This window comes from Actinoplanes regularis (assembly GCF_900188005.1).
In the GTDB taxonomy this organism is placed as follows: Bacteria; Actinomycetota; Actinomycetes; order Mycobacteriales; family Micromonosporaceae; genus Actinoplanes; species Actinoplanes regularis.
In genome coordinates this window covers 115,344-172,739 of record NZ_FZNR01000017.1, presented here as the reverse complement: position 1 = coordinate 172,739, position 57,396 = coordinate 115,344, and the positions used below count along the sequence as shown (strand labels likewise).

52 protein-coding genes (1 of these 52 cut by a window edge) are annotated in these 57,396 nt (G+C 71.8%); 30 read left to right on the top strand and 22 right to left on the bottom strand.

The annotated features are described in order from the left end of the window. The first annotated feature begins 63 nt into the window (after nt 1-63). From CHC09_RS33305 to CHC09_RS33295, 3 genes are all read left to right on the top strand, one after another. Entirely contained in the window at nt 64-1,062 is a 999-nt protein-coding gene (locus CHC09_RS33305; protein WP_203833314.1) for an NADH-quinone oxidoreductase subunit B family protein, read from the top strand. After that, nucleotides 1,059-1,538, top strand: coding sequence for a hypothetical protein (locus tag CHC09_RS33300; RefSeq protein WP_089297221.1), 480 nt, complete (start codon nt 1,059-1,061; stop codon nt 1,536-1,538). Before CHC09_RS33305 ends, CHC09_RS33300 begins: the two co-directional genes overlap by 4 nt. A 243-nt stretch (nt 1,539-1,781) precedes the next feature. Then, nucleotides 1,782-2,354: a hypothetical protein gene (locus CHC09_RS33295; RefSeq protein WP_089297220.1), complete on the top strand. Its 573-nt coding sequence runs from the start codon at nt 1,782-1,784 to the stop codon at nt 2,352-2,354. On the opposite strand, the gene hypB is transcribed toward CHC09_RS33295, so the two are convergent. Together hypB and CHC09_RS33285 are read right to left on the bottom strand one after the other, a co-directional pair. Further along, the gene (gene hypB / locus CHC09_RS33290; RefSeq protein ID WP_089297219.1) at nt 2,347-3,021 is read right to left on the bottom strand and encodes a hydrogenase nickel incorporation protein HypB; all 675 of its coding nucleotides are present in this window, start codon (nt 3,019-3,021) and stop codon (nt 2,347-2,349) included. The two genes, CHC09_RS33295 and hypB, sit on opposite strands and share 8 nt — an antisense overlap. Nucleotides 3,022-3,026: 5 nt before the next feature. Next, a complete protein-coding gene (locus CHC09_RS33285; protein ID WP_089297218.1) occupies nt 3,027-3,356 on the bottom strand; it encodes a hydrogenase maturation nickel metallochaperone HypA/HybF in 330 nt (109 codons plus the stop codon). Between the two features lie 94 nt (nt 3,357-3,450). Between CHC09_RS33285 and CHC09_RS33280 the strand changes: the two genes are divergently transcribed. Genes CHC09_RS33280 through CHC09_RS33225 form a run of 12 tightly spaced genes read left to right on the top strand, consistent with a single transcriptional unit; the run spans nt 3,451 to nt 16,045 of the window. Further along, complete coding sequence (locus CHC09_RS33280; RefSeq protein WP_089297217.1) at nt 3,451-5,211, top strand: nickel-dependent hydrogenase large subunit; 1,761 nt, start codon at nt 3,451-3,453, stop codon at nt 5,209-5,211. Further along, on the top strand, nt 5,208-5,831 hold the full coding sequence (locus CHC09_RS33275) for a DUF5947 family protein (protein WP_239138691.1): 624 nt from the start codon (nt 5,208-5,210) through the stop codon (nt 5,829-5,831). Before CHC09_RS33280 ends, CHC09_RS33275 begins: the two co-directional genes overlap by 4 nt. Next, the gene (locus CHC09_RS33270; RefSeq protein ID WP_089297216.1) at nt 5,828-6,457 is read left to right on the top strand and encodes a DUF6084 family protein; all 630 of its coding nucleotides are present in this window, start codon (nt 5,828-5,830) and stop codon (nt 6,455-6,457) included. Before CHC09_RS33275 ends, CHC09_RS33270 begins: the two co-directional genes overlap by 4 nt. Then, nucleotides 6,454-7,683, top strand: a complete 1,230-nt coding sequence (locus CHC09_RS33265) for a hypothetical protein (protein ID WP_089297215.1) — start codon at nt 6,454-6,456, stop codon at nt 7,681-7,683. The genes CHC09_RS33270 and CHC09_RS33265 overlap by 4 nt, the downstream gene beginning before the upstream one ends. Continuing rightward, the gene (locus tag CHC09_RS33260; protein WP_089297214.1) at nt 7,680-8,144 is read left to right on the top strand and encodes a hydrogenase maturation protease; all 465 of its coding nucleotides are present in this window, start codon (nt 7,680-7,682) and stop codon (nt 8,142-8,144) included. Before CHC09_RS33265 ends, CHC09_RS33260 begins: the two co-directional genes overlap by 4 nt. 1 nt (nt 8,145) lies before the next feature. Beyond that, entirely contained in the window at nt 8,146-10,695 is a 2,550-nt protein-coding gene (hypF, locus tag CHC09_RS33255) for a carbamoyltransferase HypF (RefSeq protein ID WP_089297213.1), read from the top strand. Then, on the top strand, nt 10,695-10,949 hold the full coding sequence (locus tag CHC09_RS33250) for a HypC/HybG/HupF family hydrogenase formation chaperone (protein ID WP_089297212.1): 255 nt from the start codon (nt 10,695-10,697) through the stop codon (nt 10,947-10,949). Before hypF ends, CHC09_RS33250 begins: the two co-directional genes overlap by 1 nt. Beyond that, nucleotides 10,933-12,036, top strand: a complete 1,104-nt coding sequence (hypD, locus tag CHC09_RS33245) for a hydrogenase formation protein HypD (RefSeq protein ID WP_089297211.1) — start codon at nt 10,933-10,935, stop codon at nt 12,034-12,036. Before CHC09_RS33250 ends, hypD begins: the two co-directional genes overlap by 17 nt. Further along, nucleotides 12,033-13,091, top strand: coding sequence for a hydrogenase expression/formation protein HypE (gene hypE, locus CHC09_RS33240; protein ID WP_089297210.1), 1,059 nt, complete (start codon nt 12,033-12,035; stop codon nt 13,089-13,091). The genes hypD and hypE overlap by 4 nt, the downstream gene beginning before the upstream one ends. 1 nt (nt 13,092) lies before the next feature. Then, nucleotides 13,093-13,785 (top strand): DUF6390 family protein, encoded by a 693-nt coding sequence (locus CHC09_RS33235; RefSeq protein ID WP_089297209.1) that lies wholly within the window; start codon nt 13,093-13,095, stop codon nt 13,783-13,785. A 45-nt stretch (nt 13,786-13,830) separates the two neighbouring features. After that, a complete protein-coding gene (locus tag CHC09_RS33230) occupies nt 13,831-15,384 on the top strand; it encodes a TrkH family potassium uptake protein (protein ID WP_239138690.1) in 1,554 nt (517 codons plus the stop codon). Next, on the top strand, nt 15,377-16,045 hold the full coding sequence (locus CHC09_RS33225) for a potassium channel family protein (RefSeq protein WP_203833313.1): 669 nt from the start codon (nt 15,377-15,379) through the stop codon (nt 16,043-16,045). The genes CHC09_RS33230 and CHC09_RS33225 overlap by 8 nt, the downstream gene beginning before the upstream one ends. A 13-nt stretch (nt 16,046-16,058) precedes the next feature. On the opposite strand, the gene CHC09_RS33220 is transcribed toward CHC09_RS33225, so the two are convergent. Further along, nucleotides 16,059-17,024, bottom strand: a complete 966-nt coding sequence (locus CHC09_RS33220; RefSeq protein ID WP_089297208.1) for a hypothetical protein — start codon at nt 17,022-17,024, stop codon at nt 16,059-16,061. A 24-nt stretch (nt 17,025-17,048) separates the two neighbouring features. After that, nucleotides 17,049-18,557 (bottom strand): FAD-dependent oxidoreductase, encoded by a 1,509-nt coding sequence (locus CHC09_RS33215; protein WP_089297207.1) that lies wholly within the window; start codon nt 18,555-18,557, stop codon nt 17,049-17,051. Nucleotides 18,558-18,720: 163 nt separating this feature from the next. Here CHC09_RS33215 and CHC09_RS33210 point away from each other — a divergent pair, with 163 nt between their 5' ends. The 3 genes from CHC09_RS33210 to CHC09_RS33200 are packed head-to-tail and all read left to right on the top strand — an operon-like array spanning nt 18,721 to nt 21,426. Further along, nucleotides 18,721-20,004, top strand: coding sequence for an MFS transporter (locus tag CHC09_RS33210; RefSeq protein WP_239138689.1), 1,284 nt, complete (start codon nt 18,721-18,723; stop codon nt 20,002-20,004). A gap of 26 nt (nt 20,005-20,030) precedes the next feature. Further along, complete coding sequence (locus CHC09_RS33205; RefSeq protein ID WP_089297247.1) at nt 20,031-20,603, top strand: ArsR/SmtB family transcription factor; 573 nt, start codon at nt 20,031-20,033, stop codon at nt 20,601-20,603. A gap of 58 nt (nt 20,604-20,661) precedes the next feature. After that, nucleotides 20,662-21,426, top strand: a complete 765-nt coding sequence (locus tag CHC09_RS33200) for a zinc finger Ran-binding domain-containing protein (RefSeq protein WP_089297205.1) — start codon at nt 20,662-20,664, stop codon at nt 21,424-21,426. On the opposite strand, the gene CHC09_RS33195 is transcribed toward CHC09_RS33200, so the two are convergent. The 10 genes from CHC09_RS33195 to CHC09_RS33150 all read right to left on the bottom strand — a co-directional run bounded on the left by CHC09_RS33195 (nt 21,423) and on the right by CHC09_RS33150 (nt 33,866). Then, nucleotides 21,423-21,755 (bottom strand): hypothetical protein, encoded by a 333-nt coding sequence (locus CHC09_RS33195; RefSeq protein ID WP_089297204.1) that lies wholly within the window; start codon nt 21,753-21,755, stop codon nt 21,423-21,425. The genes CHC09_RS33200 and CHC09_RS33195 overlap by 4 nt on opposite strands. Nucleotide 21,756: 1 nt before the next feature. After that, nucleotides 21,757-23,478, bottom strand: coding sequence for a hypothetical protein (locus tag CHC09_RS33190; RefSeq protein ID WP_089297203.1), 1,722 nt, complete (start codon nt 23,476-23,478; stop codon nt 21,757-21,759). A gap of 95 nt (nt 23,479-23,573) precedes the next feature. After that, entirely contained in the window at nt 23,574-24,521 is a 948-nt protein-coding gene (locus tag CHC09_RS33185) for a hypothetical protein (RefSeq protein WP_089297202.1), read from the bottom strand. 75 nt (nt 24,522-24,596) lie between these two features. Further along, the gene (locus CHC09_RS33180; RefSeq protein WP_239138688.1) at nt 24,597-26,117 is read right to left on the bottom strand and encodes a substrate-binding domain-containing protein; all 1,521 of its coding nucleotides are present in this window, start codon (nt 26,115-26,117) and stop codon (nt 24,597-24,599) included. A 626-nt stretch (nt 26,118-26,743) separates the two neighbouring features. Next, a complete protein-coding gene (locus CHC09_RS33175) occupies nt 26,744-27,748 on the bottom strand; it encodes a sugar phosphate isomerase/epimerase family protein (protein ID WP_089297201.1) in 1,005 nt (334 codons plus the stop codon). Next, nucleotides 27,745-28,899 (bottom strand): Gfo/Idh/MocA family protein, encoded by a 1,155-nt coding sequence (locus CHC09_RS33170; RefSeq protein ID WP_089297200.1) that lies wholly within the window; start codon nt 28,897-28,899, stop codon nt 27,745-27,747. The genes CHC09_RS33175 and CHC09_RS33170 overlap by 4 nt, the downstream gene beginning before the upstream one ends. An 8-nt stretch (nt 28,900-28,907) precedes the next feature. Further along, on the bottom strand, nt 28,908-29,948 hold the full coding sequence (locus tag CHC09_RS33165) for a substrate-binding domain-containing protein (protein WP_089297199.1): 1,041 nt from the start codon (nt 29,946-29,948) through the stop codon (nt 28,908-28,910). Nucleotides 29,949-29,991: 43 nt separating this feature from the next. Continuing rightward, nucleotides 29,992-31,005 (bottom strand): ABC transporter permease, encoded by a 1,014-nt coding sequence (locus CHC09_RS33160; protein WP_089297198.1) that lies wholly within the window; start codon nt 31,003-31,005, stop codon nt 29,992-29,994. Next, on the bottom strand, nt 31,002-32,531 hold the full coding sequence (locus CHC09_RS33155) for a sugar ABC transporter ATP-binding protein (RefSeq protein ID WP_089297197.1): 1,530 nt from the start codon (nt 32,529-32,531) through the stop codon (nt 31,002-31,004). Before CHC09_RS33155 ends, CHC09_RS33160 begins: the two co-directional genes overlap by 4 nt. A 150-nt stretch (nt 32,532-32,681) precedes the next feature. Then, entirely contained in the window at nt 32,682-33,866 is a 1,185-nt protein-coding gene (locus CHC09_RS33150; RefSeq protein ID WP_089297245.1) for an ROK family transcriptional regulator, read from the bottom strand. Between the two features lie 588 nt (nt 33,867-34,454). On the opposite strand from CHC09_RS33150, the gene CHC09_RS33145 reads away from it, so the two are divergent. Together CHC09_RS33145 and CHC09_RS33140 are read left to right on the top strand one after the other, a co-directional pair. Continuing rightward, nucleotides 34,455-37,790 (top strand): TIR domain-containing protein, encoded by a 3,336-nt coding sequence (locus tag CHC09_RS33145; RefSeq protein WP_089297196.1) that lies wholly within the window; start codon nt 34,455-34,457, stop codon nt 37,788-37,790. A 100-nt stretch (nt 37,791-37,890) separates the two neighbouring features. Then, complete coding sequence (locus tag CHC09_RS33140) at nt 37,891-38,370, top strand: hypothetical protein (RefSeq protein ID WP_089297195.1); 480 nt, start codon at nt 37,891-37,893, stop codon at nt 38,368-38,370. Nucleotides 38,371-38,379: 9 nt separating this feature from the next. Here CHC09_RS33140 and CHC09_RS33135 read toward each other — a convergent pair whose 3' ends face one another. Both CHC09_RS33135 and eno read right to left on the bottom strand, forming a co-directional pair. Further along, nucleotides 38,380-41,376 carry an AfsR/SARP family transcriptional regulator gene (locus tag CHC09_RS33135; protein WP_239138684.1) on the bottom strand — a complete coding sequence of 999 codons (2,997 nt, stop codon included), beginning with the start codon at nt 41,374-41,376 and terminating at the stop codon, nt 38,380-38,382. Between the two features lie 488 nt (nt 41,377-41,864). Next, a complete protein-coding gene (gene eno / locus CHC09_RS33130; RefSeq protein WP_089297194.1) occupies nt 41,865-43,130 on the bottom strand; it encodes a phosphopyruvate hydratase in 1,266 nt (421 codons plus the stop codon). Nucleotides 43,131-43,329: 199 nt separating this feature from the next. On the opposite strand from eno, the gene CHC09_RS33125 reads away from it, so the two are divergent. Further along, nucleotides 43,330-44,382 (top strand): S1 family peptidase, encoded by a 1,053-nt coding sequence (locus tag CHC09_RS33125; protein ID WP_089297243.1) that lies wholly within the window; start codon nt 43,330-43,332, stop codon nt 44,380-44,382. Nucleotides 44,383-44,491: 109 nt separating this feature from the next. Here the strand turns inward: CHC09_RS33125 and CHC09_RS33120 are convergent, their stop codons facing one another. The 3 genes from CHC09_RS33120 to CHC09_RS33115 form a co-directional block, all read right to left on the bottom strand. Further along, nucleotides 44,492-45,538, bottom strand: a complete 1,047-nt coding sequence (locus tag CHC09_RS33120; RefSeq protein WP_239138683.1) for a LacI family DNA-binding transcriptional regulator — start codon at nt 45,536-45,538, stop codon at nt 44,492-44,494. A gap of 126 nt (nt 45,539-45,664) precedes the next feature. Then, the gene (locus CHC09_RS46690) at nt 45,665-45,841 is read right to left on the bottom strand and encodes a hypothetical protein (RefSeq protein ID WP_179277382.1); all 177 of its coding nucleotides are present in this window, start codon (nt 45,839-45,841) and stop codon (nt 45,665-45,667) included. Between the two features lie 76 nt (nt 45,842-45,917). Continuing rightward, nucleotides 45,918-46,400: a DUF6209 family protein gene (locus CHC09_RS33115; protein WP_089297193.1), complete on the bottom strand. Its 483-nt coding sequence runs from the start codon at nt 46,398-46,400 to the stop codon at nt 45,918-45,920. A 278-nt stretch (nt 46,401-46,678) separates the two neighbouring features. Here CHC09_RS33115 and CHC09_RS33110 point away from each other — a divergent pair, with 278 nt between their 5' ends. Both CHC09_RS33110 and CHC09_RS33105 read left to right on the top strand, forming a co-directional pair. Continuing rightward, a complete protein-coding gene (locus CHC09_RS33110) occupies nt 46,679-47,332 on the top strand; it encodes a response regulator (protein WP_089297241.1) in 654 nt (217 codons plus the stop codon). A gap of 8 nt (nt 47,333-47,340) precedes the next feature. Next, complete coding sequence (locus CHC09_RS33105; protein WP_089297192.1) at nt 47,341-48,546, top strand: GAF domain-containing sensor histidine kinase; 1,206 nt, start codon at nt 47,341-47,343, stop codon at nt 48,544-48,546. Nucleotides 48,547-48,559: 13 nt separating this feature from the next. Here CHC09_RS33105 and CHC09_RS33100 read toward each other — a convergent pair whose 3' ends face one another. The 3 genes from CHC09_RS33100 to CHC09_RS33090 all read right to left on the bottom strand — a co-directional run bounded on the left by CHC09_RS33100 (nt 48,560) and on the right by CHC09_RS33090 (nt 50,751). Continuing rightward, nucleotides 48,560-49,435 (bottom strand): phosphoribulokinase, encoded by an 876-nt coding sequence (locus tag CHC09_RS33100; RefSeq protein ID WP_089297191.1) that lies wholly within the window; start codon nt 49,433-49,435, stop codon nt 48,560-48,562. Between the two features lie 21 nt (nt 49,436-49,456). Further along, the gene (locus tag CHC09_RS46685; RefSeq protein ID WP_089297190.1) at nt 49,457-49,777 is read right to left on the bottom strand and encodes a hypothetical protein; all 321 of its coding nucleotides are present in this window, start codon (nt 49,775-49,777) and stop codon (nt 49,457-49,459) included. An 89-nt stretch (nt 49,778-49,866) separates the two neighbouring features. After that, nucleotides 49,867-50,751, bottom strand: a complete 885-nt coding sequence (locus CHC09_RS33090; RefSeq protein WP_089297240.1) for a LysR family transcriptional regulator — start codon at nt 50,749-50,751, stop codon at nt 49,867-49,869. Nucleotides 50,752-50,875: 124 nt separating this feature from the next. Here CHC09_RS33090 and CHC09_RS33085 point away from each other — a divergent pair, with 124 nt between their 5' ends. The 7 genes from CHC09_RS33085 to CHC09_RS33055 all read left to right on the top strand — a co-directional run. Further along, on the top strand, nt 50,876-52,333 hold the full coding sequence (locus CHC09_RS33085; protein ID WP_089297189.1) for a form I ribulose bisphosphate carboxylase large subunit: 1,458 nt from the start codon (nt 50,876-50,878) through the stop codon (nt 52,331-52,333). Between the two features lie 8 nt (nt 52,334-52,341). Further along, nucleotides 52,342-52,773 carry a ribulose bisphosphate carboxylase small subunit gene (locus tag CHC09_RS33080; RefSeq protein WP_089297188.1) on the top strand — a complete coding sequence of 144 codons (432 nt, stop codon included), beginning with the start codon at nt 52,342-52,344 and terminating at the stop codon, nt 52,771-52,773. Between the two features lie 11 nt (nt 52,774-52,784). Then, nucleotides 52,785-53,771 (top strand): AAA family ATPase, encoded by a 987-nt coding sequence (locus CHC09_RS33075; RefSeq protein ID WP_089297239.1) that lies wholly within the window; start codon nt 52,785-52,787, stop codon nt 53,769-53,771. 179 nt (nt 53,772-53,950) lie between these two features. Then, nucleotides 53,951-54,829 (top strand): AfsA-related hotdog domain-containing protein, encoded by an 879-nt coding sequence (locus CHC09_RS33070; protein WP_089297187.1) that lies wholly within the window; start codon nt 53,951-53,953, stop codon nt 54,827-54,829. Then, nucleotides 54,826-55,467, top strand: a complete 642-nt coding sequence (locus CHC09_RS33065) for a methyltransferase family protein (protein WP_089297186.1) — start codon at nt 54,826-54,828, stop codon at nt 55,465-55,467. Before CHC09_RS33070 ends, CHC09_RS33065 begins: the two co-directional genes overlap by 4 nt. A gap of 3 nt (nt 55,468-55,470) precedes the next feature. Further along, nucleotides 55,471-56,442: a PEP/pyruvate-binding domain-containing protein gene (locus CHC09_RS33060; RefSeq protein ID WP_089297185.1), complete on the top strand. Its 972-nt coding sequence runs from the start codon at nt 55,471-55,473 to the stop codon at nt 56,440-56,442. After that, on the top strand, nt 56,439-57,396 hold the 5' portion of the coding sequence (locus CHC09_RS33055) for a ketoacyl-ACP synthase III family protein (RefSeq protein ID WP_089297184.1). 158 nt of this gene lie beyond the right edge of the window; only the first 958 of its 1,116 coding nucleotides appear in the window; the start codon lies at nt 56,439-56,441; its stop codon lies off the right edge, out of view. Before CHC09_RS33060 ends, CHC09_RS33055 begins: the two co-directional genes overlap by 4 nt.

Sequence of the window (57,396 nt, the reverse complement as noted above, 5' to 3'; positions counted from 1 at the left end):
CGCGGGGGCGCTGCCGATAGCATCGTCTCGATTCTTCAGCGCCGGATCGGATGGTGACGGCCCGTGAACGGCCCGCTGGTGGAGAACGACGCTCGCGCGCTGCACATCCTCTGGATGAACGCCGGCCTGAGCTGTGACGGCGAGTCGGTGTCGCTCACCGCCGCCACCCAGCCCAGCATCGAGGAGATCGTCGCGGGCGCCCTGCCCGGCCTGCCCCAGGTCGAGATGCACTGGCCCTACTTCGATTTCGACAGCGGGCCCGACCAGGGCGCCGGCAGCTTCATCGAGTGGTGGCACCGGGCCGAGCGCGGCGAACTCGAGCCGTTCATCCTGGTCGTCGAGGGCTCGGTGCCCGACGAGGGCAGCGCGGGCGCCGGTTACTGGAGCGGCTTCGGCACCGACCCGCGGACCGGGCAGCCGATCCCGGCGAGCGACTGGCTCGACCGGCTCGCGCCGCACGCCACGGCGATCATGGCGGTCGGCACCTGCGCCGCCTACGGCGGAGTGCACGCCATGGCCGGCAACCCGACCGGTGCGATGGGCGTGCCCGATTACCTCGGCTGGGACTGGAAGAGCAAGGCCGGCCTGCCGATCGTCTGCGTGCCGGGCTGCCCCACCCACCCCGACAACCTGGCCGAGTCCATCGTGCACCTGCTCTACCGGGTGAGCGGGCAGGCGCCCGAGATCGCGCTCGACGAGGCGCTCCGGCCGCGCTGGCTGTTCGAGTCGACCGTCCACTCCGGCTGCGACCGGGCGTCGTACTACGACTCGAGCGACTTCGCGACCGGCTATGACTCGTCGAGCTGTCTGGTGAAGGTCGGCTGCTGGGGCCAGGTGGTGCGCTGCAACGTGGCCAAGCGCGGCTGGATCAACGGGGTGGGCGGCTGCCCGAACGTCGGCGGTATCTGCATCGCGTGCACCATGCCGGGCTTCCCCGACAAGTTCATGCCGTTCATGGAGGAGCCGGGCGGGCCGGGCCCCGCGGCCGCCGACTACGGCCCGCTGGTCCGCACGCTGCGCGGCTTCACGCTGCGCGTCACCGGGGCGGGAGCCGATCGATGAGCGCGGCCGCCGAGGCGGGCCGGCGGATCGAGGAGCTGCTGGACCGGCTGCGCGAGACCGGCGACCCCCGGGCCGTCCAGGCCGGTGAGGAGCTGACCCGCACCGTCGTGGGTCTCTACGGCGACGGGCTGGCCCGGATCGCGGCCGCGCTCGGCGCCGAACGGATGACCGGGCTGTGTGCCGATCCGCTGGTGTCGAGCCTGCTGCTGGTGCACGGCCTGCACCCCGTGCCGGTCCAGGAGCGGATCCGGCGGGCGCTGGAGGGCACCGGCGCGCAGCTGTCCGGCATCGGCGAGGACGGCGTGGTCCGGCTGCGGCTGCCCGCCGGCACGCCGGGCTGCGGCACCGCGCCGCGAGCGATCGAGAGCGCGGTACGGGCCGCCGCGCCCGAGGCGACCGCGGTGTCCCTCGAGACGCCGCCCCGGCGGCCGCCGCTGCTGCAGATCACTCCGCGCCCGGGCCTCGCGTCACGTTGACGCACGTCATCGCCCGGGGAGGGCATGCCGTCGCGGGGTGACCGCCGACGGCCGGGACACATCTGTCCGGTTACCCGCACGCTCCCCCCGATGAGCAGGGAAGACGCTCCGCCCGCGGTCCGGCCCGCGCCGACCATTTGTGTGTGGACACGGTTGGGTCTGGCGGCCGCCGATCGCTGTCATGGAGCCTTGTGTCGCTTCGGCATCGTCTTCGAGTTCCGATGATTCAAGAGGTGGACAGCCTTGATCTGGCAATCATTCACGACGCGCAGGGCGCTCACGGCGGAACCTGTCGACTTCCGTTGGGGCTCGTCCGGCGCCACATCCGAGCGGCGGCACGCTCCACTGGTCGTCCGCGAACCCGAGACAGCCTGGTGGCAGGCGCAGGTGCGGTCGATGGTCACGGTCGCGGAGATCGGCGAGTACGACGCCGCCTGCCACCGTGAGGACCTGATGGCGCGCCTGGCCCGGCTGGCCGAGGATGACGAGCTGCTGGTGGTCTTCGGCTCGGACGGGCGCTCGGCCCCGCAGGGCCTGGTGGCCGAACTGCGCCACCGGCTTCCCCGGCACGGCGTGGTGGCCGTCGCGGTGCGCAACGGCGAGAAGCGGCTGCTGCGGCACGCCGCCGCGGTGGAGCGGCTGCTCGACGGTGGCGGCCTGCCCGTGGTGATCACGCCCGCCATCGGGCTGCACGAGGTCACCGCCGGGATCGCCAGCTACCTGCGCGCCGACCGGGTGCTGCGGGTGCTGCGGAGCACCAGCGGCGCCGATCTCTGTCTGGTGTGGCAACGTGGAACGGAAGCGAGCCTCAGTTGAGCAACAGCCATTCGTACCAGGAGCCGATGTCGTCGCCGCGGGTCGCCGAGAGGGTCACCAACGACGCGCGCGGGTTCACGGCCGACACGTGGGCACGGCAGGCGTCCAGGTCGAAGTCGACGTACGGCAACAGGTCGAGCTTGTTCACCACGACCAGGTCGGCCGCCGCGAACATGTACGGATACTTCAGGGGCTTGTCCGCCCCCTCCGTCACCGAGACGATCACGACCTTGCCGTCCTCACCGAGGTCGAACAGGGCCGGGCAGACCAGGTTCCCCACGTTCTCGATGAACAGCAGGGTGCCGTCGGCCGGATCCAGCCGGTCGAGCGCGTCGCCCACCATCGCCGCGTCGAGGTGACAGCCGGCGCCCGTGTTCACCTGGGTCACCGCGCAGCCGGTGGCGCGGAGGCGGTCGGCGTCCAGCCGCGTCTCCTGATCCCCCTCGATCACGGCCACCGGCCGCCGGCCGTTCAGGTCCCGGACGGTTCGTTCGAGCAGGGTGGTCTTCCCCGAGCCCGGTGAGCTCATCAGGTTGACGGCACGGATGCCCCGGCCGGCGAGCCGGACCCGGTTCGCCCTGGCCAGCGCGTCGTTCTTGGCCAGCACCCGCTGCTCGAGGGTGACCGTCTCGTGGTGATGAGGGCCGCAGCCGCACGTGGCGCACATTCCGCTCAGGTCACCTCCATCGACACGATCTGCAACTCACGGCCGCCGGTCACCGCGAGGTCGGCGCTGCCGCACGGGCAGAGCAGGACCAGGTCCGCGAGCTCGAGATCGGCACCGCAGGCCCGGCACCGGGCGGTGGCGGGGCGCTGCTCGATGTCGAGATCGGCCCCGTCGGCGTCGGTGCCCTCGGCCGCCAACTCCCAGCAGAAGAGCATGGCGCCGGGGACGACGGCCGTCAACGCTCCGACCCGGACGGTCACCCGGCGCACACGGCGTCCGTCGGCGCGCTCGCAAACGGCCTCCAGAATCCTTTGAACGATGGCCAGCTCGTGCACGCCAGGCGGCTCCCTTCGCTCGACATCGTGACACGTGGCGCTTCCGCACTGTCACCCGTCTCACACGTACGGGCTGAAGGGAAGTTGGTCAGCCATGGCAGCGGAACTCGTCGAGATGGCCTGGGATCCGATCACCCGGATCGTCGGCAGCCTCGGGATCTACACCAAGATCGACTTCAAGGCGAAGCGGGTGGCCGAGTGCCACAGCACCAGCTCGATCTTCCGCGGTTACTCGATCTTCATGAAGGGCAAGGACCCGCGCGACGCGCACTTCATCACGAGCCGGATCTGCGGCATCTGCGGCGACAACCACGCCACCTGCTCCTGCTACGCGCAGAACATGGCCTACGGAGTGAAGCCGCCGCACCTCGGCGAGTGGATCGTGAACCTCGGCGAGGCCGCCGAGTACATGTTCGACCACAACATCTTCCAGGAGAACCTGGTCGGCGTCGACTACTGCGAGCGGATGGTCGCCGAGACCAACCCCGGCGTGCTCGAGCTCGCGAACCGGACCCAGGCGCCGCACGCCGGCGACCACGGCTACCGGACGATCGGCGACATCATGCGCTCGCTCAACCCGTTCACGGGCGAGTTCTACCGCGAGGCACTGCAGGTCAGCCGTATGACGCGGGAGATGTTCTGCCTGATGGAGGGCCGGCACGTACACCCCTCCACGCTCTATCCCGGCGGCGTCGGCACGGTCGCGACCGTCCAGCTGATGACCGACTACCTGACCCGGCTCATGCGGTACATCGAGTTCATGAAGAAGGTCGTGCCCATGCACGACGACCTGTTCGACTTCTTCTACGAGGCGCTGCCTGGCTACGAGGAGGTCGGCAGACGCCGGGTCCTGCTGGGTTGCTGGGGGTCCTTCCAGGACCCGGAGCACTGCAATTTCCGGTACGCCGACATGGGCGCGTGGGGCCGGCGGATGTTCGTCACCCCGGGCGTCGTGGTCGACGGCAAGCTGCTCACCACCGACCTGATCCAGATCAACCTGGGCATCCGCATCCTGCTCGGCTCGTCCTACTACGAGGACTGGACCGACCGGGAGATGTTCGTGACGCACGATCCCCTCGGCAACCCGGTCGACCCGCGCCACCCGTGGAACCAGCACACCGATCCGCGCCCGCAGAAGCGCGACCTGGACGGCAAGTACAGCTGGGTGATGTCGCCGCGCTGGTACGACGGCCGCGACTACCTGGCCCTGGACACCGGCGGGGGCCCGCTGGCCCGGCTCTGGGTGACCGCGCTGGCCGGCCTCGTCGACATCGGCTACATCCGGGCGACCGGCGACAGTGTTCGGATCAACCTGCCGAAGACCGCCCTCAAGGGACCGGTCGAGCTGGAGTGGAAGATCCCTCGCTGGAGCAACACCCTCGAGCGCAACCGGGCGCGCACCTACTTCCAGGCTTACGCGGCGGCCTGCGCGCTGCACTTCGCCGAGAAGGCGCTGGCCGAGATCCGGGCCGGGCGGACCAGGACGTGGGAGCCGTTCGAGGTGCCCGACGAGGGGGTCGGCTGCGGCTTCACCGAGGCGGTCCGGGGCGCGCTCTCGCACCACATGGTGATCCGGGACGGCAAGATCGCAAACTACCACCCGTACCCGCCGACGCCGTGGAACGCCAGCCCGCGCGACAGCTTCGGCACGCCGGGGCCGTACGAGGACGCCGTTCAGGGCCAGCCGATCTTCGAGGAGAACGACCGGGAACATTTCAAAGGCATCGACATCATGCGGACGGTACGTAGTTTCGACCCGTGCCTGCCCTGCGGCGTGCACATGTACCTGGGTGGCGGCCGGAAGCTGGAGTTGCTGCACTCCCCCACCGGGTCGGCCGGGGACGGGTCGTCGTGAGCGGGTTCCCGCTGGCCGCGCTGCACCGCGCCGCCCGCGACCGCCCGCCGCCCGGCCCCGCGGTGGAGCGGTGTGACATGTGCGCGGCCGAGCTGGACGGCGGACATCGGCACCTGGTCGACCTGCTGGACCGGCGGATCATGTGCGCCTGCCACCCCTGCCGGCTGCTCTTCGCCGACGACCACACGCACCAGCGTTACCGGGCCGTCCCCGATCGTCACCTGCGCCTGGCCGGGCCGGTGCTCGACGGACGCGCCTGGGACGAGTTGCAGATCCCGGTCGGCCTCGCGTTCCTCTTCCACAACTCGGCGCGGGAACAGCCGGTGGCGTGCTATCCCGGGCCGGCCGGGGCCACCGAGTCCGACCTGGACCCGGGGGCCTGGGATCGGATCACCGCCGCTCACCCGGTGCTGGCGACGCTGCGGCCCGACGTCGAGGCGCTGCTGGTGCGGCGCGGCGCGGACGCCTACCTGGTGCCGATCGACGCCTGTTACGAGCTGACCGGGCGACTGCGTACGCGCTGGCGCGGCTTCGACGGTGGCCAGGAGGCGCACGCCGAGGTCGACGCGTTCTTCGCCCGGATCGACGGGCTCAGCCGCCCCGAGCGGAGAACGCCGTGAGCGACTACCGGTTCTCGGTGCTGGGTCTGGCGGCCGAGCCGTACTCGATGACGCCGCAGCTCACCGCCCGCCTGCGGGTCGAGGAGACCGGCGGGCGCCGCGTGCACGCCATCGTGCTGCGCTGCCAGGTCCGCGTCCAGCCGCAGCGCCGCCGCTACGAGACGGCCGAGCAGGACGCGCTGCGCGGGCTCTTCGGCGAGCGGTCCCGCTGGGCCGACACGCTCAAGCCGTTCACCTGGCTGCAGGCCGTCACCGTGGTGCCGGGCTTCACCGGGTCCACCGAGGCCGACCTGCCGCTGCCGTGCACCTACGACCTCGACGTGATCGGCACCCGCTACCTGCACGCGCTCGACGCCGGTGCCGTACCGCTCGACTTCCTCTTCTCCGGCACGATCTTCCTGCCCGGCCCCGACGGCTTCGCGGTCGAGCAGGTGCCCTGGTCCTGCGAGGCTCGCCACCTGATGCCCGTGGCCGTCTGGCGCGAGATGATCGAGCTGTACTTCCCCGGCTCCGGCTGGCTGCGGGTCAGCGACGACGTGCTCGCCGGCCTGGCCGCCCACCGCGCCCGGCACGACCTCACCGGCTGGGACGAGACGCTGCGCGAACTGCTCGGGAAGGCGCCGTGAACCTGCGGGCGGCCCGGGCGGTCGCCGACACCGTGCTGTACGAGGGCTACCTGCTCTACCCCTACCGGGCGAGCGCCGCGAAGAACCGGTCGCGCTGGCAGTTCGGCGTGCTCGGGCCGCCCGCCGCGGCCGGCGCGGCCTTCGCCGAGCCGCCCTCGCTCTCGGTGGACTGCCTGCTCGAACCGCGTACCGCGGCCGCCTCCCTCACCGTCCACGTGCGGTTCCTCCAGGTGCAGCGGCGCGAGACCCGGACGGCGGAGCCGGACTGGGACGAGGCCGTCGAACACGAGATCACCCTGGACGCGGTGCCGCTGCGCGGGCCGGCCGAGTTCCCGATCACCGTGCCCGGCGGCGTCGACGAGGACGGCCCGGTCGTCCGCCGCCGATGGCCCTTGACGGCCCGCGTGCGTACGGATGTGGAGCCCGACGGTGACCTGCTGCGACTCACCGTCGCGGTGACCAACGAGCATCCCGGCCCGGTGACCGGCAAGCGGGAGGCGACCCGGCGCTCGCTGATCGGCGCGCACCTGCTGATCGAGGCGCACGGCGGTGCCTTCCTCTCGATGCAGGATCCGCCGCCGCACGCCGCGGCGGCGGCCGCGCGCTGTCGCCAGCACCGCAGCTGGCCGGTGCTGGCCGGCTCGGACGATGTGCTGCTCTGCGCGCCGATCATCCTGTACGACAACCCGCGCCTCGCCGAGCAGAGCCCGGGGCCGCTCTTCGACGCCACCGAGATCGACGAGCTGCTCGCCCTGCGGGTGATGACGCTCACCGAGGACGAGAAGGCCGAGGCCCGGGCCACCGACGAGCGGGCGCGCGCCGTCGTCGACCGCTGCGACGCCCTCACGCCGGCCGAGCTCAGCCGGTTGCACGGCGTCCGCCGCGACCCGGCCACCGACGCCGCGGAGGGGTCCACGGTGCCCTGGTGGGACCCGGCCGCCGACGCCGCGGCCGATCCGGAGACCGCCGCCGTGGTCGTCGACGGCGTCCGGGTGGCCAAGGGCAGCCTCGTGCGGATCCACCCGTCGCGGCGCGCCGACGCGCAGGACCTCTTCTACGCCGGTCGCGTCGCGCGGGTCACCGCCGTGGTCAGCGACGTGGACGGCGGCACGCACGTGGCCCTGGTCCTGACCGACGATCCCGGGGCCGACCTCCACGACTGGTACGGCCGCTACCTCTACTTCGCACCCGACGAGATCGAACCACTCACCGGAGAAGGACGGTGACCGCGCTGGTGGCGGGCGTCGGCAACATCTTCCTCGGCGACGACGGCTTCGGACCCGAGGTGGCCCGCCGGCTGGCCGCCGAGCCCCGGCCGCCGGGCGTCCGGGTCGTCGACTACGGAATCCGGGGCACGCACCTCGCCTTCGACCTGCTCGACGGCTACGACCGCCTCGTCCTGGTGGACGCCCTCGCCGGCGAACCGCCCGGCGAACTCGTCCTGCTCGAGGTCGGCCCGCAGGATCTCGGCGAGGGTGACACCGACCCGCACGGCATGAACCCGGTCGCCGTGCTCGCCGGCCTGTCGCGCCTCGGCGGCACGCTCCCGCCCACCTTCGTGGTGGGCTGCCGCGCCGCCTCGGTGGCCGAGGGGATCGGGCTCACGCCGCCCGTGGCCGCGGCCGTACCGGCGGCCGTCTCGGCGATCCGCCGGCTGCTGGATCCCCCGCGCTCCGGGAGGGCGTGACATGTGCCTCGGCATTCCCGGCCGGGTGGTGGAGCTTCTCGACGGCTTCGCCGGCCACCTCGCACTGGTGGACGTGCAGGGCGGGAGCCGGCGGGTCAACATCGGGATGCTCGACGCCCCGCCCGAGCCCGGCGCGTGGGTGCTGATCCACCTGGGCTTCGCCGTGGAGGTGATCGACGCGGCCGGCGCCGCCCGCGCCCTCGCCGGGCTGGAGCTGATCGGCCGGGGCCGCCGGCAGCGCCGGCGTTACACCGTGTCGGGACTGGTCCAGGGGGTGGGCTTCCGGCCCTTCGCGTACGCCACGGCCGCCGCGCTCGCCCTCACCGGGTCGGTCGCCAACACGGCCGACGGCGTGGTGATCGAGGTCGAGGGCGACCCGGACGACGTGGCGGAGTACGGGCGGCGGCTGCGCGCGCAGGCCCCGCCACTCGCCATGATCGTCGCCGTGGCGCAGGAGGAGCTACCGTCCACCGGCGGCACCGGCTTCACGATCGAACCGTCCCGCGGCGGTCCCGCCCGCACCCTCGCCTCGCCCGACGTGGCCACCTGCGCGGACTGCCTGCACGAGCTGGGGGACCCGGCCGACCGGCGGCACCGGCACCCGTTCATCAACTGCACCAACTGCGGGCCGCGCTTCACGATCATCACCGGGCTGCCGTACGACCGGGACGCCACCACCATGGCGAGCTTCCCGATGTGTCCCGCCTGCCGCGCCGAGTACGAGGACCCGGCCGACCGGCGCTTCCACGCCCAGCCGATCGCCTGCCCCGCCTGCGGCCCGCGGCTCACCCTCGTGGACGCGGCCGGGGCACCCGTCTCCCCCGGCGAGGACCCGGTGACCGCGGCCCGCCGGCTGCTCGCGTCCGGCCGGATCGTCGCGGTCAAGGGGCTCGGCGGCTACCACCTGGCCTGCGACGCCCGCGATCCGGCCGCCACCGGCGAACTGCGCCGCCGCAAGCAGCGCGGCGGGAAGCCGTTCGCCGTCATGGTCGCCGATCTCGGCACCGCGCGACGGCTCGCCGAGCTGAGCGCGGGCGACGAGGAGCTGCTCGGCGGCGCCCGCCGGCCCATCGTGCTCGCCCCGCGCCGGGCCGGATCCGGCCTCGCCGCCGAGGTCGCGCCCGGCAACCCCGACCTCGGCCTGATGCTGCCCTACACCGCGCTGCACGCGCTGCTGCTCGGGTTGCCCGGCGACCCGCCCGGCCCCGACGCGCTCGTGATGACCTCGGGGAACCGCTCCGGCGAGCCGATCGTCACCGACGACGGGGAGGCGCTGCGGCGGCTGGCCCCGCTCGCCGACGCCTGGCTGCGCCACGACCGGCCGATCCGGGTGCCCTGCGACGACTCGGTGAGCCGGCACGTCGACGGCGCCGAACTGCCCGTGCGCCGCTCGCGCGGTTACGCGCCGCTGCCCGTCGCGCTGCCGTTCCCGGTGGCACCGACGCTGGCGGCCGGCGCCGACCTCAAGAGCGCCTGCGCCGTCGCGAGCGGCCGGTACGCGTGGCTCAGCCAGCACATCGGCGACATGGACGACCTCGCCACCATCAACGCGCTGACCGTCACCGAGCGGCACCTCGAGGAGCTGACCGGGGTCCGGCCCGAGCTGCTCGTGGCCGACCTGCATCCCGGTTATCGCTCGTCCGAGTGGGCGCTGCGCAACGCGGACGGCCGCCCGGTGCGCCGGGTGCAGCATCACCACGCGCACGTGGCCTCGGTGATGGCCGAGCACGGGCTGGGCGCCGGCGAGCGGGTGATCGGGGTGGCGTTCGACGGCACCGGCTTCGGGCCCGACGGCGCGGCGTGGGGCGGCGAGGTGCTGGTCGCCGGATACCGGACCTACCGGCGCGCGGCCCGGCTCGGGTACGTGCCGCTGGCCGGCGGGGACGCGAGCGTGCTGCGGCCGTACCGGATGGCGCTGGCGCATCTGCACGCCGCCGGCCTGCCCTGGCACTCCTGGCTGCCGCCGGTGGCGGCCTGCCCGCGGGCGGAGCGTGACCTGCTCGCCCGGCAGTTCGCGACCGGCGCCGGCTGTGTGCCGACCTCGAGCATGGGCCGGCTCTTCGACGCGGTCTCGTCGCTGATCGGCGTCCGGCACGCCGTCGAGTACGAGGCCGAGGCCGCCATCGTCCTGGAGGGTGTGGCGCGGGCGGCACCGGCGGGGCCCGGACGGGCGTACCGCTTCGAGGTGAGCGTGAGCCCCGACGGCTCGGACGTCGCCGACCCCGGCCCGGTCGTCCGCGACCTCGCGACCGACCTGCGCGCCGGGGTGCCGGCGCCGGTTCTGGCCGCCGGCTTCCACGCGGCGGTGGCCGGCCTCATCGCCGACCTCGCCGACCGGTGCCGCGAGCGCACCGGGCTCGACGTGGTGGCGCTGGGCGGCGGGGTGTTCCAGAACGCGCTGCTCATCTCGGGGGCGAGCCGGCTGCTGCGGGAGCGGGGCTTCACCGTGCTGCGCCCGCGCCTGCTGCCGCCCAACGACGGCGGCATCGCCCTGGGCCAGCTGGTGATCGGCGCGTCCGGCGGTTCCTGGAATCCAGCGGAGGAGGACTGATGTGCCTGGCGGTACCCGGGCGCGTCCTGCGTGTCACCGAGGCCGACGGCATCACCATGGCCGAGGTCGACTTCGGCGGGGTACGCAAGAGCGTCTGCCTGCAGTACGTCCCGGACGCGGCGGTCGGTGAGTACGTCGTGGTCCACGTCGGATTCGCCATCCAGCGGCTCGACGAGCGGTCGGCACGCGAGACCCTCGAGACCTTCGAGCGGATGGGCGTCCTCAAGGAGGAGTTCGGTGAAGTACCTCGATGAGTTCGGCGATCCGGAGCTGGCCCGGCGGCTGCTCGACGAGATCCACGCCGTCACCACCCGCCCCTGGGCGATGATGGAGATCTGCGGCGGCCAGACGCACTCGATCCTGCGGCACGGCATCGATCAGCTGCTTCCCGAGAGCATCGAGCTGATCCACGGGCCGGGGTGCCCGGTCTGTGTGACCCCGCTGGAGACCATCGACAAGGCGCTGGCCATCGCCGAGCGGCCGGGAGTGACGTTCTGCTCGTTCGGCGACATGCTGCGCGTGCCGGGCAGCGGCCGGGACCTGCTCTCGGTCAAGAGCGCGGGCGCCGACGTACGGGTGGTCTACTCCCCGCTCGACGCGCTGAACCTGGCCCGGGAGAATCCCGACCGGCAGGTGGTGTTCTTCGGGATCGGCTTCGAGACCACGGCGCCCGCCAACGCCATGACCGTCCACCAGGCCGAACGGCTCGGGATCGGCAACTTCTCGCTGCTGGTGTCGCACGTGCTGGTGCCACCCGCGATCGCGGCCATCATGGAGTCGCCGCGCTGCCGGGTGCAGGCGTTCCTGGCGGCCGGGCACGTGTGCAGCGTGATGGGCACGAGCGAGTACCCGCCGCTGGCGCAGCGGTACCGGGTGCCGATCGTGGTCACCGGATTCGAGCCGCTGGACCTCCTCGAGGGCATCCGGCAGACGGTCGTGCTGCTCGAGGCCGGGCGGCACGAGGTGGCCAACGCGTACCCGCGAGCCGTACCCGACGCGGGCAACCCCGCCGCCATCGCCATGCTGGGCGATGTCTTCGAGGTCACCGACCGCACCTGGCGCGGCATCGGGCGCATTCCGCGCAGCGGCTGGCGGCTCTCGCCGCGCTACCGCGAGTTCGACGCCGAGGAGCGGTTCGCCGTGAGCGACGTGCGCACCCGGGAGCCGGCGGTGTGCCGCTCCGGCGAAGTGCTGCAAGGGCTGATCAAGCCGCACGAGTGCGCCGCGTTCGGCAAGCAGTGCACGCCACGCGACCCGCTCGGGGCCACCATGGTGTCCGCCGAGGGCGCGTGCGCCGCGTACTTCGCGTACCGGCGGCTCGACCTGGCCCGGCGCTCATGAGCGGAGGGCTGGACTTCGAGGGCTGGACGTGCCCGGTCCCGCTGCGCGACACCCCCACGGTGGTCATGGGGCACGGCGGCGGCGGAGCGATGTCGGGCGAGCTCGTCGAGCACCTCTTCCTGCCCGCGCACGGTACGGCGGGGAACACCGTGCTCGGCGACAGCGCGGTCGTGGACGTCGGCGGGGCGCGGATCGCGTTCTCCACCGACGCGTACGTGGTGAAGCCCATGGTGTTCCCCGGCGGTTGCCTCGGCGACCTGGCCGTCAACGGCACCGTCAACGACCTCGCCATGGCCGGGGCCACCCCGCTCTACCTGTCCATCGCGTACATCCTGCAGGAGGGCACGCCGCTCACCGAGGTCCGGCGGATCGCCGCCGCGGCCGGTGCGGCGGCGCGGGCCGCGGGCGTACGGCTGATCACCGGCGACACCAAGGTCGTCGACAACGGCAGCGGCGACGGCGTCTTCGTCACCACGTCCGGGGTGGGCCTGGTGGCCGCGGGCGTCGAGATCGGCCCGCACCGCGCCACACCCGGCGACGCCGTGCTGATCAGCGGCGACCTCGGCGTGCACGGCGTGGCGGTGCTGAGCGTCCGCGCGGGACTCGAGTTCGACACTGCGGTCAGCAGCGACACCGCGCCACTGAACGGCCTGGTCGCCGCCGTGCTCGCCACCGGGGCCGACGTGCACGTGCTGCGCGACCCGACCCGTGGTGGGGTGGCCGCGTCGCTCAACGAGATCGCCCGTACGGCCGGGGTGGGCGTCTCCCTCGAGGAGCGGCGATTGCCGGTCCCGGGCGGGGTGGCCGACGCGTGCAGCCTGCTCGGGCTGGACCCGCTGGAGGTGGCGAACGAGGGCAAGCTGCTGGCGTTCGTTCCGCGGGACGACGCGGACCGGGTCCTGGCCGCCATGCGCGGGCACCCGCTCGGGGCGGGTGCCCGCCGCATCGGCGTCTGCGTGCCCGAGCATCCGGGGATGGTGGTGGCGCGGACGGCGCTGGGCGGCACCCGGGTGGTGAACATGCCGATCGGCGAACAACTCCCCCGGATCTGCTGACGTGAGCGTCGCCGGAGCGTTGCTCTTCGCGCGCTACGCCTACCCGCCCAACGAGCTGGGCTACTGCGGGCCGCCCGGCGCCCGTGCGCTGCTGAGCAGCTCCGCGGACGAGATCGCCCGGCGGGCGCGCGCCTTCGAGGGCGCCTGGGCCTACCTGGAGTTCCTGGCCGGGGTGGCCGGGACGGCCGATCCGCTGGACGAGCGGGTGGTGGAGGCGTACTGGGTGGGGGGTCCGCTGCTCGACGCGGTCGTGCCGGAGCGGCTCGTTCCGTTCCTGCGGGAGCGCTTCGCCGGGCAGTTGGCGGGCGGGTGGGCCGAGGGCGGGGCACGGGCGGTGGCGCACCACAGCTTCCACGTGTTCGAGGTCTATCCGTGGGCGGCGCTGCTGCGCCGCACCGGCCACCCGCATGCGGCGTCCGTGCTCGACCGGTGCCGCATCCGTACCGGCGTGGTGCGGGACGTGCGCGGTGAGACCGCCACGGTCACCTGCCGGCCGCTGGTCTGGGACGGTGAGCGGCTCACGCACGGTCCCCCGCGCGCCGAGGTCGCGGCCTGGTCGGCGAGCGGCCGTACGCTGCTGGACGGCCTCGCGCCGGGCGACCGGGTGTCGCTGCACTGGGACTGGGTCTGCGACCTGATCACGACCGAGCAAGCGACCCGGATCGAGGACCAGGAACGTCTGCGGCTGGCGTGACGGAACGGCGCCCGCGCCCGGGCCCCTCGGGGAATCATGGGACTGGTGGATTCGACTCGAGGTCAGCTGCTGCTCGGGCTGCTGACGTTGGCGGGGTTCTTCACGGTGATGGCCGCCGGTGTGGCGCTGCTGGTGTGGGCGCCGTTGAGCAGTCCGTCGCCGGCGGGGGCTCCGCGCCGGGCGGGGCGCCGGGGTGACCTCGTCTCGCCGGCACGGTTGTGGGGGTACCTGCGAGGGCTGCGGCCGCCCACGCCGGTGATCCGGTGGCTCGGGCGGGTGGCGCGGCGCCCCGCCAAGCTGATGGTGCTGGGGTTCGCGGGGGCCATCGCGATGGGTTGGGGGCTGTTGATGGTTCCCGCGGCCACCTCGGCCGGGCGGGAGGCCGGTGGGGTCACGGCGCTGTTCACCGCCACCTCGGCGGTGTGTGTGACAGGGTTGACGATCGAGGACACCAGCACCTACTGGTCGGGATTCGGTGATGCGGTCATCGTCGGCCTGATCCAGATCGGCGGCTTCGGCATCATGACGTTCGCGTCGCTGCTCGGCTTGCTGGTGGCCCGCCGATTGCGGATGCGGCTGCAATTGAGTGCTCAGGCCGAGACGAGGACCATGGGCGTGGGCGAGGTCCGGCGGGTTGTGCTCGGGGTGCTGCGTATAAGCGTGCTGGTGGAGGCCCTGGTGGCGATGCTGCTGACGTGGCGGTTCGCCGACGGCTACGGTGAGCCGTGGAGCCGGGCCGCATACCTGGGTTTGGTCCACTCGGTCTCGGCGTTCAACAACGCGGGCTTCGGGTGGTATCCGAACAATCTGATGCGATTCGTCGGCGACCCGTTGATCTGCCTGCCGATCTCGGCGGCGGTCATCATCGGCGGGCTCGGCTTCCCGGTGCTCTTCGAACTGCGTCGCACCCTGCACAAACCACGAAAATGGTCGCTGCACACCAAGATCACCATTGGGATGACCGTGATCCTGCTGAGCCTGGGCTGGGTGTTGATCACATGGGCGGAGTGGACCAACCCCGCGACGCTGGGCGGGCTGGGATTCAAGGAAAAGCTGCTCGCCGGGTTCACCACCGCGGTGATGCCCCGCACGGCCGGGTTCAACAGCGTGGACCTGTCCCAGATACACGACACGACCATGTTGATCAATATCATCCTGATGTTCATCGGAGGCGGCAGTGCCAGCACGGCGGGCGGGATCAAGGTCACCACCTTCGCGCTGCTCGGTTTCGTGATCCTCGCCGAGATCCGCGGCGAGCCGAGCGTGCACGCGCTGGGCCGGCGCCTGCCGGCCGCGATCCAGCGGCAGGCGCTGACCATCGCCCTGCTCAGCGTCGGCATGGTGATGGCCGCCACGCTGGCCCTGCTGGCGCTGACCCCGTTCGCCGGGAAGGACGTGCTGTTCGAGGTCACCTCCGCGTTCGCCACCGTGGGCATGACGACCGGCATCACCGCCAAGGTCGGCACGGCCGGGCATCTCCTTCTCATCGCGCTGATGTTCATCGGCCGGCTCGGCCCGATCACGGCCGCGGCGGCGCTGGCGATGCGGGAACGGACCCGCCGGTACGAGCTACCCGAGGAGCGGACCATCGTTGGCTAAGAAACCGGCTGTCGACGACCCCATCGCGGTGCTGGGCCTGGGCCGTTTCGGCGGTTCCCTGGCCCTCGAACTGATCCGCCAGGGCTGGGAGGTCATCGGCATCGACGCCGATTCGGGCGCCGTGCAGGCCCTCGCCGACAAACTCACGCACGCCGCGGTCGCCGACACCACCGACGAGGAGGCGCTGCGTCAGCTCGGGGTGCACGAGCTGACGAACGTCGTGGTGGGCATCGGCACCGACGTCCAGGCCAGCATCCTGACCACCTCGCTGCTGACCGACCTGGCCGTGCCGCACATCCTGGCCAAGGCCATCAGCCGGCAGCACGCCACCATCCTGCGGCGCGTCGGCGCCCATCACGTCGTGCTGCCCGAGCACGAGATGGGTGAGCGCGTCGCGCACATGGTCACCGGCCAGATCCTGAACTTCATTCAGCTCGACGACGACTACGTGCTCGCGAAGACCCACGCGCCGACGGTGGTGATCGACCGGACGCTGGCCGACGCCGACCTGCGCAAGACCCACGACGTGACCGTGGTGGCGATCAAACGGCCGGGGATACCGTTCACGCACACCACGGGGGACACCGTCGTCTACGCCGGCGACGTCCTGATCGTCGTGGGCGATCCGGCCAGCGTGCAGGCGTTCGCGAGCCTCACCTGAGGCGGGTGCGCGATCACGGCATGACCGTCGCGTGCGGGTGGTCGAACGAGACGGGGCAGTAGAAGACGTACCAGTCGAAGCCCCGGCCGATGACGATGTCGGTCAGCGGGTCGGCCAGGTCGGCCGGATCCTCGATCGGCCGCCAGTGACCGGCCTCGTCCCACTCGCCCCAGCCGACGGTGAACAGCAGGTTCATCTCGGTGTCGCAGGTCTCGCAGGTCATCGTCCCGGGACCGGTCATTCGCCAGGAGGGGAAACCGCCCACCTTCCAGCCCGGCACCACGGACCACACCGAGTAGCCGGGGCCGTCCGTCTCCTTCTCCCACGCGTCGATCCGGGCCTGGAGGTCCTTGGGCAGCACCTCGTGGTACCGGTGGTCGACGAACTGCTCCGGATGCACGACGCACGGGTTCGGCAGGTAGTCCTCCTCGACCACCGCTGGTTCCGGCGCGGCCGGGAGCGGCCGGCCGATCTCGGCGGTGCGCCGCCAGACCAGCCGTAGCCTCGGGGCCTGGTCCTCGTCCACATGGCCCAGCGGGCACCAGAGCACCTGGAGCAGGTCGGTGTCGTCGGGGCCGATGAAGTCGGGAATGTCGCGGCGGTACAGCTGCGCCACCGGGATCAGCGGCACCGGCTGGTGGATCAGCTCCTCCGGTTCGGAGAAGCGGGTCTCCGGCAGCTCGGCCCGCTCCTCGTCGGTAAGGGCTGACCAGCTCGAGGCGTTCGCCTTCGCGCGGATCTCCCGGCTGCGGCGGACCACCGCCGGTCGCAGAAGCGTGTCGACGTCGTGTTCGTCACCGTCGGTGCACATCGGCCACGGCTCGTCGGCCGGCCACAGCAGCGGCCCGCCGATCGAGCTGTCGGCGATGGTGGGCGTGCCGGTACGCGGGTGCAGCCGGGTGGTCGTCCCCCGGTGCTTGTGAAGCTCGGGGAAGACCTCGGCGATGTCGAACGGACGCGGTGGTGTGGTACGTGCCATGACCGGCGATGCTAGCGATGATCGTCAATCCTGCTCGGCTCGTGACCGGAGCGAGCGCAGGTAGTCGCCGACGCTCCGCTCGTCATCCGGGTCCGCGATCAGGCCGATGTAGCCGTCCGGGCGGACCAGGACCAGGGTGTTCATCCCGTAAGCGGCCGCCACGTGCCCACCGTCGTCGCGCAGGCCGCCCGGCCCGATCCAGTGGGACCTGACGATGGCGGGGTCCGCACCGTCCAGTGGGGGCACGTCGTGCTCACCGATGGCGAGCAGCGTGAAGTGCGGGCCGCGGAACAGCTCGAAGAGGTGGCTCGGCACGCCGTCGGCGGTGCGCAGCGGCGCGTCCGGCGCCCGGTCCCCCGGCTGAACGCCGATCGTGCGGCCGGCCTGCCGGGAGAGCCGGCTCCACGGGTATCGGAGCAGCAACTGGGTCAGTTCGGGCGACGCCACCGCGTCCAGGCCCCCGCCCTTCTCCTTGACCGCCTCCAGGACCGCGGCGAGCCGCTCCGAGGTGATCTCCAACAGCCAGCCGGCGATCGGGAGCCGCTCCTCCTCGTAGCTGTCCAACAGCCCCGGCGTGGCCCGGCCGGCGACCACGAGACCGAGCTTCCAGCCCAGGTTGTACGCGTCCTGGATCCCGCTGTTCATACCGAGCCCGCCGGCGATGGGATGCACGTGCGCGGAGTCGCCGGCCAGGAACACCCGGTCCACCCGGAGCCGATCGACCATGCGGACATTGACCCGGTACGTCGAGCACCACGTCAGATCGTGCAGCCGCACCCCCGGAACCCCGGCGACCCGGTCGAAGGTCCGCTGAAAGCGCTCCAGAGTCGGCTCGAGCGGTGCGCCGTCCGGGCCACGCTCGTGGGACGACTGGATCTGGAAGAAGTCGGTACCGGGCAACGGGCAGAGCATGATCGTGCCGTCGCCGGTGAACCACTGATGCCAGGCGTCGCGGGCGAGCCCGTCGACCCGGACGTCACCGACCGCCATGACCTCCATCTCCGGTGTCTCACCGCGCATGGCCAGGCCGAGGGCCTTGCGGACCGTGCTGTGCCCGCCGTCGCAGCCGACCAGGTACCGGGCCCGGATCCGCTCCTCGCCCACCGCCGCCGTCACGCCGTCCGCGTCCTGCCGGAAGTCGCGCAGTTCGGCGCCGCGCTCGACGGTGACGCCGAGGACGTCCAGCCGCTCGCGAAGGATGCGCTCCACCCGCCACTGCGGGATCATCAGAGCGGCCGGGTACGGGACCTCGGGCGTCGGCACCTGGCCGGCCTGCGGGTCGACCTCGGCGATCACCTCGGTCCCCCGGTATTTCCGGTGGCGGAGGTGGCTGACCCCGGAGGCCAGGATCCGATCGACGACGCCCAGGTCGTCGAAGACCTCCAGGGTGCGTGGGCTCAACCCCTTCCCCCGTGAACCGGTGGGGAACTCGGGCGCCCGATCGATGATCCGCACGGCGGCACCGCGGCGGGCGAGGTCGCAGGCGAGCGTGAGACCGGTCGGGCCGCCACCGATTACAAGCACATCCGTCATGCCCTCATCCAAAAGTCACCCGGCTCGGGAAGAAAACCGACTGTTCGACATCAACCCGGTCGAGTGATCAACGTGGACAAGAGCCGTTGACAAATGGGCAAGAACTCTTGACCATTGGTCGCGGGTCGCCCGGGAGGCGGCCGAGACGACATCAAGGAGACCCATGGTCGATATGAAGACCCGTACCAACCTGCCGCCGGCGTTCCATCGCTTCTGGGCCGCCGCCGGCATCTCCTCGCTCGGCGACGGCATCCGGCTCTCCGCCCTGCCGCTGCTGGGCGCGACCCTGACCGACGACCCCACGGTCCTGAGCCTGCTCACCGCCGCCGCCCTGCTGCCCTGGCTGCTCTTCGGCGTCCTGGGTGGAGCGCTCGTGGACCGGTGGGACCGGCGCTCGACGATGTGGATCGCGGACCTCGCGCGGGCCACGCTGCTGGCCTTCGCCGCGGTGGCCGGGCTGGCCGGCCGGCTCAGCATCCCGGCGCTGCTGGTGGTGGCGTTCCTGCTGGGGATCGGGCAGCTGATGTTCGACACCGCGGCCCAGTCGTACGTCCCGCAACTGCTCGGCCGCGACCACGACGTCATGCAGCGGGCCAACAGCCGCCTCCGGGGTACGCAGCAGGTGGCCGACGGCTTCCTCGGACCGCCCGCCGGAAGCGCCCTGTTCACCCTGGGCCGGACGGTCCCGTTCGTCGCCGACGCGATCTCGTTCGCGGTCAGCGCCGTGCTCGTCCGCGCGCTGCCGGTCCTCCCCGTCAAGCGCGACGGGCCGCGCGGATCGCTGCTGGCCGACGCCCGTGACGGCGCCACCTACCTGTTCCGCGACCGGCTGCTGCTGGGCCTGGCGATCCGTCCCGCCATCGGCAACGTGGCCTTCATGGCCGGCGAGGCGGTGCTCGTGCTCTTCGCCCGCGACCGGCTCCACCTGGACGCCGCCGGGTACGGTCTGCTGCTCAGCTGCCAGGCGGTCGGCGGCGTACTCGGCACATTGCTCGCCGGGCGGTTGAGCCGCCACCTCGGCATCGGCGGCGCGCTCACCCTGACCGCCGCGACCGAGGCGGTCGCGCAGCTGGCACTCGCCTTCTCCGACCACGCCCTCGTCGCCGGTGCGGTGCTCGCCGTCACGGGCGCCGCGATCTCCGCGACGATGGTGCTCGGGCCCTCGATCCGCCAGACCATCGTCCCCGAGCACCTGATGGGCCGGGTCTCCGCGGCGAGCCGGCTGATGGCGGTCTCCGGCGGTCCCCTCGGTGCCGTGATCGGCGGTGTGCTCGCCTCCGCGTTCGGGCTGCGCGTCCCGTTCGTCTTCGGCGCGGTCCTGCTCGGCTCGATGACCCTGATCACCCTGCCGATGGTCACCAACCGCCGGATCGAGGCCGCGCTGGCCGCCGCCCGCGCGCCGGAGCGGGCGGTCCCCCACCGGCCGGAGGATGATGTCGATGCGTGATGATGGCGGGGAACAGGGGAGCCGACATGCCGCCCAGAGACGCCCGACCCCCGGCCGGCGAGGTGCCGGCGGCCGAGAGCGACCAGATCGCCCTGAGCAGCGACCTTCAGCTGCGCGCGATCAGCAACGTCGTCCGGCACCGGATCCTCGCGTTCCTGCTCTCCGGGCCGGCGACGATCGCCCAGATCTCCGAGGCGCAGGGCCTGCTCAAGGGCAGCACCAGCTACCACCTGCGGATCCTGCAGGACGCCGGCCTGGTCCAGGTGGTCAGCACGCGCAAGGTCCGCGGTGTCCAGGAGCGCACCTACGGCCGTACGGCGAAAAAGCTCGTCCTGCCCGACCCCGGCGCCGGCCAGCCGGACATCGTCATGCGCAACGCCCTGGCGGATCTGGAGTCGGCTCCGGCCGACTCCCGCCTGGTCGAGCTCCGTCATCTGCGTCTCGACGACGCCGCCTTCGACGAGCTGGCCACCCGGCTGCGCGCCCTGACCAGGGAGTTCTCGGCACGGAGCACACCGGACTCGGCGGCCGCGGACGTGGCGATCATGCTGTACCGGCCGGTCGACCGTCCACTCCCCAGCACTGACCATTCGTCGTGATCACGCATCGTACCTAAAGGGGTACCCGCGGTCGATGATCAATCGATAGCCTTGCCGCATGGAGTGCGCGTCCTGCGGTCTCGACAACGATCCGTCCGCGACGTACTGCGCCCGCTGCAACACCCTGCTGCTGGCGCCCCCGCCCGCCTCGGCGCCCACGATCTACATCGGGCCGCCCGCCCGGTCCTTCCCGCTGCTCCCGGCGCTGATCGCGGTCGCGGTGGTGCTGCTCTTCGGGGTGATCGGCATCGGTGTGCTGCTGGTCCGCGACCGCGACCGCGAGCCGATCCCGCCGGCCGCCCAGCCGGGCCCGACGGCGGTCGTCGAGGCCACGACGGCGCCGACGCCGGCACCCGGGCCGACCACGACGACACAATCCCCTCAGGAGGAGGCCCAGGTCGTCGACCAGGTGCTCGACCAGAGCACGGCCAGTCGCGCCAAGCTCAACCAGGCGATCGACAGGGTCAACCGCTGCACCCAGCTCGGCGCGGCGCTGGCCGACATGCGCGCCGTCGGTGACGAGCGCGGCCGGCAGATCGCCACGGTCGACGCCGCCGACCTCTCCGCGATCGACAGCGGCTCGCTGCGGTCGTCGCTGCGGTCCGCGCTGCAGGCCGCCCTGCAGGCCGACGAGGAGTTCGTGGCCTGGGCCGCGCCGACGGTGAGCGGCGGCTGCGGCGACACGGCGGCTCGCACCGCCGCGTGGGAGCGCGGTCAGACGTACTCGAAACAGGCGCAGACGGCGAAGAAGCGGTTCGTGGCGCTGTGGAACCCGATCGCGGCGTCGCTGGGCCGCCCGCAACGCAGCACCCAGAAGATCTAGCCCGGCCAGTGCGCGGCGACCAGCGCACCGATGGCGGCGACCGCTTCCAGGGCGGTCCGGGTGTTGCCGGCGTTGGTGGCGAGCCGCTCGAGGGCCGTGTCCACCCGCTCGCGGTTCTCCAGGGACGGCCGGCGCACCGCCTCCTCGAGGATCGGGATCTCCCGCTCAGCGGTCGCCGGATCGGGATGGACGGTGCGCAGCGCCGCGATCCGGGTCTCGAGCTCGCCGCGCAGCGCGGCGTCGAAGTAGTAGTTGGTCTGGGTGACCTTGTTGGTCCCGCCGAGGTTCTGCACGCCGCCGTTGAAGTTGACCGATCCGTTGAAGTTCACGTCAGGCTCCGCTCTTGGCCGCGATGTTCGTCTGCAGGATCAGGTTCCGGCCGCCGAGGTTCTGCACGCCGCCGTTGAAGATCAGGTCGCCGAAGGTCTGGTTGGTCACGTTCGCCTCGAACTCGCTGGTGTCGACGCCCTGCTCGCGCAGGTAGCCGATGACCGCCTCGGTCACCGTCTTGTCCAGCAGCTTGATGTACTTCGTACCGTCCAGCTTCTGCATGAACTTCCGGGTCTCGCGCGAGGCCCGGTCGCGGACGCTGAACCGCGCGCCGTAGTCGTAGTACCGCAACTCCTGCGCCGCGGCCGCCGAGCGGGTCATCCGGGAGCTCAGCCGCATCGCGTCCCAGCCGACCCGCACCAGGCGCCACGGCCCGTACAGATTGTCCCCGATGAACTGGCGGAAGGTGTCACCCCAGGCCAGCGACGTGACCCGGTCGGCGCGCAGCACGTCGGCGATCCGGTACTCGGCTCGCAGCGGCGGCTGGACCAGCGCGACGAACTCCGTGTAGAGCAGGCCGCCCTCGACCGCCAGGTGCACGAACGCCGTCACCGAGACGCCCGAGTCCTGTGCCGGCAGGATCGGCCGGCCGTCCACGGTCCTGATCTCCTTGCCGTTCGCCGGCACGACCACCCGCAGGTAGTGCCGCAGGCCGCCCTGCGGGCACGCCTCGATCGCGGCGATCGTCTCGGCCGACGCCTGGGTGTACGGCGTGCCGGTCTCCGGATCGATGAGCGGGTCATCGCCGCGGCGGGTGCCGTCGGCCGCCACATACGGCACCGTGTAGACGTTCGGGATCCGTTCACCGGCCCGCAGGGTCGTGTCGCGCAGCGCGAGGACCGCGGCGTTCACCCGCTGGTTGAGCTCGTGCGGGTCGAGCGCGATCCGGTGACCGTTCTGCTCGGCGACCCGGGGCTTCAGCGTGACCGCGAACGACCAGCTGTGCTCGATGGCGCCGCCCGAGCCCGCGTACGGATCGGAGTCGTGCACGGCGATGTTGCCCCGCTGCATCCGCGCGACCGTCGCCAGCCGGCGCTCCACCCGGCCGTTGTTCAACGGCTCCGCCCTGGCCCGGGCGCCCGGTGCGAGCTCACCGAAAATGACCTTGTAGACGTGCCAGCGGGAGAGGAACACCGCGGCGACCATCGCGGCGGGCGGCAGCAACGTGGTCAGCAGCGCGGCCCCCAGCAGGCCCCCGGCCAGCAGATCACTGAGCGCCGAAGTGGACGACGCGGACGCGACGTCGGCGAGCCGGGCGGTGAGCCAGTCCGGGGTCAGCCGTGAGATCACGAAGAGGGCGGTGAGCGCCATGACGAGCGTGACGAACCCGAGGATCACGACGGTGAGCGCGCCGATCCACAGCACCCGCAGCCGTGAGCCGCTCGGCGCCCGGAGCATCTCGACCACGACGCAGAGGCCGAGCCACGCCAGCGTGAGAGCACCGCTGAGCACGAACCCCGCCATCAGCACGACGGTGACCAGCGCGCACCGGAGGATCAGCAGACGCCGCGCGCGCAGGCAGTGCCGCACGACCGGATCGAGGTCGAACCCGAACGACGGCGGCACCGCTTTCCGCTCGGACTCGACGACCTCGCCGATGACCGCGTTGGCGTAGTCGATGTCCACATAGGCGGCGCTGCAGAGCCCGCGGGTGGTGTCGCTGAACTGCTCGGCGGGCCGGTAGTCCGGTGTGCTGAGCGGCGCCTGCTCCGGAGTCCTCACGGGCCGACCCTATTGGCAGTGATCGCTGTAAGGGCACCGTCCGTCAGGGCGAAGTCACTCAGCCGTTCCGCAAGCCGGTCCGGTTCGGTCGGGTGTCAGTCCGCGACCGTGATGGTGAAGGCGACCCGGTTCGCGCCGTCCGACTGGCCGGGGCCGTCGCTGAGCGCCACCTGGGTGGTGGCGGTGCCGAGCAGACCCGGTGCCGTGCCGGCCGCAGCGGTGAAGACCCACCCCCACGAGCGCGTCCGGCCCTCGTCGAGCCGGCCGCCCTCGATCGAGCAGACCAGCTGGAAACCACCGGGCGGCGTGGGCAGCGAACCGCCGACGCCGCAGACGCCGCCGGGCGACATGGTCGGCCACTCGTCGACGCCCGCCGGGATCGCGAGCTCGGTGCCGAGCGTGAAGTGCGGAGCGTCGCCCTCGTTGCGGACGACGACCGACGTGCTGCCCAGATAGGTGCCGTCGTCCTGACGGTTCAGGGTCACGTCGGCCACGGAGACGTTCAACTCGGCCTCGGTGTCCTGAACGTACGGCCGAGGATGGGTCAGCCCACCCGTGGCGGCGCGGAAGATCGCCTGGAACGAGGCGGTGGCGCCGCCCTGCACCTCGACCGTGCCCACCGCGGGCGCGACCCGCGCGAACGCCTGCGGCTTCGCCGGGGAGCGGAAGCTGATCGTCACCGTGGCGTTCGCCCCGGGCTGGATCGGGTCCTCGAGCGAGCAGCCGATGATGTCCCGCTCACCGTCACGTCCGGTCGGGCCGCACGTTCCCGTCCCCAGCGCCTCGCCGAACGTCCGCGCGATCGGCTCGGTGACGGTGATGCCACCGTCGTAGGGCTCGCCGGTGCGGTTCTTGATGACGATCCGGACACTGCCGACGTGCCCGAACGTCCCGGGCTCGAGGATCAGCCGGTTGACGCTGACGGTCACGCCCGCGGGCGTGGCCTGGGCGGCGGCGCCGCTGCCCAGCAGGAGGGATCCGGCCGCGAACGCGATTCCCAGTCCCCGCCTGCGCGGCGGCTTGGTGGTGAAGTGATCAAACACCGGCTCAAACTAATCGCACGTTCGCGTTGTCCGGCGCGGGCTTGCGGCCTCGTTCGAGTGAACCTGGCGGATTCATCAGCTGGGGCGGCAGAGTTGGGGGTTGGCCAGCTCGGCGCAGGGCCGGTCGCCGTTCGCGCGGATGATGTCGGCGCCCACCTGGTTGGTCAGGTAGCGCAGGAAGCTCGCGGCCAGCGACCGGGCGTCCGGCTCGCCGTGCGTGTAGCCGAACTCGGTCTCCCAGAACGGGTAGGTGCCGTGATCGGCCCCGATCACCTCGGCGGCCTGACCGTTGATCCGCACCAGCGTCAGGTCGTCGCGGACCGCGGCGGCGCCCAGTTCGCTGTAGCCGAGGGCGCCCGGCGTCTCGGCGACCGCGCGCAGCAGCGCCTCGGTGGAGTCGCGGGCGCAGCGGACCACACCCGGCGGTGTTCCGGGGTCGCGGTTGCGACAGTCGTCGGAGTTGCTGCCCGGCTCGCGCCGGCCGCCGAGGACCCGGTGCTGGAACGCGGCCCGGGTGCCCGATCCCGGGTTCCGGCTGATCAGCCGGATCGGCAGGTCCCTGCCGCCGATCTCCTTCCAGTTCGTGATCTCACCGCGGTAGATCCGCTGGATCTGCTCCTGCGCCAGGTCGTGCACCCCTGTCTCGGCGTTCACCACGATCGTGAAGAGGAAGAAGGCGATCGGCCGGGGCACCAGACCGGGCATGCCGGTCGGCTTCTCACCGTCCGAGAAGGCCAGCAGGCCCGCGGTGGACGCTTCGCCGCCGGCCTGCCGGGCGGCCTCGTTCAGGGTCAGCAGGCCCTCGCCGCTGCCACGCATGTCGAACGAGAACGACGCGTCCGGGCAGAGGTCCGCATAGGATCTCGCCGCCTCGCGCACGATCGGTTCGAAGGCGGTGGAGCCGGTCACCGTGAGCCGGCCGGCCGCGCAGTCCAGCGGGGTGGCCCGGTCGCTGCGCACGAAGATGAACAGCTGGGCGACGACGATCGCGGCGAGCAGCCCAATCAGCGCGTACAGCGTCCTGGGCGGGCCGGTGCGGCTCTCGGTCCGGTCGATGCCGCCCTGGCCCACGCCGCCCCGGATGCCGCCGGACACCTCCGGCTCCTGGTACTGCCCGAGCGGCGCGGTCGCCGTCGCGGCCCGGTCCAGCACGGCCAGCACCTTGTAGTGCGCCTTCTTGTTCAACTGGACGCGGGGCAATTCGATCGTGTCGCCGCCGACGGTGAGCTCGTCCCAGTCCTCGAAGTACGCCTTGAGGTACTTGTTGCTGAGCTCGGTCACCACCATGCCGACCACCGTGCGGTCGGGGAACCGGACGGTGATCCCGGCCTTCGACTTCACGGGCGCCGCGTAGTCGTTCTCGTCGATGCCGGTCGCGCCCGCGTTCTCGATCCGCAGCAGGACCACGGTGGGATCGGTCAGCTGCACGCCGTCCTTGCGCAGGTCGCCGAGCGCGCCGCGGAACGGGGTCTGCACCACGTCCATCGCGGTGGTGTCCATCTGGACCCGGTAACCGAGCCGTTTGCGGCCCTTGACGCCGAACTCGTACAACGCCGCGATCCCTGGAATGATCACACCGAGGGACGCGAGCGTCACGCTCCACCAGAACTCGATGACCGCCTCCGCGCTGCCGAGATTCCCGATCGTAGGACTACGCGGCGTAGCGCTCCCACGGCTGCGCCGAGGGTTCAGCAAACGTTCACGGCCGGTTCCGTCCACACCGGGCCGCCACCGCGCGCCGCGGCCCGCTTCCCGCCGCCCCGGAGGTCGAGGACGAGCCGCGGCGACAGCCGTCCGTGAAATGGGATGGGCACACGGGCCTACTGGCAAATATCGATCTCGGTCGCTAACGTGTCCACAACGTCGCTGACCGTAGAACCTGTGGTTACACGACGTTAAACGCACGGGTTACCTGTGTCGAGGCAGCGACGGCGCGTCCGCGCCGCCACCTCGACGACGAGAAGGGAGCACGGCTATGGCGAAGAAGGCGAAGAAGGACAAGAAGTCCAAGAAGAAGGAGAAGAAAAAGTAGCTGGACGCGCCGGGCCGGTCCCATCACGCAGGCTTCGGCCGGGTGGGGCCGGTCCGTCGATCACCCGCCATCCCCACGCCCGCGGGCCCCGCAGCGGCGCGGACGTGCCGCACGTCTCCTTCGCCGAGGGGCCCGCGCTCGTCGACGATCGACGGGCTCGGGCCCCTGCTGGTAACGCGGCGGCGGCCGCTCAGCGGCTGCTGAACGCGGCGTCGAATGTGGCCGCCGGTGCGCTGAAGCCCAGCTTCCGCACGAACTCCAGCGCCTCCGGCGCCCCCACCAGGCGATCCATTCCCGCGTCCTCCCACTCGACGGAGATCGGCCCCTGGTACCCGATGCTGTTGAGCGCCCGGAAGCACCGCTCCCACGGCACGTCGCCGTGTCCCGTGGAGACGAAGTCCCAGCCGCGTCGCAGGTCGGCCCAGGCCAGGTGGGAACCGAGCCGCCCGTTGCGGCCGTTGCCGACGGCGAGCTTCACGTCCTTGCAGTCGACGTGGTAGATGCGGTCGGCGAACTCGAGGATGAAGTCGGCCGGGTCGAGGTCCTGCCACACGAAGTGTGACGGGTCCCAGTTGAGCCCGAAGGCGGGGCGGTTGCCCACGGCGTCCAGGGCGCGGCGGGTGGTCCAGTAGTCGTACGCGATCTCGCTCGGGTGGACCTCGTGCGCGAACCGCACGCCCACCTCGTCGAAGACGTCGAGGATCGGGTTCCACCGGTCGGCGAAGTCCTGGTAGCCGGCGTCGATCACGTCCTGGGAGACGGGCGGGAACATGGCGACGTACTTCCAGATCGCCGAGCCGGTGAAGCCGACGACGGTGTCCACGCCGAGCCGGGCCGCCGTGCGCGCGGTGTTCTTGAGCGCCTCGGCGGCCCGCTGCCGTACGCCCTCGGGGTCGCCGTCTCCCCACACGCTCGCCGGCAGGATGTCGCGGTGCCGGTGGTCGATGGGGTCGTCGCAGACGGCCTGGCCGGTGAGGTGGTTGGAGATGGCGAAGACCTTGAGGCCGTACTTGTCGAGGGTCTCCTTCTTCGCCGCGAGGTAGCCGTCGTCGACGGCGCCGAGGTCGACGTCGAGGTGGTCGCCCCAGCAGGCGATCTCCAGGCCGTCGTAGCCCCAGCCGGACGCGAGCCGGCAGACCTCCTCGAACGGCAGGTCGGCCCATTGACCGGTGAAGAGCGTGACCGGGCGGGTCATGATTTCTCCTCAGGTTGTTCGACGGTAGTCCATGAGCAAGTCTCGGCGGAACGGGACACCGCGTCGAGGACCAGCTGGACCTGAAGTGCGTCGGTGAAGGACGGTGCCGGGTGCTGCCCGGTCGAGATCGCCTCGATCAGGTCGCGGGCCTGGTGGGTGAAGGTGTGTTCGTAGCCGATCGGGTGGCCCGCCGGCCACCAGGCCGTCATGTACGGATGTTCCGGTTCGGTCACCAGGATCCGGGTGAATCCGCGCTCGGCGGCCGGCTTGGTGGCGTCGTAGAACTCCAGCTCGTTCATCCGCTCGAAGTCGAAGGCGAGCGTGCCGAGGGAGCCGTTGAGCTCGACGCGCAGGCCGTTCTTGCGGCCGGTGGCGAAGCGGGTGGCCTCGTACGTCGCGATCGCCCCGCCACTCAGCCGGGCGAGGAAGAGCGCCGCGTCGTCCACGGTCACGTCGCCTAGCTCGTCGGAGCCCGGCAGCGGCCGCCGCTTGACGAACGTCTCGGTGAGGGCGGAGACCGTGGTGATCGACTGTCCGGTCACGTGCTGGGTCAGGTCGACGATGTGCGCGCCGATGTCACCGAGCGCGCCGGAGCCGGCCACCTCCTTCCGGAGCCGCCAGACCAGCGGGAACCACGGGTCGACGATCCAGTCCTGCAGGTAGTTCGCGCGGATGTGCCGCACGTCGCCGATCCGGCCGGCGGCGACCATCTCCCGCATCAGGGTGACGGCCGGGACGCGCCGATAGTTGAATCCGCACATCGCCACGACGCCGGTGGTGCGCGCCGCTTCCGCCGCGGCGGCCATCTCCCGGGCCTCGGCCACGGTGTTGGCAAGCGGCTTCTCACACAGGACGTGTTTGCCCGCCGCCAGGGCCGCCAGCGCGATCTCGAAGTGCGTGTCGCCCGGCGAGCAGATGTCGATCAGGTCGATGTCGTCACGAGTGATCAGCGAGCGCCAGTCCGTGGTGTGTTCGGCCCAGCCGAGCCTGGTGGCCGCGGCCGCCACCGCCTGCGCGGAGCGGCCGCTCACCGCCTGCATTCGTGCCGACAGCGGCAGGTCGAAGGCGTGGTTGACGGTGCGCCAGGCCTGGGAGTGCGCGGCGCCCATGAACGCGTAGCCGACCATGCCGACCCGCAGCTGTTTCGACATGAATCCTCCTAGAAGCCGAGCTTGGCGTACTTCGCCGCGTTGTCCTTGGTGATGGTTTCGGACGCGAGCGTGATGTCCTTGGGAACCTGGAGCTCCACCAGGTCGCTCAGGCCCTTGCCCTGTCCGATCAGGCGGGCGAGGGAGATCGCCGAGGAGGCCATCGACGGGCTGTAGGTGACGGTGGCCTTCAGGACGGTGTCGTCCTTGGTGATGGTGTCGATCGCGGTCTTCGAGCCGGCGCCGCCGACCATGAAGAACTCGCTGCGGTTCGCCTGCTTGACCGCGGCGAGCACGCCGATGCCCTGGTCGTCGTCGTGGTTCCAGAGCGCGTCCATCTTGGGCAGCGCCTGCAGCAGCGCGGTCGCGGCGGCCTGGCCGGAGTCGGCGGTGAACTCGGCCGGGCGGCGGTTGGCGACCTTGAAGCCGTACTCGGCGAGGGCGGCGGCGAAGCCCGCGCTGCGCTGCTGGGTCAGTTCGAGCGAGTCGATGCCGGGGATCTCGCCGATGATCGGGGTGGTGGCGCCCTTGGCCTTGAGCTGCTCGCCGATGTAGTGCCCGGCGGCCAGACCCATGCCGTAGTTGTCGCCCTTGAGCTGGAGGCGGTAGGCGGCCTGGGAGGGGAAGGCCCGGTCCAGGTTGACCACCGGGATGCCGGCGCGCATCGCCTCGAGGGCGGTGGCGTCCAGTTCCTTGCCGTCGTGCGGCAGCATGACCAGCACGTCCGGCTTCTGACCGATCAGGGTGGCGAGCGCGGCCCGCTGAGCGGCGGCGTCCGAGCCGGCCTCGACCAGGCGCAGCTCGACATCGGAGTACTGCGCGGCCTGGGCCTTGGCGTTGTTGGTGATCGCGGCGATCCAGCCGTGGTCGGCGGCGGGCGCGGAGAACCCGATGACGACCTTCTTGCCCGCGGCGGCGTTGGCGTTGCCGCTGGTGTCGGTCTTCACCTGGGCGTCGGTCGCGGGAGTGTTGCTGGTGCACGCGGTGAGCAGGGCCCCGGCGCCGACGGCGGCCCCGCCGAACAAGATGCGCCTACGGGACATAGCGGACATGATTCCTCCAAAAAAGTCCCCGGAGAACGGATTCCGGGAGGGATTAGCGCTTGAACAGCTGAGTGATGGAGCGGTACCGGAACTGCTGGATCAGGACCGCGGCCACGATGATGCCGCCCTTGACCATGTTCTGGGCCTCGGTGGAGAGGTTGTTGATCGCGAACAGGTTGGTGATGGTCGAGAACACCAGCACGCCGAAGAGCGCGCCGACGATGGTGCCCCGCCCGCCGCTGAGCAGCGTGCCCCCGATGATCGCCGCGGCGATCGCGTCGAGCTCGTAGAGGTTCGCCATCGCGGCCTGCGCGCTCGTCGCCTGCGAGGTCAGCATGATCGCGCCGATGCCGCAGCAGAGGCCGGAGAGCGCGTAGAGCAGCACGGTGTGGCGCTTGACGTTGATGCCGGCGAGCCGGGCGGCCTCCGGGTTGCCGCCGACCGCCACGGTCCGGCGCCCGAAGGTGGTGCGGTTGAGCAGCACCCAGCCGGCCACCACGACAGCGGCGAGGATCAGGACGAGCAGCGGAATCCCCAGGATCTTGGTGGTGGCGATGCCGTTGATGGTCGCGTCCGCCGAGATCTGGGTCTGCTTGCCGGAGATCTGCGCGGCGAGACCGCGCGCCGCCACCAGCATCGCGAGGGTCGCGATGAAGGGCACGAGCTTGCCGTACGAGATGAGGACTCCGTTGATCAGCCCGACGACGACACCCACGACCAGTGCGGTGAAGACCATGCCGAGCGGCCCGTAGCTCTGCGTCGCCAGCGTGGTGGACCAGACCCCGGCCAGCGCGATGATCGCCCCGACCGAGAGGTCGACGCCGCCACCGATGAGCACGAAGGTCATGCCGACGGTGACCACACCGATCGCGGACGCCTGCTGCAGGATCGTGAAGATGTTGTTCTTCACCCAGGTCGCGTCGCCGTACAGCTCCGGCCGGGTGACCGCCCCGATGATCATGAGGATCGCCAGGACACCGACCAGGCCCAGGTTGCGCACGACGCCCTCGTCGAGCCGGACGCGCTTGCGCTCCCGCACCTCGGGCAGCGCGGTCTCGGTGATCATGCGGGATTTCCTTCCAGCAGCGACCCCGCCATGACGAGGTCGAGAACAGTGTCTTCGTCGAGCTCGCCCGCCGGCGCCTGGTGGACGACGCGGCCCTCGCGCATCACCAGCACCCGGTCGGCCAGACCGAGCACCTCGGGCACCTCGCTGGAGACGAGCAGCACGCCGACACCGCCGGCGGCCAGGTCGTGGATCACCTGGTACAGCTCGGCGCGGGCGCCGACGTCCACGCCCCGGGTCGGCTCGTCGAGCAGCAGCAGGCGAACGTCGCCGAGCAGCCAGCGGCCGACCACGACCTTCTGCTGGTTGCCGCCGGACAACGTCCGGATCGGCCGGTCGACGTCGCGTGGCCGCAGCTCCAGAGTGTCCGCCGTCCGGGTGGCGGCGGCCCGCTCGTTGCGGAGGTCGGTGAAGCCGGCCCGGGCGAAGCCGCTGAACGAGGCCAGGGTCATGTTCTTGTAGACCGGCTCGTCGAGCAGCAGCGCCTGACTCTTGCGCTCCTCGGGCGCCATCCCCATGCCGCTCGCGACGGCCGCCCCGACGCCGGTGATGCGGCGACCGTCGAGGGTGACCGTGCCGGTGTCGGCCTTCCGGGCACCGAAGATCGTCTCCAGCAACTCGGAACGGCCGGATCCGACCAGGCCGGCGATGCCGACGATCTCGCCCGGCGCGACGGTCAGCGACGCGTCGGTGAACTCGCCCTCGCGGCTGAGCCCGTCGACCACGAGGATCGGCTCGGCGGCGGGCTTCTCGGCGCGCGGCGGGAAGACGTACTCGATGGTGCGCCCGGTCATCCGGCTGACCAGCTCCCGGGTGGGTGTCGTCCTGGCCGGAAGGTTCGCCGCGGTGGTCCGGCCGTCCTTGAGCACGGTGATCCGGTCGCCGATCTCGCGCAGCTCCGCCAGCCGGTGCGAGATGTAGATGACGGCGATGCCGTTCGCGGTCAGTTCGCGGATGATCCGGAACAGGTTCTCCACCTCGTCGTGGGCGAGCACCGCGCTCGGCTCGTCCATGACGATCAGCTTCGCGTCGTGCGACAGCGCCCGGGCCATGCTGACGATCTGCTTACCGGCCGCGGGCAGCTGGCGGACCAGGCGGCGGGCCGGGATCTCCGGATGCCCGAGCCGGGCCAGGATCGACGCCGTCCGGTTCGCCGCCGCCCGGCGGCGGGTGATGCCGAACCGGCTGGGCTCGTGCCCGAGAAACGCGTTCTCGGCCACCGAGAGGTCGTCGACCAGGTCCAGCTCCTGGTAGATCGTGGCGATCCCGGATCGCATCGCGGCCTGCGGACTGGCCGGGGCGAACGGCTCGCCGCACCAGGTGATCTCGCCGGCATCGGCCTGGTGGACCCCGGCCAGCACCTTGATCAGGGTGGACTTGCCCGCGCCGTTCTGCCCGAGCAGGCAGTGCACCTCGCCGGCGCGGACTTCGAGCTGGACGCCGTCCAAGGCACGTACGCCCGGAAAGGTTTTGACGACGTCGGTGAGCCGGAGCACCACCTCGGTCTCGCTCGCAAGCTCGCTCATGCCGTCACCTCCGCTTCGCTCCGGCGCCGACATGAGCCAACAACTGAGCCAACCGATTCGCTCGCGAGCTCGCTCATGCCGTCACCTCCGCTTCGCTCCGGCGCCGACATGAGCCAACAACTGAGCCAACCGATTCGCTCGCGAGCTCGCTCATGACGCCTGCTCGAAGGCCAGGTCGCTGGCGAGCACCGCCGCACCGGCCACACCGGCCCGGCTGCCCAGCTCGGAGAGCACGACCGGCAGGTTGCCGGTCGCCAGCGGCAGTGAGCGCCGGTAGACCACGCTGCGGATCTCCGCCAGCAGGACGTGTCCGAGCTGCGCCAGGCCGCCGCCGATGACGATCATCGACGGATTGGCGAAGGAGACGAGCGCGGCGAGGACACCACCGACGCGCCGGCCGCCCTCCCGGATCAGCCGGATGCACACCACGTCGCCCTCGGCCGCGCCCTCGGCGACGTCCCGCGCGGTGAGCTCCCCGGAGTCGGCCGCCGCGAGCCGCTCGGCCAGCGCCGGCGACTCACCCGAGCGGGCGGCGAGCAGCGCGTCGCGCGCCAGCGCGGACCCGCTGAACACCGCTTCCAGGCAGCCGGTGTTGCCGCACGAGCAGACCGGACCGTTCGCGTCGACCTGGATGTGCCCGATGTCGCCGGCACAGCCGTCCACCCCGCGGTAGACACCGCCACCCAGGTGGATGCCGCACCCGACGCCGGTTCCGATCTTGACGAAGAGGAAGTCGTCGACCGAGTGGGCGACCCCGCCGTGCCGTTCACCGATCGCCATGATGTTGACGTCGTTGTCGACGACGACCGGGCAGCCGTGCTCCCGGGCCAGCAGTTCACGGACCGGGTGGCGATCCCAGCCCGGCATTATCGGCGGGGAGACCGGGACGCCGTCGCGGAAACTGACCGGGCCGGGCACGCCGATGCCGATGCCGTCCAGCCGCTCGAACGCACCCTCCACCTTCGCCTTCGCGAGCATGTCGTTGACCCGCTGCAGGATCGCCCTGGGGCCGGAGCGGATGTCGGCCACCTCGTGAAAGGCGGCCACGGGCTCGAGCCGCCCGTTGGTGATCTCGATGTCGATCGAGCTGGCGCCCAGGTCCACCGCCGCGAACCTCAGGTTCGGCTGGATCTCCACGAGCGTTGAGCGCCGGCCGCCCCGGGAGGCGGCCATGCCGGCCTCCACGATGATCCCGCTCGCGATCAGCCGCTCGACCTCACTGAGCAGGCGCGGGCGGGTCAGGCCGAGACGATCGCCGAGCTCGGCGCGGGAGACCGGACCCTCGTCCCGTAACAGGCGGAGGATTCGGAAGTGGGGCGCATCAGCGGAGAACACGGACACCTCGATTCGGACCGGGTGACACCACGGAGACAACGCGGTGTGCGCCGTCACAGTAGGTGCTTCCGTCTCCGCCGTCCAGATCTTTCCTCGAGGTACGACAGAACTTTTGTCTTTTCAGTCAGAAGTTGGCTGACAAGGATGCCGCCGCGGCCGCATAGCGGGATGAAAAGGTCAGCCAAGGAAGGCTTGGTGCCGCAGAGCTTCGAACAGCGGATCGAGCCGCGCTCCGCCGGCTCGCTGGTCGCTCCGGAGCCTCGTTATCGCTCGGCGTACGCCGTCCGGAGGTCGAGCGGCGGCAGCCGAACGGGCATCCGCTTCAGCGAGCCGAGATTGAGGTGCTGCTGGATTTGGTCCCGCCGCTGGGCGGAAACGTGGCGAAAGCGCGTATCAGCGAACTCGCCGGCTCTGCCGGAATGCCACATTTGAGGGCCGGGCATTCACGGGGGAGAATGCCCGGCCCACACAGATCAAAGCACATGACACCGCGACTCGCCAGGCGGCGGCGCTTCGGTGGCTTTACCCGCGCGCCGGCGACCTGGAGAATCGACCCCCGCCGATCACCTCGACCGCCCGGGAAAACTCATGACCTTCGATGGTTTCATTTCCTACAGCCACGCGGCCGACGGGCGGCTGGCACCGGCTGTTCAGCGCGGTCTGCACCGATTGGCGAAGCCGTGGCACCGGCGGCGCGCCCTATGGATCTTCCGGGACCAGACCGGGCTGGCGGTGACGCCCAAGCTGTGGACCTCCATTCAGGAGGCGTTGGACGGCTCGCGGCATTTCGTGCTGCTCGCCTCTCCCGAGGCGGCGAGCTCGCAGTGGGTGAACCGGGAGATCGAGCACTGGCTGGCGACGAAGTCGCCCGACCAGATCCTGCCGGTGGTGACCGACGGCGAGTGGCAGTGGGATTCCGGAACCGGGGACTTCACCACCGGGTCCACGGCGGTGCCGGCCGCGCTGCGGGGCGTGTTCGTCGAGGAACCGCTCTACCTGGACCTGCGGTGGGCCCGTGACGACCTGCACCTGAGTCTGCAGCACGTCCGGTTCCGCGACGCCATCGCGCAGCTCGCCGCGCCGATGCACGGGGTGAGCAAGGATGAGCTGGAGGGCGAGGACGTCCGGCAGCACCGGCGGGTACGGCGGTTGTGGGCCGTGGCGGCGGCGACGCTGGTGCTGCTGACTATGATCGCCTCGCTGACCACCGTCGTCGCGATCCGCAACGCGGACCGGGCCGACGCCGCGGCGGTGGAGGCCCGGCTGCAGCAGCAGGTGGCGTCGCTCCAGCGCGGCACCGCTGAACGCGCCACCGAGGAGTCGCAGCGGCAGCAGGAGAACGCCCGGGTCCAGGAGGGCCGGGCGGAGGCGGCGCGGATCGAGACGCGGCGCCAGACCCGGCTCGCCCACGACCAGCGGGCGCTGGCCGAGGAGGCCGCCGCGGAAGCACGGCGGGAACAGGAGTCCGCCGAGCGGTACCGGGCCGGCGCGGAACGGCAGCGGATCAACGCCGAACGGATGCGGCGGCTGGCGCGGGGTGCCGGCGAGGAGGCCGAGCGGCAGAAGGCCAACGCCGAGCGGGAGGCGGCCAACGCCCGGCGGCAGCGGGAGCTCGCGGACCAGGCGACGGCCCGGGCGGCCGAGCAGAAGAAGCTCGCCGAGAAGTACCTCGAGCTGGCCCGCACAGCCGAGAAGGAGCGTGAACGCCAGGAGAAGCTGGCCCAGGAGGCCGCGGAGGAGGCCCGTCGCCAGCGGGAGGCGGCGGCGGCCCAGCAGCGCGCCGAGATCAGCCGGCGGCTGATGACCCGGGCTCGCGCGATGATCGTGGACGATCCGAGGAAGGCCCTCATGCTGGGCGTGGCCGCGCAGCACCTGCACTCCGACGCGGAGACCCGGGAGCAGCTCAGCCATCTCGTCATGTCGACGCACTACGCCGGCACCGTCGGCGACGTGACCGATCTCGTGTCCGTCGCCGGGCCGGTGGTCGCCACCGCTGATGCCGGCGGGACGGTGTCACTGTGGGACGTCTCGGACCCGGCCCGGCCGGTCCGGCTCGCCTCGCCGCCCACCGACGGGACGACGGAGAAGACGTTGGCGGCCGACCCCGCCGGGCGGACGCTCGCGGTCTTCGACGGGCGCTCGGAGGCGGTGCTCTGGAACGTGACGGACCCGGCCCATCCGGTGCGGATCGCGTCGCTGACCGGCGCCGCCGGCATCGTGTCGGTGGCGTTCAGCCCGGACGGGCACACCGTCGCGACCAGCGACACCGGCAAGAACACCATCCTGTGGGACCTCACCGGTACGACCGCGGCCGCGCTCGCCACGCTGCCCGCGGCGTACCCGCTGAAGTTCGGCCCGGACGGGCGGACCGCGGTGACCGGCGGTGCCTCGGTCACCGTCTGGGACCTGACCGACCCGGCCCACCCGGTGGCCAGCGCCACCCTCACCGAGCCCTACGGCGAGGACCTCCCGGACGCCGCGTTCGAGGTCAACCCGGCGCTGCCCATGGTTGCCGTGGAGGAGTCCTACGACTACGTACGGCTGTGGGACCTGAGCGATCCGGCCCACCCACGGCCCGGTTCCTCACAGCTCGCCGCGACCGGGGAGGCCGAGCTGAGCGCGATGGCGTTCGGCCCCGACGGGCGCGCGCTGGCCCTCGCGGACTCGGACGGGACGACCGAGCTGTGGAGCGTCGAGGACGGCACCTGGCCGTGGCTCTCGACCCGCCTGGCCACCCTGGCGGTCCGTGGCGGCCCGGTCCGGTCGCTCAGCTTCAGCCGTGACGGGCGGACGCTGACCACCACCGGCGGGCGCCGGACGGCGACACTGTGGAACACCAGGGGGCGATTCGCCCGGGCGGCGACCGCGGAACTTCCCGGACCGTTCCCCGGCCGGATCGTCGGGCTGACGTTCGGGCCGGACGGCCACTCGCTGATCGCCGCGGGCCAGCAGGGCACAGCGGTGCAGTGGGACCTCGCGAACCCGGGCGGTCCGGTCCGGGACGATCCCCTGCCGCTGCACAACGCGAAGGTCGAGGGGATCACCCTCAGCCCCGACGGCCACACCCTGGCCGTCACCGGCGCGGACCGGACGGTCACGCTGCTCGACCTGACCCCGCCGGCCGGGCCGGAGCTCCTGACCACCATCAGGGAGGCCGGGGATCTCGTGTACGCGGTGACGTTCAGCCCGGACGGACGCACCCTGGCGATCGGCCGCCGGGACGGCAGGACGACGCTGTGGGACCTGACCGACCGGCGACAGCCCGCGAGGCTCGCCGAGGTCACCCTCCGCAAGACGCTGTCCGCCCTCGCGTTCGCCCCCGACGGGCGCACGATGGCCGCCGCCGACGGGAACTACGTGTCATTGTGGGACGTGGCCGACCGGTCCGCTCCGGCGCTGCTCACCTCCATCCCGCTCAAGGACTTCATCGGCTACCCCGCCAACACGCTCGCGTTCAGCCCGGACGGCCGCACCCTCGCGGCCGGCACCTACGACGCGACGGTCCTGCTCTGGGATGTCGCCGACCCGTCCCAGCCCAGCCGGATCGCCACACTGGCCGGCCACACCAACTCGGTGAGCTGGGTGGCCTTCAGCCCCGACGGACGCACCCTGGCGAGCACCAGTGTGGAGAACGCCATGCTCCTGTGGGACATCGCCGACCTCGCCAGCCCGCTTCCGTTCGCCGTCCTCAAGAGCCCCGGCCTGCAGAGCTACTACGCGGCGTTGAGCCCGGACGGGCGCACCCTCGCGGCCGGCGGCGAGTTCGGCGACCAGAGCCGGATCGTCACCCTCTGGGACACCACGGTGTCGGGAGACCTCGCCGCCGACCCCGCCCGGCACGCCTGCGCGATCAGCGGCCGCGGGCTCAGCGCCGACGAGTGGAGTCGCTACATTCCCGAACTGCCCCGCGAGTCCACCTGCTGACGGCATCGGGATCGAACGATGGCCCGGCAACCGCCGGGTCACGGAACCCGTATCGTCAGGGTGCGTCCACAGGCCGGCGAGCCGTCGTAAGGGGGATCAGGTGCGATTCGGTGTCACCGGTCACCGGACGCTTCCGCCGGGCATCGCCGACCGCGCGATGAACCACTGGCGCCGGGTGCTGCCCACCGGGGCGGCCCTGCTCGGGGTGTCGAGCCTCGCCGACGGCGCCGACCAACTGTTCGCCGCGCACATCCTGGCGGTCGGTGGCACCCTCGAGGCGGTCCTGCCGTCACCGTGGAAGAAGTACGCCGGCTCGCTGACCGCCGACGGCGGCCGGGCCCGGCTCGAGAGCTTCGTGCGGGCGGCGGCGACGGTGATCACCATGCCGTACGCCGAGCCGTGCGACCAGGGCTACCTCGCCGCGGGCCAGACCGTGGTGGATCGCTGCGACCACCTGTTCGCCGTCTGGGACGGCCTGCCGGCCCGGGGGCTCGGCGGCACCGCGGACATCGTCGCCTACGCCCGGGCCCGCGGATGCCCGGTCACCGTGCTCTGGATCGACGGGGTGCACCGGGGCTGACCACCGGTCTCAGGCGCTCCCCGGGGCACCGACGGCCGGCGCGGCCGGCACCCGCAGGTCGGCGAAGATGCGCCGCGCCCGGTCGAAGTGCCGCTGAGCGCGGTCGAGGTTCCCGGTGTCCCGCAGCGCCGCGGCGATCCCCTCGTGCGCCCGCGCCGTCTCGTACCGGTCGCCGATCTCCTCGGCCAGGTCCAGCGCCTGGCCGTGCTGGGTGCCGGCCTCGTCCGCGTCTCCGGCGGCGCGCAGCACCTGGCCGAGGTCGTTGAGCGCCTCCGCCTCGCTGGCCCGGTCCCCGATCCGCCGGTGCAGCACGAGCGCGCGGCGCAGGTGACCGGCCGCCTCCGGGAGACGATCCTGGCGGGCGTGGATCGCCGCCAGATCCGTCAGCGCGTACGCCTCCGCGGTCCGGTCGCCGGAGCGCCGGGCCGCGCCGAGGCTCCGTTCGAGGTGGTCGGCGGCCCGGTCGAGCGGGGCCGGGCGGTGCGGCAGCCGGGCCAGCAGGGACAGCACGTACGCCTCGCTGAACCGGTCACCGAGCGCGCCGTAGAGGTCCAGTGCGGAACCGAACCGCCGCGCCGCCCCCAGCCCGTCGCCCAGCCGCGCGTCGATCAGCCCCAGCCGGACCAGCGCGTCGGCCTGCCCCGCGTCGTCGCCAAGCTCCTCGAACAGCGTCCACGCCCGCTGGTAGTGCTCCGCCGCCTGCCGGTAGTCGCCCAGCAGCCAGTCGACGCTGCCGAGGTTGCGCAGCACCAGCGCCTCGGCCGCGCGCTCGCCGAGCTCCGCGTACAGGGCCAGCGCCTGCCGGTAGGTGGCCGCCGCCTCGTGCGGACGGCCCTGCCGCCGGTGCAGCCGGCCCAGGTGCGACAGGGCCCGGGCCTGCGCGTCACGGTCACCGACGGTCCGGGCCGCGGACACCGCGCACGCCATGACGGTCGCCGCCTCGGCGACCGGGCCGCCCGCGTCGAGATAGCGGAACAGGGTCTCGGCCAGGGCGATGGTGTGCCGGTACCAGCCGTGCGCGGTGCCGTACCCGCAGATCACGGCGAGGTTCGGCCGTTCCGCCTCGATCCACGCGCGGGCCGCTTCCGGGTCACCGTCCGCCGGGTCGCCGTCCGGGTACAGCGTGGTCATCGCCGCGACGGAACCCGCGAGATAGTGGTCGAACAGGCGGGTCAGGGCGGCCCGCCGGTCCGGCTCGGCGTCGTTCTCGGAGGCGAGCTCGGCCGCGTAGACGCGCAGCAGGTCGTGCATGCCGTACCTGCCGCCCCGGCCGGTCTGGACCAGGCTGGCCCGGACCAGCACGGCGAGCAGCCGCCGCGCCTCGCCAGGATCGGTGCCGGTCAGCGCCGCCACGGCTTCGACGCGCGCGGTCTCGCCCGGGTGCAGCCCGAGCAGCCGGAACAGCCGGGCCGCCGTGGCGGGCAGATTCCGGTACGACCAGGAGAACACCGCCCGGACCTCGGCGTGTGGATCCCCGCCCGCGTCCAGCAGGTCGAGCCGCGCCTGGTGGTCGCCCAGTTCGGCGACGAGCTCGGCCAGCGGCACGTCGGTCCGATCCGCGGCCAGCTCGGCGGCGATCCGCAGGGCCAGCGGCAGCCGGGCACACGCCGAGACCAGCGCCTCGGCGGCGGCCGGCTCCTCGTCCACCCGTACCCCGATCAGCTTGCGCAGCAGCCCGAGCGCGTCCGGCAGCGGAAGCAGGTCGAGGTTTACCCGCTCGGCGCCGTCCACGGCCACCATGCCGGGCAGCGAGTCGCGGCTCGTGATCAGCACCAGACTCGACCCGGTGCCGGGCAGCAGCGGCCGGACCTGCTCCACCGAGGACGCGTTGTCCAGCAGCACGAGCATCCGCCGGCCGGTCAGCTCGGACCGGTACCGGGCGGCGCGCTCGTCGGTGCCCGGCGGGATCTCCGGCCCGCGCACCCCGAGCGCGGTGAGGAAGCCGGCCAGCGCGTCCGCGACCGCCACCGGCTGCTCGGCGTCGTAGCCCCGCAGATTCACGTAGAGCTGCCCGTCGGGGAACGCGTCCCGGACCCGGGAGGCCCACCGCACGGCCAGCGCGGACTTGCCGACCCCGGCCGTGCCCGACAGCAGCGCGACGGTCATCGGCGGCTCGTCGCCGTCCGGCGCCACCAGCAGCCGGTCCAGCGCGGCGAGTTCACCGGTGCGCCCGGTGAACGCCCGCACGTCGGCGGGCAGTTGCGTCGGAACCGTCACCGCCGCCGTGGGCGGCACGCCAGGACCCCCGGCCTCACCCGGCGACCCGTCCAGGGCGGGGTCGGCGGCGAGGATCTGCTCGTGCAACCGGCGCAGCGCGATGCCCGGATCACTACCCAGCTCGTCGGCGAGGCAGCGGCGGATCCGCCGGTACTGCTCGTCCGCGTCGGCCTGGCGACCGGACCGGTACAGCGCCAGCATCGCCTGCCCGGCCAGCCGCTCGTCCAGCGGATGCTCGGCGACGGCGGTGCCGAGCTCCGGCAGCAGTTCGCCGTGCCGGCCCAGCCGGAGCAGCACGTCGTTGCGGTCCAGTTCGGCGGTGAACCGTTCGCTGAGCAGCGTGCGTCGCGTCGCGCCCAGCCACGGCGTGTCCAGATCGGCGAACGGCTCAGCCCGCCACAGCCCCAGCGCCTGCTCGATCAGCTCGGCGGCCGCCCGATCCGACTCCGCCGCCCGCCCGAGCGTCATCAGGTGCCGGAACCGGTGCAGATCCACCACCTGCGGATCCACGGTGAGAACGTAGCCACCCGGCTCCCGCCGGATCGCCACCCCGGCCACGCCCGCGACGGCACGCCGCAGCCGGGACAGGTAGCTGTAGAGCGTGCCCGCCGCCCGCTGCGGGGCGGAGTCACCCCACACCCGCTCGATCAGCTGGTCCACCGTGACCGGGCGGCCCGCCTCGATCAGCAGCACGCCGAGCACGCACCGCTGCCGGGCGTGGCCCACGTCGACCAGACGGCCGTCGACCCGGGCCTCCACCACGCCGAGCACACCGAACTCCGCCGCCAACTGATCTCCGTATCGCCGCCGCTTACAGGGGATTCAAGAAATCCCCAAGGAAGGTACGAGTCTCCCATATTTCGTTCAAGGTCCAGCGACAAGCATTGACCCCGTTGCGGGGCGGTAAGGTCGCCCTCGCCCGGTTACGCATGCGTACGGGGGAATCGGGACGCCACAGTGCTCCAGATGGCGATGGGCGACCGGCCCCGCAACAGGCAGGCCCGCGCAGGCGGGCGTCACGGTCCGCCGAAGGCTCTCGGCGCGACCGCCGACAACTTCAAGATCCTTGATTCCCCGGTACGACCGATGGAGTCCTGTGGCCAGGCTCGAGCCGAGTCCCGTGCCGCTCCCACGCCAGGCCCGCGCCACCCCGGGTCCCTGCCGCACCCCACCCGCAAGCGGCGCGCCCGCCGGGACCGTCAGTCTCCGCGTTGCACTGCGCAAGGGTCCTCCTCGAAGGCCCGGCCCGAAAACCGCGGCCATCGTTCCACAATGGATCAAACGGCCCCGGCGTAGCGCGCGGTCCGGCCGAGCTCCTCCTCGATGCGCAGAAGCTGGTTGTACTTGGCGGTCCGGTCGCTGCGCGACAGGGAACCGGTCTTGATCTGCCCGCAGCCGGTCGCGACGGCCAGGTCGGCGATGGTGGTGTCCTCGGTCTCACCGGACCGGTGCGACATCACCACCCGGTAGCCCGCCCGGTGTGCCGTCTCCACGGTGCGCAGCGTCTCGGTCAGCGTGCCGATCTGGTTGACCTTCACCAGGATCGCGTTGGCGTAACGCTCCTCGATCCCGCTGGTCAGGCGGTCGGCGTCGGTGCAGAACACGTCGTCGCCGACCAGCTGGAGGCGGTCGCCGGCCCGGGCGGTGAGCCGCTTCCAGCCGGTGAAGTCGTCCTCGGCCATCGGGTCCTCGATCGAGGTGATCGGATACCGGCCGGCCAGCTCCAGCAGGTAGTCGATGTGCTCGTCCACCGCGCGGGTCCGCTTCTCACCGGCGTACACATAGGCGCCGTCGTGGAAGAACTCGGAGCTCGCCGGGTCGAGGCAGACGGCGAGGTCCGTGCCGGGCCGGTAGCCGGACTTCTCGATCGCCCGTACCACGAACGTCAGCGCCTCGTCGGCGTCGGCGAAGTCCGGCGCGAACCCGCCCTCGTCGCCGACGTTGGTGCTGTGCCCGGCCCCGGCCAGCTCCCGGCGCAGCGTGTGGAACACCTCCGAGCCCATCCGTACGGCCTCGGAGAACGTCGGCGCGCCGACCGGGGCGATCATGAACTCCTGGAAGTCGAGCGGGTTGTCGGCGTGCGCGCCGCCGTTGATGATGTTCATCATCGGGACCGGCAGCAGGCGGGCCCCGGCACCGCCGACATAGCGGTAGAGCGGCTGCCGGTGCGCGGCCGCCGCGGCCTTCGCCACCGCGAGCGACACCCCGAGGATCGCGTTCGCGCCCAGGCGCCCCTTCTCCTTCGTGCCGTCCAGGTCGATCATCGTGGTGTCGATGAGCGCCTGCTCCTCGGCGTCCAGCCCGGTCACAGCGTCGGCGACCTCCCCGTTGACCGCGGCGACGGCGTTGCTGACGCCCCTGCCGTGGAAGCGCCGCGGATCGCCGTCGCGCAGTTCGACCGCCTCGTTCGCCCCGGTCGACGCCCCGGACGGGACGGCCGCCCGGCCGGACGAACCGTCCGCGAGCACGACGTCGACCTCGACGCTCGGATTGCCGCGACTGTCGAGGATCTGTCGCCCGATCACCTGGCTGATGGCCGTCATCGCACACTCCCTTGTTCGTCGATGCCGGACCAGAGTGGCCGCTCACCGGGCGGGCTGTCATCGCGAGAAGGATCGCGTTGACCCGTACCCCGAGGTGCGGGTTTAAGGTCGGCGCCCGCGCGAACGAGCAGGGCGTATTCCCGGTGGACGAAAACATGCAACCCGCTGGGACGTGCGTACGTCGTATATCAATGTGTTGGTGAACAGAGAGAAACCGCGGGGGCGGAGCCGGTTCGCGGCCCGGGTCCTGGCTCTGTTGACGGTCGCTGCCGGGATCCTCGGCGTCGCCGCCCCGGCTCACGCCATCGCCGGGGGCACCAGCGTGCCGCAGGGGCGGTACACCTTCGCGGTAAAGCTGACCATGACCGACATCCCGGACGGGGACGGCACCCGGGACAGCGCCTGCACCGGCAGCCTTATCACTCCACAGTGGGTGATCACGGCGGGGCACTGTTTCAAGGACTCCGCGGGGCGGCATGTCAGCCGGACGGTCGCGAAGCGCACCACCGCGACCGTCGGACGGGCCGATCTGGGTACGAGGCGGGGCCGGGTCTCCACCGTCGTCGCCGTCCGGCAGGCGCCCGGATCCGACGTCGCCCTCGCCCGGATCAGCCCGCCGATCACCGACATCGCCCCCATCCATCTGCGCGCGGCCACACCGAAGGTCGGGATGCTCCTGCGGCTGGCCGGTTTCGGCGACACCGGCCGGGACGAGCCCACCGCGAAGGTTCTGCAGACCGGCACGTTCGAGGTGGTGTCCCGCACGTCGAAGCTGCTCGGCGTCTCCGGCCGCAAGCCGAGCGCCACGACCAGCGCCTGCAAGCACGACTCCGGCGGCCCCTACTTCACGGTCGACGGCAACGGGCAGACCGAACTCGTGGCGGTCGTCAGCAAGGGCCCGTCGTGCCCGCACACCGGCGCGGACACCGCGTCCCGGGTCGACGCGATCGCGGACTGGATCGCGGCGACGGTCGGGCGGTCCCAGCTGAACCGGCCGTTCGTCACCACCCCGCCGCGCCCGCAATCGGCGTCGCCGTCGTCGAAGCCGTCGTCGCCGCGCTCATCCCGGTCTCCGGCGTCGTCGCCGGCCCCCGCCGCCGCTCTGCCGCCGCCCGCCGGACCCGCGCCGCCGTTGCGGGCCGCGGCGACCGGTGCGGCCGGGCTGCTGACCATCATCGCCGTCGTCGCCCTGCGGCGAAGCGTCCGGCGCCGCCGCCGGGCGACCCTGCGGGTACGTTCCCATCGGGCCTGACACACTCGCGCCGCCGCACCGGCACTCACCCCCGCGGAACCCGCGGCGCTCCACACTGGCCGGCATGCGGAGCCTGCTGATGACCGCGGCCTCGGTGGCCGTGGCGGTCTCAGGAGGGCGGGGCGGTGCTGCCCCGGATCACCAGTTCGGTGGGAAGGACGACGTGCTGCGGCGTGCTGTCACCGCCGGTGCGGACCTGCGCGATCGCCGCGGTCAGCGCGGCGGCCGCGGCCCGGCCTTTGGCTTCCACATCCTGCCGTACGGTCGTGAGTGCGGGCCGGACCTGCACGGCGATCGGGTTGTCGTCGAAGCCGACGACCGAAAGCTCCTCGGGGACGCGGAGGCCCAGCTCGGCGGCGACCTCCAGCACCCCGTGGGCGACGGCGTCGGAGAAGCACAGAATCGCGGTGGGCCGGTCGGCACGGTCCAGCAACAGCCGGGCGCCGTATTTCGCCTGTTCCAGCCCGGTCCCGTTCTGACGGGCCACCAGTGGTTCGATCCCGGCGGGCGTCAGCGCGTCCAGCCAGCCGCGCAGCCGCTCCTTCGAGGCGTGGCCGTCGATCACCACCTGCCCGAGGTCGACCAGCCCGTGCGGGCCGTGCAACCCGGAGAGGAGCAGCGCGACCTTCCGATGCCCGAGGTCGACGAGGTGCCGCGCCGCGGCACGGGCCCCGCCGCGGTCGTCCACGTTCACGCTGGAGATGCCGGGATCCGGGTCCTGGTCGACGTAGACCAGCGGCAGCTTGCGACGGGCGAGGAAGTCGACCGCCGCCGACGTCGGGTCGCACGAGTAGACCAGGGCGCCGTCGATCGCGACGTCGCGCGCCGGGATGATGTCACCGCTGTCCGACGAGGTCAGCAGGGTGAGCGCCAGGCCGGTCGGGCCGAGCTGCTCGGCGATCGCGCCGAGGAAGCCGGTGGCGACCAGGTCGGTGAAGGCGAAGCGCAGCGACGAGGTCAGGACGATCCCGACGGCGCCGGTGGTGCCCTTGGCGAGGGCTCGGGCCGCGGGGTCCGGCCCGACATAGCCCAGTTCGTCGGCGGCGGCGAGGATGCGGGCCCGCAGGGCGGCGGAGAGTTGGTCGGGTTTGGAGAACGCGTTCGACACCGTCATCCGGCTCACGCCGACCCGGTCGGCGATCGTCTGCAAGGTCACGCGTGGCGCCACGTCACCGCCGATTCCCTCGAGAACTCAACGCACTCGCCGCCGGCAGCCGCTCCGGGCGCTGTCGGCGGCGGGTCGTGCGCATATCGACAATGGCCAGCTTAACAATGCCGCCGATCACGCCGGGGCGATGACCTGGGCGGCGCGGATGAGGCTTCGAGCCACCCTCGCACGGATCTCGAAGGTGCGGCGCCGACGCTCGGCGTGCGGGACGACCGGGGCGTCGGGACGGGCGCCGGCGAAGTGATCGTCGACGCTCTCGACGGCGAAGATGAGAGCGACGGGGAAATTCATGGCTACCTCCTGCGTCTCTTCTATACCGGTACAGTAGCTGGCGCTTCTGTACCGGTCAAGAGAGGCGGGAGGGCCGCTACCCCGCGACCGGGAACCGGTAGTTCGCGCCGTACTGCGAGTCATACTCCCGGCAGCCGGTGCGGTCGCCGGAGACGAACCACAGCTCCAGCTCCCGCGCTTCGGCGGGGACCGGCAGGGACGCCGGCACCTTGACCTGCCGGCGGTCACTGTTGAGCTGGGTGACCGGCTGGCGCTGGAGCGGGCCGCCGTCGATCCGGTACTCCACGTTGATGCTCCACGCGTCGCCGCCCGCGTACCGGGCGCGGCAGGTCGGCAGGCGCGCCGGGTCGTAGTCGACCACGACCGTGCCGTTCGCCGTGATGACGCCTTCCACCGTGGTGGTCCAGTCCGGCGCGAACTGGATGAGGGGTGCCGTGGTGGCCGGAGCCGCGGACGCCGGCGCGCCGGGGGCCAGCAACGCCACGGCCAGGCCCAGAGCCGTACCGGCGGCGGCACCGAAGCGGCCCGAGCGGGTGTTGGGGCGAAGGGTGTATCGCATCCTGATTTCTCCCTATCAACGGCTTTCAGGGCGAAAACCAGCCTGCAAGTTCTTGCAGAAGACGTCAAATCCTTCATCCGCTCTCCGATAGCCATCGATCGCCGAGAATCGCCGCCGAACCGCAGCTCAGACGAGATCTCCGGCCTGTCCGCGAAAATCGCATCCTGTGGGTCGAATCACGCGCACCCGGAACGGTGATGAAAGTTCTTGCATATGGAGTGCACCTCATGCTCATGGATGGTGATGAATGCCGCCGGACGGGCCGCTACGGTGAGGCCATGGCACCGATACGCGTCGTTCTGGTCGATGACCATGAGATGGTGCTGCACGGCGTGGCCGCGATGCTGTCCCGCTTCCCCGACCGGGTGCAGGTGATCGGGACGGCGAGCGAGCTGCCGCGCGCGGTGCGGGCGTTCACCGACGAACGGCCGGACATCGTGCTGTGCGACGTGCGGCTGCACCGGGCGAGCGGGCTGGACGTCTGCAAGGCGATCCGGGATGTCGACGCCCGGGCGAAGGTGGTGTTCCTGACGGTCTACGACGACGAGCAGTACCTCTACCAGGCGCTGCGGGCGGGGGCCTCGGGCTATCTGCTCAAGCGGGTGGACGCTCACGAGCTGGTGCGCCACCTGGAGAACGCGAGCCTCGGCGAGATCGTCATCGATCCGATCCTGGCCGGCCGGGTCGCCGTGTCGGCGGCACACCTGGAGAAGGGCGAGTTCTGGCCCGGCGCCCGGCTCGGCCTCACCCAGCGGGAGAGCGAGGTGCTGGCGCTGCTGGTCGCCGGCTTGTCGAACAAGGCGATCGCGGCCCGCCTGGTCGTCAGCGACGAGACCGTCAAGACCCACCTGCGTGGCCTGTACCGCAAGCTGGCGGTCCGCGACCGCGGCGGTGCGGTCGCGGTCGCCCTGCGAGAGGGTCTGTTCCACTGACCGGCCCGATGGCGGTCGGCGACGGACCCCAGCAGGCGATACCCGGCCGCGACGCGCTGATCACCGCGGTCGGTGGGTGGGTGACCCGGGAGCCGGTGCTCACCGTGCTGCTGACCCGGGTCGCCCGGCTGCTGACGGAGGCGCTCGGCGCGGACGGGTGCCTGGTGTTCCGGGTCGAGAGCAGCGGCGATCTGGTGCTGACCGCCGGCCATCCGGCGCCGGCGGCCGGACGTACGCCGTTGTTGCTGCCGGAGGGTTCCGGTCTCGCCGGCCGGGCCGCCCTGGACGGCGTCCCGATCGCCGTGGTGGACGATCAGCCACGTGATCGCCGGCACCGCGAGCTGCTCGGCCTGGCCGTGGGACAGCCGGTGTCCCGGCTGTGCGTGCCGGCGCGGGTCACCGGCGGCGGCAGCTCCGCGGTGCTGTCGGTGCACAGCCGCGAGCGCCGCGAGTTCAGCCGCGCCGAGGTGGACCTGGCGCAGCGGGTGGCGGACCTCGTGGGCCTGCGGGTCTACGTCGCGGCCGCGCTGACCGCGGTCCGCGACTACCAGCAGGAGTGGGACGCCGTCGTGGCCACCGCCGTCGGGGCACAGGAGGCGGAGCGCCGCCGGGTGGCCGCGGACCTGCATGACGGGCTCACCCAGGTGATCGCCAGCCTGACCTTCCACCTGTCGGCGGCGGACGTGGCGCTCGGCGACGGCGACGTCGGCTACGTGGCCGAGCAGGTGGCGACGGCCCGGTCCCTGGCCGACCTCGCCCTGGGCGAGACGCGCAGCGCGATCACCGGGCTGCACAGTCCGGTGCTGGACGACCGGGGGCTGGCGGCCGGCCTGATGAGCCTGGCGGAGACCGTGCCGGGGCTGCGGATCGAGGTCGACGCGCGGGAGTTCGCGCTGTCGCACCATGTGGGCACCTCGTTGTTCCGCATCGCTCAGGAGTCGGTGCGCAACGTGGTCAAGCACGCCGGGGCGAGCGAGGTGCTGGTCCGGCTGGCCCGGCACGGCCACATGGTCCTGCTCAGCATCACCGACGACGGGTGCGGGTTCGACGCGCCGAGCCAGCTCTCCGGGTTCCCCCGGGACGTGCCGGCGGAGTCCGGTTACGGGCTGGCGGGCATGGCCGAGCGGGTCCACCTGCTCGGCGGCCGGCTGCGGATCAGCTCCCGGCCGGGCGCCGGCACGACCGTGGAGGTGACCGTGCCGGACGCGCCGTGAGCTCCCGGCCCGGTCAGGCCGCGCGCCGTCGCTGCTCCATCAGCCGCAGCACCATCGGGGTCAGGATCAGCTGCATCGCCAGCTCCATCTTCCCGCCGGGCACGACGATGATGTTGGGCCGGGACATGAACGAGTCGTGCAGCATCGACAGCAGGTACGGGAAGTCGATGCCCTTGGGATTCGCGAAGCGGATGACGAGGAAGCTCTCGTCCAGCGCCGGGATGTGGCGGGCGATGAACGGGTTCGAGGTGTCGACCGTGGGGACCCGCTGGAAGTTGATGTGGGTACGGCTGAACTGCGGGCAGATGTAGTTGATGTAGTCCGGCATCCGTCGCAGGATCGTGTCGACGACCGCCTCACTGCTGTAGCCACGCGCGGTCCGGTCACGGTGCAGCTTCTGGATCCATTCGAGGTTGATGATCGGCACCACGCCGACGATGAGGTCGGTGTACCGGGCGACGTCGATCTTGCCGGTGACGACCGCACCGTGCAGGCCCTCGTAGAAAAGCAGGTCCGTGTCGGCGGGGATGTCCTGCCAGGCCGTGAAGGTGCCGGGCGGTTGCCCGTACGGCGCGGCCTCCTGCTCGTCGTGCAGGTATCTGCGGATCCGGCCGGACCCGTTGTCGCCGTACCTCCGGAAAAGATCTTCCAACTCCTCGAAGAGGTTGGCGTCCGGGCCGAAGTGGCAGAAGTGATGGTTCCCCTCGATCCCGGCCTTCTCCATCTCGTTCTTCATCTGCACACGGTCGTACCGGTGGAAGGAGTCGCCCTCGACGACGACCGGCTCGATCTCCTCGCGGCGGAAGATCTGCTGCATCGTCCTGGTGACCGACGTCGTGCCGGCGCCGGAGGAGCCGGTGATGGCGATGACGGGGTGTCTTACGGACAAGGCGTTCCCCTCGGCGAAGAGTCACATGCGGAACAGGGAGCGGGTGTTGAACAGCGCGAAGTCGCTGTCGCCGGTGGAATCGGCGTGGTCGCACCAGCATCGCCCGACGCTGTCCACCTGGACGCGTTCCACCTGGACGCGTTCCACCTCGGCGCGTTCCACCTCAACGCGTTCCACCTCGGCGCGTTCCACCTCAACGCGTTCCACCTCGGCGCGGGAATCGACGATGGATGCGGCCGGGCGGGTCGCGCGCATCAGCCGCTGCCGGCTCAGCCGGGCGGCGGCGCCGATGATCGTCACGGCGGTGCTGATCGCGTTCAGGCGCCGGTTCTCCTCAGGCATGGCGGTCCCTCCTCACACGACGGCGGCACTGGTGCGAGGCTAGGGACACGCGGCCGGGACGGCCTCACCCCGATGGGGGGCTGTGGGGGTTAACCGCCGCGACGGGCCCGGAAGGCCAGCTCTCCGGCGCTGCCGCGATCGGTGATGTGGTCCAGGAACAGCCGCGCGGTGGCGGTGGTCGTCGCGGTGGTGACGGCGTGCCAGGGCCGGGCCAGCGGCGTCCCCCGCACCGGAACGCACTGGAGCTGCCCCTGCTCGAGGTGGCCGGCCACGGCGTCGACCGAGACGAGCGTGACGCCCAGCCCGAGCGCGGCCGACGCGACGACGGCGCCGTGCGAGCCCAGAGCCAGGGTGGGCGGTGCCAGCTGCAGGGCCGCCAGGAGCGCGAGGGTGGTGTCCCGGGTCCCCGAGCCGGGTTCGCGCAGCAGCCAGGTCACCTTGGACAGGGGCGGCACCCGGCCCGGGGCGGCGACCACGACCAGCGAGTTCGGCCGGGTCGCCCGGGTGCTCAGGCCACTCCCGGAGCGCGGCCGGCCACCGATCACGATGTCGAGCTGGTGGTCCGCCAGCAGGGTGGACACCCGGTCCCGTACGCCGATGTCGAGGGTCACGTCGACCTGGGGGTAGCGGGTGCGGAACGCGGCGAGCAGTCCGGGCACCAGGTACTCCCCGGCCGTGGTGACGGCGCCGAGGCGGACCCGGCCGCGCTCGGGGTCGCCGGACTGCCGGGCGGCGAGCACGCCCTCGTCGATCAGGCCGAGGATGCGGCGGGCGTAGCCGGCGAAGACCCGCCCGGAGTCGGTGAGCCGCAGGCCCCGGCCGTGCCGTTCGAAGAGCGGGACGCCGAGCTCGCGGTGCAGGGCGGCGAGCGCGGCCGACACCGCCGACTCGGTCACCGACAGCCGCTGGGCAGCGGCGCGGGCCGAGCCGTGCTCGACGATCGCCAGGAAGGTCTGCAGCCGGGACGGCGTCACGACCGCACTGTACTCAAGCATTCGCTCATATATCGACGGCAAACACTCGCTGGACGGTTCATGGATGAGCGGGCGACGGTGTTAACCGCGCCCGGAGCTCCGGGCCGAACCTGAGGAGGTCACCTTGTCGATCGACCTGACGTCCACCGGGAGCGAGCCGGCCCGGTGGGATCCGGGTGTGCACAGCTACGCCAGCATGGGCTACTACAACGCGGACTACCGCCCGAAGGACACCGACGTGCTGGCGGTCTTCCGGGTCACCCCGCAGCCCGGCGTCGACCCGGTGGAGGCCGCGGCGGCGGTCGCCGGCGAGTCGTCGACGGCGACCTGGACCGTGGTGTGGACCGACCGGCTCACCGCCAACGAGCACTATCAGGCCAAGTGCTACCGGGTGGATCCCGTCCCCGGCCGCGAGGGCGAGTACCTGGCCTACGTCGCCTACGACCTCGACCTGTTCGAGGAGGGTTCGATCGCCAACCTCACGTCGTCGGTGATCGGCAACGTGTTCGGGTTCAAGCCGCTGAAGGCGCTGCGCCTGGAGGACATGCGCATCCCGGTGGCGTACGTCAAGACGTTCCAGGGCCCGGCGCACGGCATCGTGATGGAACGCGAGGTCCTCAACAAGTTCGGCCGCCCGTTGCTCGGGGCGACGATCAAGCCGAAGCTCGGGCTGTCGGCGCGCAACTACGGCCGGGTGGTCTACGAGGCCTGCCGTGGTGGCCTGGACTTCACCAAGGACGACGAGAACATCAACTCGCAGCCCTTCATGCGCTGGCGCGACCGCTATCTGTACGCGATGGAGGGCGTCAACCGGGCGATGGCGCAGACCGGTGAGATCAAGGGTCACTACCTCAACATCACCGCCGCGACCGTCGAGGAGATGTACGAGCGGGCGGAGTTCGCCAAGGAGCTCGGCAGCGTCATCGTGATGATCGACCTGACGATCGGTTACTCGGCGATGCAGTCGCTGGCCCGCTGGGCCCGGAACAACAGCATGCTGCTGCACCTGCATCGCGCCGGGCACAGCACGTACACCCGGCAGAAGACGCACGGCGTGAGCTTCCGGGTGATCGCCAAGTGGTGCCGGCTGATCGGCGTCGACCACCTGCACGCCGGCACAGTCGTCGGCAAGCTCGAGGGCGACCCGGCCACCACCAGGGGTTTCTACGACACCCTGCGCCTTGATCACGTCCCCGCCAACCACGGCAACGGCATCTACTTCGAGCAGGACTGGGTCAGCATGCCGGGGGTGATGCCGGTCGCCTCGGGCGGGATCCACGCCGGTCAGATGCACCAGCTGGTCGATCTGCTGGGCGAGGACGTCATCCTGCAGTTCGGCGGCGGCACCATCGGTCACCCGCTCGGGATCGCGGCGGGTGCCGAGGCCAACCGGGTGGCGCTCGAGGCGGTCATCAAGGCCCGCAACGAGGGACGCAACCTGCTCAAGGAGGGCCCGGACGTCCTGCGTGGCGCCGCGCGGTACTGCCGGCCGCTGGAGGTCGCGCTGGAGACCTGGGGCGACGTCACCTTCGACTACGCCGCCACGGACGCCCCCGACGTCGTCGCCACCGCGAACTTCTAGGAGCCGGCATGTATCTGCGTCACGGATCGTTTTCCTACCTTCCGGAGCTGACCGACGACGAGATCGCCGCGCAGATCCGGTACGCGCTGCTGAACGGCTGGCCGGTGTCGCTGGAGTACACCGACGACCCGCACCCGCGCAACGTCTACTGGGAGATGTGGGGGCTGCCGATGTTCGACCTCACCGAGCCGGACGGCGTCCTGCGCGAGATCGACGAGTGTCGCGCGACCTTTCCCGGCCACTACATCCGGATGCTGGCCTACGACGCGAAGCTCGGCCGCCAAACGATCATGATGAGCTTCATCGTCCACCGCCCGGCGCGGGAGCCCGGCTTCCGCCTGGACCGCGGTGAGGGCAGCAACCGGACGCAGCGCTACAGCGTGTACTCCTACGCCACCGAGACGCCGAGCGGCGACCGCTACCGCCGCGACGTACGGTGAGCAGCTTCTCGATGTACCGCCCGGAGGCCGCCACCGTCAACGGCGCCGGCTCCCCGCCCGCGGAGCCGGCGCCGGACGAGTCCGCCGGCCCGCTGGACGCGCGGTCCACGATCGACCTCCGGGCCGACGAGGCGGCCGAGCGGGTCCGTTCGGTGCTCGACGCCCTCGACGCGGAGCTGGTCGGACTCGCCGGTGTGAAACGGCGCATCCGCGAGACGGCGGCCCTGCTGATGGTGGACCGGGCCCGGGCCCGGTTCGGCCTGTCGGCGAGCAAGCCGTCGCTGCACATGAGCTTCACGGGCGGGCCGGGCACCGGCAAGACCACCGTGGCGCTGCGGATGGCCGAGATCCTGCACGCGCTGGGCTACCTGCGGGTGCCACGGGTGTACCCGGTCACCCGCGACGACCTCGTCGGTCAGTTCATCGGGCACACCGCGCCCAAGACCAAGGAGGCGCTGGCCCGTGCGGCCGGCGGCGTGCTCTTCATCGACGAGGCCTACTACCTGTACCGGCCGGACAACGAGCGGGACTACGGGCAGGAGGCGATCGAGATCCTGCTGCAGGAGATGGAGTCCGCCCGGGGCTCGCTGGTCGTGATCTTCGCTGGGTACGAGGACCGGATGGAGACGTTCTTCTCCTCGAACCCGGGGCTGAGCTCACGGGTGGCGCACCACATCGAGTTCGAGGACTACACCACCGGCGAACTCGCGGAGATCGCCGAGCTGATGCTCACCCGCGACGACTACCGGCTCAGCGAGCAGGGGCGTGCGGCGTTCCTGGAGTATCTCGACCGCCGGCGTGCGATGCCACGCTTCGCGAACGCGCGCAGCGTCCGCAACGCCCTGGAACGGGCCCGGTTGCGGCAGGCCAACCGCCTGGTCGCGGGCCACGGTCAGGTGGGCCGCGACGACCTGATGCTGATCACGGAGCAGGACGTCCGCGGCAGCCGGGTCTTCATCGATCCGCTGGAGACCGGGCTGGAGGACCCGGCCGTCTGAGCACGAGCACCGCGACCTCGCCGGCAGCAACGGCGAGGTCGCTCGGTGTTACAGGCATCACTATCTATAAACTATGACGGTCGGTCCACTTAGGATCTGGGGAAATCCGGCTCACGCACCTCGACCGCCGGCCGCGAAAACGGCCGGGACTTCGTCGATCAGAGACGTGGAGTGCCCCGATGACACACAGATCAGCGACAGCACTGTCGGACCACAAGACCTCCGGCCTGCTCGGACCGGTTCTCCGGTCCGTCGGCCCGGGAGACCGCACGGCCCGGCTGAACATAGATCAGAACGATCCGTTCTTCTTCGACCATCCACTCGACCACGTACCCGGCATGCTGTTCGTCTGCGGCATCGCCGACCTGGCGCGCACCGGCACCCCGGCGAGATTCGCGGGCCGGATCCAGGGCTCGCTGACCTTCCGCAAGATCTGCGAACCCGATCCGGCACCGGCGCTGTGGTACGCCACCAGCAACCGCCGGGGCAAGGCCCGGATCACCCAGGACGCGGCGACCGTCGCCGACGGCTGGTTCGCCCTCTCCCCCGCGGCACCCCCGGTCGCGCACGCCCACCGGCTCGATCCCGGCCGGTGGCTGCCCGCGGAGGCGGCGCTGGTGCACCGGACCCGCGCCGAGAACATCGTGCTCGGCGAGCCGTGGCGCGAGGACGGGCAGATCACCGCCCTGGTGCTGCCCCCGCCCTGGGGGCACCGCCTGGCCGGGCCCGCCCCGGACACGTACCCCATCGAATGCCTCATCGAAGCCGGGCGGCAGTTCTCGACCTGGCTGGCGCACCGCCAGGCCCGGTGGCCGGTCGACGCCCAACTGCTGTGGATCGGCGTGACCGGCGACCTGCCCACCCGCCTGCCGCGCCCGTTCGCGGTGGCGCTGCGGTGGCGGGTCGCCCCGCTGACCGGAACCAAGGCCAAATTCCACTTCGACCTGGTCAACGCCGACGGCCGGGGCCCGGCCCTGGGCTCGCTCAGTTTCGCCTGCAAGGCGCTGAGCCCGGCCGAGTACGCGCTGTTCCGCGAGAACCGGGAACAGGTCCGGTGAACCAGCGAGTCGTCGTCCGGAGCCTGCGTGCGCTGCTGCCGCTGACGGTGGCCGCGTTCGCCGTCGCGATCGGGGTCCACCTCACCCGGGCGGAGCAGCCGCCGCACCTGCTCGCGGCGCTGCTCTGCGCCGTCTACCTGCTGTGGATGCTCGCCGAGGCGCGCATCACCGTGCGCCACCCGGCGGAGACGTCCGCCGAGAACCGCACCCTGCTGCCGTACGCGCTGGCCCGGGCCGGCACCGGGGTCTCGGCCGTGCTGTGGCCGCTGCGCTGGGACCGGCTGTCGGCGTGGATGGTGGTGCCGATCGCGCTCTTCCTCGGCGCCGTGGCGGTGCGGCTGGTGGCGATCAGGACCCTGGGCCGGTTCTACTCCCACCACGTCGTGCGCTACACGGATCACACGATCGTGACCACCGGCCCGTACCGGCTGGTGCGGCACCCCGCGTACACCGGGATGCTGCTGGCGCACGTGGGTTTCGTGGCCTACTTCCTCAATCCGCTGAGCGCCCTGCTGCTCGTGACGCTGGGCGCGGTGCTGGTCTGGCGGATCGGCGTCGAGGAGCAGGTGCTGCTGGACATCCCCGGCTACCGCGGCTACGCCAGCGGACGCGCGCGCCTGCTACCTGGGGTGTGGTGAACCATGCGACTCGTCGACGACCGGCCCGAGCTGGCCGATCCGGGCCTGGTGGGCCACAAGTTCGCTCGCCAGACCCGGATGCGCCACCACGGGCTGCCGGTGCCCGGCTTCTTCTGCCTGACCGGCACCGCGTTCGCGGAGCTGACGCCGCCGGCCACCGCCTTTCCCGGCCCCGGAGCGGACCCCACGGAGCTGCTCACCTGGGCCGCCGCCAACCGGGCCCGGATCCTCGGCGTCGAGCTGCCCGCCGAGCTGGTCCGGGAGGTGCTGTCCGCGTTCGACGCGCTGGCCGGCGCGGACGGGCTGGTCGCGGTTCGCGCCTGCGCGGTGGCCCAGGCCGACGGATCCGGGGAGGACGGTGCCGACGACCCGTTCGCCGGACTCTCCGACAGCTACCTGTACGTGGCCCGGGACGCCGTGCCGGCCCGGATCGTGGACTGCTGGGCTTCGGCGTACAACCCGGAGGCGGTCCTCTACCGGGTGCGGCGCGGCCTGGACCCGGCCGCCGTCAAGATCGCGGTCGGCGTGCAGCGCATGATTCCGGGGGTACGGTCGTTCGTCGCCTTCACCCGCGACCCGCGCACCGGCGCCGACCGGCGGGTGATCGCCGCTGGATACGGCATCGGCGAGGGCATCGTGCAGGAGAAGGCCGACGTCGACCACTTCTTCGTGGACGGCGCCACCGGCGCGATCGACGTCGAGGCCGTGCCCAAGACGACGATGGTCGGCCTGGACCCGGACCGGCCCGGCGACGGCCCGGTCCCGCTGCCGGTGGCCGTCGGCCGCGCGCTGGCACCGGTGCTCAGCCTCGCGGAGGTTCGCGAGATCTGGGCATCCCGACCGTGGTCGCGGTCGCCGGTGCCAGCACCGCGATCCCGGACGGCGCGCCCGTGGAGATCGACGGCGGCACCGGCATGGTGCGGCTGCTGTCCGAAGCCGAACTCGAAGCATCCGTGGAGTAGCAAGTGCGCATGACGAACCTGTACCTCGCCGGAGTGGGCAGCTATGTGCCCGAACCGTTCCCGGCGCGACGAGCGGTCGCCGAGGGGCGGTACGACGAACAGGACTGGCGGGCCAGCGGATGGAGCGGTGCGGCGGTGGCCGGCGACATCTCGGCGCCGGAGATGGCGGTCATCGCGGCGGAGCAGGCCCTGGACCGCTCCGGGCACACCCGTGACGACATCGCGCTGCTGCTGCACGCCTCGGTCGGTGATCAGGGGCCGGACGGCTGGTCGCCGCACCACTACGTGCTGCGGCACGCTGTCGGCGGCACGATCCCCGCCGTGGAGATCCGGCAGGGCTGCAACGGTGTGCTGGCGGGCATGGAGCTCGCGCACGGCTACCTGACCGGCGGGCCGGGCCGGGCCGCCGCCCTCGTGACCGGGGCGGACAACTTCGGCGTCGCCCGGTTCGACCGGTGGCGTTACGCGTCCGGGACGAACACCGGCCGAGGCTCGATCATCGGCGACGCGGCGACCGCCGTCGTGTTGTCGACCAGCGACGGATTCGCCCAGGTCAAGGCGATGAACTCGGCGTCACTGCCGGAACTGGAGCAGATGAACCGCCCGGATGGCCCGCTGTTCCCACCGGCGCTCACCTTCGACCGGCCGGTGGACGTGGCCGACCGGCTGAACAGCTTCACCCGGCGTTTTCCGCAGGCCGCGGCCGCGGCCAAGAAATCACTCAGCGACGCCCGTACGGAACTGGCCCTGCGCACCATCGCCGACGCCGGCATCACCCCCGCCGACATCGTCCGCAGCACCCACGTGTTCTCCGGCGGCGACGGCTACATCCGCGGCATGCTCGCCCCGATCGGCATCGACCCGGCCCGCGGCATGCTGGAGCTCGGGCGGCGGCTGGGCCACCTGTCGGTCAGTGACCACCTGGTCGCCCTGACCCACCTCGTGGAGTCGCGGCACGTGGGGCCCG

Coding starts and splice junctions, on each gene's coding strand:
- CHC09_RS33250 (WP_089297212.1), top strand. CDS start 10,695: ATGTGCCTGGCGGTACCCGGGCGCGTCCTGCGTGTCACCGAGGCCGAC.
- CHC09_RS33200 (WP_089297205.1), top strand. CDS start 20,662: ATGGAGTGCGCGTCCTGCGGTCTCGACAACGATCCGTCCGCGACGTAC.
- hypE (WP_089297210.1), top strand. CDS start 12,033: ATGAGCGGAGGGCTGGACTTCGAGGGCTGGACGTGCCCGGTCCCGCTG.
- CHC09_RS33280 (WP_089297217.1), top strand. CDS start 3,451: ATGGCAGCGGAACTCGTCGAGATGGCCTGGGATCCGATCACCCGGATC.
- CHC09_RS33060 (WP_089297185.1), top strand. CDS start 55,471: ATGCGACTCGTCGACGACCGGCCCGAGCTGGCCGATCCGGGCCTGGTG.
- CHC09_RS33205 (WP_089297247.1), top strand. CDS start 20,031: ATGCCGCCCAGAGACGCCCGACCCCCGGCCGGCGAGGTGCCGGCGGCC.
- CHC09_RS46685 (WP_089297190.1), bottom strand. CDS start 49,777: ATGCCTGAGGAGAACCGGCGCCTGAACGCGATCAGCACCGCCGTGACG.
- CHC09_RS46690 (WP_179277382.1), bottom strand. CDS start 45,841: ATGAATTTCCCCGTCGCTCTCATCTTCGCCGTCGAGAGCGTCGACGAT.
- CHC09_RS33165 (WP_089297199.1), bottom strand. CDS start 29,948: ATGTCCGCTATGTCCCGTAGGCGCATCTTGTTCGGCGGGGCCGCCGTC.
- CHC09_RS33210 (WP_239138689.1), top strand. CDS start 18,721: ATGGTCGATATGAAGACCCGTACCAACCTGCCGCCGGCGTTCCATCGC.
- CHC09_RS33170 (WP_089297200.1), bottom strand. CDS start 28,899: ATGTCGAAACAGCTGCGGGTCGGCATGGTCGGCTACGCGTTCATGGGC.
- CHC09_RS33160 (WP_089297198.1), bottom strand. CDS start 31,005: ATGATCACCGAGACCGCGCTGCCCGAGGTGCGGGAGCGCAAGCGCGTC.
- CHC09_RS33070 (WP_089297187.1), top strand. CDS start 53,951: ATGACACACAGATCAGCGACAGCACTGTCGGACCACAAGACCTCCGGC.
- CHC09_RS33175 (WP_089297201.1), bottom strand. CDS start 27,748: ATGACCCGCCCGGTCACGCTCTTCACCGGTCAATGGGCCGACCTGCCG.
- CHC09_RS33215 (WP_089297207.1), bottom strand. CDS start 18,557: ATGACGGATGTGCTTGTAATCGGTGGCGGCCCGACCGGTCTCACGCTC.
- CHC09_RS33110 (WP_089297241.1), top strand. CDS start 46,679: ATGGCACCGATACGCGTCGTTCTGGTCGATGACCATGAGATGGTGCTG.
- CHC09_RS33300 (WP_089297221.1), top strand. CDS start 1,059: ATGAGCGCGGCCGCCGAGGCGGGCCGGCGGATCGAGGAGCTGCTGGAC.
- CHC09_RS33105 (WP_089297192.1), top strand. CDS start 47,341: ATGGCGGTCGGCGACGGACCCCAGCAGGCGATACCCGGCCGCGACGCG.
- CHC09_RS33155 (WP_089297197.1), bottom strand. CDS start 32,531: ATGAGCGAGCTTGCGAGCGAGACCGAGGTGGTGCTCCGGCTCACCGAC.
- eno (WP_089297194.1), bottom strand. CDS start 43,130: ATGACGGCCATCAGCCAGGTGATCGGGCGACAGATCCTCGACAGTCGC.
- CHC09_RS33145 (WP_089297196.1), top strand. CDS start 34,455: ATGACCTTCGATGGTTTCATTTCCTACAGCCACGCGGCCGACGGGCGG.
- CHC09_RS33115 (WP_089297193.1), bottom strand. CDS start 46,400: ATGCGATACACCCTTCGCCCCAACACCCGCTCGGGCCGCTTCGGTGCC.
- CHC09_RS33075 (WP_089297239.1), top strand. CDS start 52,785: ATGTACCGCCCGGAGGCCGCCACCGTCAACGGCGCCGGCTCCCCGCCC.
- CHC09_RS33080 (WP_089297188.1), top strand. CDS start 52,342: ATGTATCTGCGTCACGGATCGTTTTCCTACCTTCCGGAGCTGACCGAC.
- CHC09_RS33220 (WP_089297208.1), bottom strand. CDS start 17,024: ATGGCACGTACCACACCACCGCGTCCGTTCGACATCGCCGAGGTCTTC.
- hypB (WP_089297219.1), bottom strand. CDS start 3,021: ATGTGCGCCACGTGCGGCTGCGGCCCTCATCACCACGAGACGGTCACC.
- hypF (WP_089297213.1), top strand. CDS start 8,146: ATGTGCCTCGGCATTCCCGGCCGGGTGGTGGAGCTTCTCGACGGCTTC.